Source organism: Caballeronia telluris (assembly GCF_001544495.1).
GTDB lineage: Bacteria > Pseudomonadota > Gammaproteobacteria > Burkholderiales > Burkholderiaceae > Caballeronia > Caballeronia telluris.
On the sequence record NZ_FCNZ02000015.1, the window covers coordinates 1 to 56323 of the forward strand.

Annotated in this window: 57 protein-coding genes, 1 tRNA gene and 1 CRISPR repeat array (1 of these 59 cut by a window edge); of the genes, 26 read left to right on the forward strand and 32 right to left on the reverse strand. The window is 63.6% G+C overall.

Annotated features, from left to right (window positions below; genetic code table 11):
• Positions 1-16: 16 nt before the first annotated feature.
• From AWB66_RS33720 to AWB66_RS19595, 10 genes are all read right to left on the reverse strand, one after another.
• On the reverse strand, positions 17-190 hold the full coding sequence (locus tag AWB66_RS33720) for a hypothetical protein (RefSeq protein ID WP_159462921.1): 174 nt from the start codon (positions 188-190) through the stop codon (positions 17-19).
• A 124-nt stretch (positions 191-314) separates the two neighbouring features.
• Positions 315-602, reverse strand: a complete 288-nt coding sequence (locus AWB66_RS19555) for a helix-turn-helix transcriptional regulator (protein WP_087631842.1) — start codon at positions 600-602, stop codon at positions 315-317.
• A 201-nt stretch (positions 603-803) separates the two neighbouring features.
• Complete coding sequence (locus AWB66_RS19560; protein WP_125469754.1) at positions 804-1967, reverse strand: hypothetical protein; 1164 nt, start codon at positions 1965-1967, stop codon at positions 804-806.
• A gap of 398 nt (positions 1968-2365) precedes the next feature.
• Positions 2366-3553, reverse strand: coding sequence for a tyrosine-type recombinase/integrase (locus tag AWB66_RS19565; protein ID WP_087631844.1), 1188 nt, complete (start codon positions 3551-3553; stop codon positions 2366-2368).
• Positions 3554-3555: 2 nt separating this feature from the next.
• Positions 3556-3996 (reverse strand): Arm DNA-binding domain-containing protein, encoded by a 441-nt coding sequence (locus tag AWB66_RS19570; protein ID WP_087631845.1) that lies wholly within the window; start codon positions 3994-3996, stop codon positions 3556-3558.
• Positions 3997-4173: 177 nt separating this feature from the next.
• Positions 4174-4249: transfer RNA gene (locus AWB66_RS19575), tRNA-Ala, on the reverse strand.
• Between the two features lie 67 nt (positions 4250-4316).
• Positions 4317-4679 carry a c-type cytochrome gene (locus AWB66_RS19580; RefSeq protein ID WP_235021173.1) on the reverse strand — a complete coding sequence of 121 codons (363 nt, stop codon included), beginning with the start codon at positions 4677-4679 and terminating at the stop codon, positions 4317-4319.
• Entirely contained in the window at positions 4676-5476 is an 801-nt protein-coding gene (locus tag AWB66_RS19585; RefSeq protein ID WP_087631846.1) for a BON domain-containing protein, read from the reverse strand. Before AWB66_RS19585 ends, AWB66_RS19580 begins: the two co-directional genes overlap by 4 nt.
• A 51-nt stretch (positions 5477-5527) precedes the next feature.
• Complete coding sequence (locus AWB66_RS19590; protein WP_087631847.1) at positions 5528-6115, reverse strand: phosphoheptose isomerase; 588 nt, start codon at positions 6113-6115, stop codon at positions 5528-5530.
• 129 nt (positions 6116-6244) lie between these two features.
• Complete coding sequence (locus AWB66_RS19595) at positions 6245-6673, reverse strand: YraN family protein (protein ID WP_407642301.1); 429 nt, start codon at positions 6671-6673, stop codon at positions 6245-6247.
• Between the two features lie 27 nt (positions 6674-6700).
• On the opposite strand from AWB66_RS19595, the gene rsmI reads away from it, so the two are divergent.
• Positions 6701-7585, forward strand: coding sequence for a 16S rRNA (cytidine(1402)-2'-O)-methyltransferase (rsmI, locus tag AWB66_RS19600; RefSeq protein WP_087631849.1), 885 nt, complete (start codon positions 6701-6703; stop codon positions 7583-7585).
• A gap of 53 nt (positions 7586-7638) precedes the next feature.
• Here the strand turns inward: rsmI and AWB66_RS19605 are convergent, their stop codons facing one another.
• Positions 7639-8247, reverse strand: coding sequence for a septal ring lytic transglycosylase RlpA family protein (locus tag AWB66_RS19605; RefSeq protein WP_087631850.1), 609 nt, complete (start codon positions 8245-8247; stop codon positions 7639-7641).
• 652 nt (positions 8248-8899) lie between these two features.
• Between AWB66_RS19605 and AWB66_RS19610 the strand changes: the two genes are divergently transcribed.
• From AWB66_RS19610 to AWB66_RS19620, 3 genes are all read left to right on the forward strand, one after another.
• A complete protein-coding gene (locus tag AWB66_RS19610; protein WP_087631851.1) occupies positions 8900-9544 on the forward strand; it encodes an MBL fold metallo-hydrolase in 645 nt (214 codons plus the stop codon).
• Entirely contained in the window at positions 9541-10176 is a 636-nt protein-coding gene (locus AWB66_RS19615) for a 3'-5' exonuclease family protein (RefSeq protein WP_087631852.1), read from the forward strand. Before AWB66_RS19610 ends, AWB66_RS19615 begins: the two co-directional genes overlap by 4 nt.
• 102 nt (positions 10177-10278) lie before the next feature.
• The gene (locus AWB66_RS19620; RefSeq protein WP_062638894.1) at positions 10279-10737 is read left to right on the forward strand and encodes an Lrp/AsnC family transcriptional regulator; all 459 of its coding nucleotides are present in this window, start codon (positions 10279-10281) and stop codon (positions 10735-10737) included.
• 4 nt (positions 10738-10741) lie between these two features.
• Here AWB66_RS19620 and AWB66_RS19625 read toward each other — a convergent pair whose 3' ends face one another.
• The 3 genes from AWB66_RS19625 to AWB66_RS19635 all read right to left on the reverse strand — a co-directional run bounded on the left by AWB66_RS19625 (position 10742) and on the right by AWB66_RS19635 (position 13532).
• Positions 10742-11953, reverse strand: coding sequence for a cation diffusion facilitator family transporter (locus tag AWB66_RS19625; protein WP_087631853.1), 1212 nt, complete (start codon positions 11951-11953; stop codon positions 10742-10744).
• A 223-nt stretch (positions 11954-12176) separates the two neighbouring features.
• Positions 12177-12479 (reverse strand): H-NS histone family protein, encoded by a 303-nt coding sequence (locus AWB66_RS19630; RefSeq protein WP_062638896.1) that lies wholly within the window; start codon positions 12477-12479, stop codon positions 12177-12179.
• Between the two features lie 387 nt (positions 12480-12866).
• Positions 12867-13532 (reverse strand): HugZ family pyridoxamine 5'-phosphate oxidase, encoded by a 666-nt coding sequence (locus tag AWB66_RS19635; protein WP_087631854.1) that lies wholly within the window; start codon positions 13530-13532, stop codon positions 12867-12869.
• 158 nt (positions 13533-13690) lie between these two features.
• Here AWB66_RS19635 and AWB66_RS19640 point away from each other — a divergent pair, with 158 nt between their 5' ends.
• Complete coding sequence (locus tag AWB66_RS19640) at positions 13691-14914, forward strand: MFS transporter (RefSeq protein WP_087631855.1); 1224 nt, start codon at positions 13691-13693, stop codon at positions 14912-14914.
• A gap of 70 nt (positions 14915-14984) precedes the next feature.
• Here the strand turns inward: AWB66_RS19640 and AWB66_RS19645 are convergent, their stop codons facing one another.
• Positions 14985-16130, reverse strand: a complete 1146-nt coding sequence (locus AWB66_RS19645) for a branched-chain amino acid ABC transporter substrate-binding protein (RefSeq protein WP_087631856.1) — start codon at positions 16128-16130, stop codon at positions 14985-14987.
• Positions 16131-16726: 596 nt separating this feature from the next.
• Here AWB66_RS19645 and AWB66_RS19650 point away from each other — a divergent pair.
• Positions 16727-17434 (forward strand): dienelactone hydrolase family protein, encoded by a 708-nt coding sequence (locus tag AWB66_RS19650; protein ID WP_235021174.1) that lies wholly within the window; start codon positions 16727-16729, stop codon positions 17432-17434.
• Positions 17435-17651: 217 nt separating this feature from the next.
• On the opposite strand, the gene AWB66_RS19655 is transcribed toward AWB66_RS19650, so the two are convergent.
• Complete coding sequence (locus tag AWB66_RS19655; RefSeq protein ID WP_087631858.1) at positions 17652-17834, reverse strand: hypothetical protein; 183 nt, start codon at positions 17832-17834, stop codon at positions 17652-17654.
• Between the two features lie 232 nt (positions 17835-18066).
• The gene (locus AWB66_RS19660; protein WP_087631859.1) at positions 18067-19332 is read right to left on the reverse strand and encodes an MFS transporter; all 1266 of its coding nucleotides are present in this window, start codon (positions 19330-19332) and stop codon (positions 18067-18069) included.
• A 348-nt stretch (positions 19333-19680) separates the two neighbouring features.
• On the opposite strand from AWB66_RS19660, the gene AWB66_RS19665 reads away from it, so the two are divergent.
• From AWB66_RS19665 to cas2, 11 genes are all read left to right on the forward strand, one after another.
• Entirely contained in the window at positions 19681-19893 is a 213-nt protein-coding gene (locus tag AWB66_RS19665) for a hypothetical protein (RefSeq protein ID WP_087631860.1), read from the forward strand.
• A 55-nt stretch (positions 19894-19948) separates the two neighbouring features.
• Positions 19949-20986 (forward strand): serine/threonine protein kinase, encoded by a 1038-nt coding sequence (locus AWB66_RS19670; protein WP_087631861.1) that lies wholly within the window; start codon positions 19949-19951, stop codon positions 20984-20986.
• A 173-nt stretch (positions 20987-21159) separates the two neighbouring features.
• Positions 21160-21903: a PepSY-associated TM helix domain-containing protein gene (locus tag AWB66_RS19675; protein WP_087631862.1), complete on the forward strand. Its 744-nt coding sequence runs from the start codon at positions 21160-21162 to the stop codon at positions 21901-21903.
• 197 nt (positions 21904-22100) lie between these two features.
• Positions 22101-22844, forward strand: coding sequence for a PepSY-associated TM helix domain-containing protein (locus AWB66_RS19680; protein WP_235021175.1), 744 nt, complete (start codon positions 22101-22103; stop codon positions 22842-22844).
• A 682-nt stretch (positions 22845-23526) separates the two neighbouring features.
• The gene (locus tag AWB66_RS19685) at positions 23527-25752 is read left to right on the forward strand and encodes a CRISPR-associated endonuclease Cas3'' (protein ID WP_087631864.1); all 2226 of its coding nucleotides are present in this window, start codon (positions 23527-23529) and stop codon (positions 25750-25752) included.
• 92 nt (positions 25753-25844) lie between these two features.
• Positions 25845-26519: a type I-C CRISPR-associated protein Cas5c gene (cas5c, locus tag AWB66_RS19690; protein ID WP_087631865.1), complete on the forward strand. Its 675-nt coding sequence runs from the start codon at positions 25845-25847 to the stop codon at positions 26517-26519.
• On the forward strand, positions 26516-28351 hold the full coding sequence (gene cas8c / locus AWB66_RS19695; RefSeq protein ID WP_087631866.1) for a type I-C CRISPR-associated protein Cas8c/Csd1: 1836 nt from the start codon (positions 26516-26518) through the stop codon (positions 28349-28351). Before cas5c ends, cas8c begins: the two co-directional genes overlap by 4 nt.
• Positions 28348-29217, forward strand: coding sequence for a type I-C CRISPR-associated protein Cas7/Csd2 (gene cas7c, locus AWB66_RS19700; RefSeq protein ID WP_087631867.1), 870 nt, complete (start codon positions 28348-28350; stop codon positions 29215-29217). Before cas8c ends, cas7c begins: the two co-directional genes overlap by 4 nt.
• Position 29218: 1 nt before the next feature.
• Complete coding sequence (cas4, locus tag AWB66_RS19705; RefSeq protein ID WP_087631868.1) at positions 29219-29884, forward strand: CRISPR-associated protein Cas4; 666 nt, start codon at positions 29219-29221, stop codon at positions 29882-29884.
• A complete protein-coding gene (gene cas1c, locus AWB66_RS19710) occupies positions 29869-30909 on the forward strand; it encodes a type I-C CRISPR-associated endonuclease Cas1c (protein ID WP_087631869.1) in 1041 nt (346 codons plus the stop codon). The genes cas4 and cas1c overlap by 16 nt, the downstream gene beginning before the upstream one ends.
• Before the next feature lie 10 nt (positions 30910-30919).
• Positions 30920-31210 (forward strand): CRISPR-associated endonuclease Cas2, encoded by a 291-nt coding sequence (gene cas2 / locus AWB66_RS19715; RefSeq protein ID WP_087631870.1) that lies wholly within the window; start codon positions 30920-30922, stop codon positions 31208-31210.
• A 200-nt stretch (positions 31211-31410) separates the two neighbouring features.
• A CRISPR array of direct repeats spans positions 31411-32106; the repeat unit is 33 nt; unit sequence GGTCGCGCTCTTCGCGAGCGCGTGGGTTGAAAC.
• A 47-nt stretch (positions 32107-32153) separates the two neighbouring features.
• Here the strand turns inward: cas2 and AWB66_RS19720 are convergent.
• The 12 genes from AWB66_RS19720 to mgrA form a co-directional block, all read right to left on the reverse strand.
• On the reverse strand, positions 32154-33176 hold the full coding sequence (locus AWB66_RS19720) for an XdhC family protein (protein ID WP_087631871.1): 1023 nt from the start codon (positions 33174-33176) through the stop codon (positions 32154-32156).
• Entirely contained in the window at positions 33149-33682 is a 534-nt protein-coding gene (locus tag AWB66_RS19725) for an SRPBCC family protein (RefSeq protein ID WP_087631872.1), read from the reverse strand. The genes AWB66_RS19720 and AWB66_RS19725 overlap by 28 nt, the downstream gene beginning before the upstream one ends.
• Positions 33673-34875, reverse strand: a complete 1203-nt coding sequence (locus AWB66_RS19730; protein WP_087631873.1) for a vWA domain-containing protein — start codon at positions 34873-34875, stop codon at positions 33673-33675. Before AWB66_RS19730 ends, AWB66_RS19725 begins: the two co-directional genes overlap by 10 nt.
• Positions 34876-34881: 6 nt before the next feature.
• Positions 34882-35769: an AAA family ATPase gene (locus tag AWB66_RS19735; protein ID WP_087631874.1), complete on the reverse strand. Its 888-nt coding sequence runs from the start codon at positions 35767-35769 to the stop codon at positions 34882-34884.
• A gap of 18 nt (positions 35770-35787) precedes the next feature.
• A complete protein-coding gene (locus tag AWB66_RS19740; RefSeq protein ID WP_087631875.1) occupies positions 35788-36588 on the reverse strand; it encodes an FAD binding domain-containing protein in 801 nt (266 codons plus the stop codon).
• A 16-nt stretch (positions 36589-36604) separates the two neighbouring features.
• On the reverse strand, positions 36605-38995 hold the full coding sequence (locus tag AWB66_RS19745) for a xanthine dehydrogenase family protein molybdopterin-binding subunit (protein ID WP_087631979.1): 2391 nt from the start codon (positions 38993-38995) through the stop codon (positions 36605-36607).
• A 67-nt stretch (positions 38996-39062) separates the two neighbouring features.
• Positions 39063-39539: a (2Fe-2S)-binding protein gene (locus AWB66_RS19750; RefSeq protein ID WP_087631876.1), complete on the reverse strand. Its 477-nt coding sequence runs from the start codon at positions 39537-39539 to the stop codon at positions 39063-39065.
• Between the two features lie 301 nt (positions 39540-39840).
• A complete protein-coding gene (locus tag AWB66_RS19755) occupies positions 39841-41238 on the reverse strand; it encodes a branched-chain amino acid transporter BcaP (RefSeq protein ID WP_087631877.1) in 1398 nt (465 codons plus the stop codon).
• A 237-nt stretch (positions 41239-41475) separates the two neighbouring features.
• A complete protein-coding gene (gene rqpR, locus AWB66_RS19760; RefSeq protein WP_087631878.1) occupies positions 41476-42132 on the reverse strand; it encodes a response regulator transcription factor RqpR in 657 nt (218 codons plus the stop codon).
• Positions 42129-43061 (reverse strand): sensor histidine kinase, encoded by a 933-nt coding sequence (locus AWB66_RS19765; RefSeq protein WP_087631879.1) that lies wholly within the window; start codon positions 43059-43061, stop codon positions 42129-42131. Before AWB66_RS19765 ends, rqpR begins: the two co-directional genes overlap by 4 nt.
• Positions 43062-43421: 360 nt before the next feature.
• A complete protein-coding gene (locus tag AWB66_RS19770; protein WP_087631880.1) occupies positions 43422-44192 on the reverse strand; it encodes a ferredoxin--NADP reductase in 771 nt (256 codons plus the stop codon).
• 484 nt (positions 44193-44676) lie between these two features.
• Positions 44677-45720 (reverse strand): L-glyceraldehyde 3-phosphate reductase, encoded by a 1044-nt coding sequence (gene mgrA, locus AWB66_RS19780; RefSeq protein WP_087631882.1) that lies wholly within the window; start codon positions 45718-45720, stop codon positions 44677-44679.
• Between the two features lie 232 nt (positions 45721-45952).
• Here mgrA and AWB66_RS19785 point away from each other — a divergent pair, with 232 nt between their 5' ends.
• Positions 45953-46768, forward strand: a complete 816-nt coding sequence (locus AWB66_RS19785) for a mechanosensitive ion channel family protein (protein ID WP_087631883.1) — start codon at positions 45953-45955, stop codon at positions 46766-46768.
• 40 nt (positions 46769-46808) lie between these two features.
• A complete protein-coding gene (locus AWB66_RS19790) occupies positions 46809-47012 on the forward strand; it encodes a DUF3185 family protein (RefSeq protein WP_087631884.1) in 204 nt (67 codons plus the stop codon).
• Between the two features lie 20 nt (positions 47013-47032).
• Here AWB66_RS19790 and AWB66_RS19795 read toward each other — a convergent pair whose 3' ends face one another.
• Positions 47033-47809 carry a phytanoyl-CoA dioxygenase family protein gene (locus tag AWB66_RS19795; RefSeq protein ID WP_087631885.1) on the reverse strand — a complete coding sequence of 259 codons (777 nt, stop codon included), beginning with the start codon at positions 47807-47809 and terminating at the stop codon, positions 47033-47035.
• Between the two features lie 344 nt (positions 47810-48153).
• Between AWB66_RS19795 and AWB66_RS19805 the strand changes: the two genes are divergently transcribed.
• On the forward strand, positions 48154-48513 hold the full coding sequence (locus tag AWB66_RS19805; RefSeq protein ID WP_200819025.1) for a hypothetical protein: 360 nt from the start codon (positions 48154-48156) through the stop codon (positions 48511-48513).
• Between the two features lie 9 nt (positions 48514-48522).
• Here the strand turns inward: AWB66_RS19805 and AWB66_RS19810 are convergent, their stop codons facing one another.
• The gene (locus tag AWB66_RS19810) at positions 48523-49641 is read right to left on the reverse strand and encodes an alkene reductase (protein WP_087631887.1); all 1119 of its coding nucleotides are present in this window, start codon (positions 49639-49641) and stop codon (positions 48523-48525) included.
• Between the two features lie 149 nt (positions 49642-49790).
• The gene (gene metK, locus AWB66_RS19815) at positions 49791-50978 is read right to left on the reverse strand and encodes a methionine adenosyltransferase (protein WP_087631888.1); all 1188 of its coding nucleotides are present in this window, start codon (positions 50976-50978) and stop codon (positions 49791-49793) included.
• Positions 50979-51241: 263 nt separating this feature from the next.
• Here metK and AWB66_RS19820 point away from each other — a divergent pair, with 263 nt between their 5' ends.
• The 6 genes from AWB66_RS19820 to AWB66_RS19845 form a co-directional block, all read left to right on the forward strand.
• On the forward strand, positions 51242-52126 hold the full coding sequence (locus tag AWB66_RS19820) for a lipid A biosynthesis lauroyl acyltransferase (RefSeq protein WP_087631889.1): 885 nt from the start codon (positions 51242-51244) through the stop codon (positions 52124-52126).
• 63 nt (positions 52127-52189) lie between these two features.
• Positions 52190-53062: a diaminopimelate epimerase gene (gene dapF / locus AWB66_RS19825; RefSeq protein WP_087631890.1), complete on the forward strand. Its 873-nt coding sequence runs from the start codon at positions 52190-52192 to the stop codon at positions 53060-53062.
• 51 nt (positions 53063-53113) lie between these two features.
• Entirely contained in the window at positions 53114-53833 is a 720-nt protein-coding gene (locus AWB66_RS19830) for a DUF484 family protein (RefSeq protein ID WP_087631891.1), read from the forward strand.
• A 24-nt stretch (positions 53834-53857) separates the two neighbouring features.
• On the forward strand, positions 53858-54781 hold the full coding sequence (gene xerC / locus AWB66_RS19835; RefSeq protein ID WP_087631892.1) for a tyrosine recombinase XerC: 924 nt from the start codon (positions 53858-53860) through the stop codon (positions 54779-54781).
• A gap of 48 nt (positions 54782-54829) precedes the next feature.
• Positions 54830-56032 (forward strand): class I SAM-dependent rRNA methyltransferase, encoded by a 1203-nt coding sequence (locus tag AWB66_RS19840; RefSeq protein ID WP_087631893.1) that lies wholly within the window; start codon positions 54830-54832, stop codon positions 56030-56032.
• 143 nt (positions 56033-56175) lie between these two features.
• Positions 56176-56323, forward strand: the beginning of a protein-coding gene (locus AWB66_RS19845) for a CobW family GTP-binding protein (protein ID WP_087631894.1). It continues 932 nt past the right edge of the window; only the first 148 of its 1080 coding nucleotides appear in the window; it begins with the start codon at positions 56176-56178; its stop codon lies off the right edge, out of view.

The following is a 56323-nucleotide window of genomic DNA, read 5'->3' on the forward strand; positions in this document are numbered from 1 at the left end:
GAATCCGCGTTTTACTTCACTTCAAACTGGCGCCATTACGGCGATCATCCCCGGCGTCATTACGCCGATCCGTGACAGGCAGATCGCAGCGCGGACAAGTGACTGTGTCGCCACCTTTTGCACGACGCGCCTTTTCGGCCTCGCCGTCGTTGTCATCCGGTTCGTACTGGTCCTTGATCTGCTCGTACAAAGTTTCCTCTTCCTGTTTCGAGAGAGAAGGACCACCGTATTCGCGGATCAGCGTAGCGATCGCCGAACGCTTCCGCGAATCCGACGAAGCCTTGTTGGTGATTTTCTTGCGTCATCGTGCCCCCTTACGCCGCGTCGCGCATCTGAGCACGCGATGCCAGCCAGGCCTCGACCTCGTGCGCGTAAAACCCGATCGTGCGGGCAGTCAGCCGAATCTTGCGAGCGAACGTCGGATCGGTCGACATTAGCGTATAGATGGTCGCGCGGGACAGGCCGGTGCATTCGACGAGATCCTTCATGCGGAAAATGCGCGGCGCCTTATCAGGCTGGCGAGCGGTCGAGCTGTGCTTGACCGGGATGCTACTCGGCGGGGACTTCAACTGATGCTGGGTAAGTTGCTTGATGTTCGGCATGATTTCTCCATCGCTGTTTGGCAAACGAGGCTGCCTTGCCTCGATCACCGGGACTCGGCTTGCGCCATAAGGGCGATGAAGAATCAGCCCGGAACTTATGTTCCGGGCAAGAGATAACGAGAAAAGAAACTCCCTTCTTATCCAACAAGGTTTCCAGACGTCCAACGGGATTCTGGCCGGAACAAGGGCGGAACTAATTCACTACGTTTTTCCTGAAAAAACCCAATTTGTCGCCCCGGCACTCTTCCTGCGCTCCCAGGCGACAAGAGCTTCAACGTATTGCACGGGCACTTTCGCGTCGTACTTCGCCGAGATAGCTGTAGCAAGCTCCTCAAAATCCTGATCGCTTGCACCCCTCAAAATATCGCGCGACATTCTGATGATGCGTCGGATGTAGCTATCGGATCGATTAAATTGCGACGCAACTTGCGCAGAGGATTTTTTTGCCTCTGGATCGCTCTCTAGTCGGGCATGCAACTTCACAATCTCCAACCATTCTTCCTTCGTGAGCGGCGGCATCTTTCCCGAAGCTTTTTCGCCCGAAATATCCGACTCATCGTTCTCCAGTTCTGTTGTCGAAATGCGTTCAGACACACGGCCGCGAACGACACTCGATGGCGTCTCGATTACACCATTACTATTCGCATCTATTGACGCTGGGGTGCCGCTGCCAGCTGGATGTTCTTCGCCGTCTCGAAAGAGCATTCCGTACTGGTTCAGGACGCGGTGAACTTCCTTACGATAGAGGAAATAATTTCCCAGCTCAAAGCAAGTGATGTCGAAGGTTAGAACGGGATTGCCAGACGGGTTAAGGATATCCAACCCCCGAGCGAACTCCTCTCCAAAGTCATACCTCGCATCGTAGGCAACGAACTGCTCTCGGCTCCGACGCTGTCTCTCCACATACGCCCCAGTCGCCAAGATGGGTTCCCAGTACCGCTCACCAACGAGCTGTAGCGAATCAATCTTCTCCCGATACGCCGTCAGAAAGCTATCCTGATTCCATTCCGACATTGGGTATTTCAATGTCGGTAAATCAACCAGCATCGCTGCGAGCAAAACTTTATCTTGGTTAGTTAGCCGCTCGGGGAACCATAGTTCAGTTAGATCCCCGGGGCGAACCAACGGCTGCCCGGGTACTGCATATGGAGTGGGGTCAATCCGTTCAACTGGCGGGGCAAGTAGCGTTCGTGGCTTTTCGATGGGCCTCACTGATGGGATCGCCGGGCGGCTGTAGTCCACCATTTTCGATCCCGTAATACAAGACATGCCCGTTGCGCCTTCCTCCGGAAATGGAAAACGATATCTAGCCACGGCCCACGCAAGATCATGACAATCAATCAGCTTCCCAGCAGGCAGTTCCACACACGCAATCATTCATCGCCCTCAAACGTAACTGATCTGAATTATGCCCTCAGTTAGCCGTAGGGGCCGGATGTGGTCGCAACAGCCGAAGGACGCGTAAGGCATGTGCGGCGACTCGAGGAATGCCAACGCTGGTTGGGGGCTACGAACAGCGGGTGGAAACGGCCTAGAATTTTAACCAGCGAATTTCCGTCTATTTTCCCTCCGCAGCTAATATGGAGGAAGGAAAAATCGCTGGTAGGCTAATCAGATGTGGCGCGCAAGGCCGAAGCGTCGCTTGTCAATCATGCCAAGCTGCTCGCAAGTGTAAGGAAACGCCTCGATCGTCCTGGCCAAGGCGTCGGCTCATCTTCCACCACCATCGGCGTAGTGTCGGACGCGCCACGACTTACGCGTACTTAATCAGCACCAGCTTTCAGGTTATCAAGATAATCAGCCCACCGCTGCATCATCACGATTCGATCGTCAATGAATTTCGTCCGGTTATAAGCCGTACCAAGGGCGTCGGACACTCTGTGCGCGAGCTGATGCTCGATGACCTCGCTTGGAAAGCGCAACTGCTCATGCAGAATGGTGCGTGCCATCGCCCGAAAGCCGTGGCCTGTAATCTCTGTCTTTGTGTCAAAGCCCATCCGCCTCAGGGCCGCGTTAACTGCTGCTCCACTCATTGGTTTCTTGACGTCTCGTCCTGGAAAAACGTATTTCCGTGCGCCTGTTAGCGCATGAAGATCGCGCAGGATCGCCAAAGCCTGAGTGGCAAGCGGCACAAGGTGCTCCGTTTTGGTCTTGGAGACCGTGTAGCGCCACTGTGCCTTGTCGAGATCGAACTGCGACCACTCCGCTGTCCGCAATTCCCCCGGTCGGACAAACAGCAAAGGGGCCAGGCGTAACGCACACTGAACGACGAACGTTCCCTGGAAACCATCCAGCGCCCGCAGTAGGCCGGCAACTTCATCTGGTTCCGTCACAGATGCGAAATGCGTGTGCCGTGCCGCGGGAAGTGCACCGCGCAGATCCGCGCTGATGTCGCGCTCCGCACGCCCGGTCGACACCGCATAGCGGAAAACCTGGCCGCAGTTCTGATGGACGCGATGCGCGGTATCCAGAGCACCGCGCGCTTCGACCCGGCGCAGCACCGCCAGAACTTCGGGGGCCTTGATATCGGCGATCGCCCTGCCACCCAGCCAGGGAAAGACATCTTTCTCGAGGCGCCTCATGATCTTGTCGGCATGACTGACAGCCCACCCCGGCGCCTGCCTTGCAAACCACTCGCGAGCAACCGCTTCGAAGCTGTTGGCGGCACGCTCCACCGTCGCCGCCTTCTGCACCTTGCGCTCAATACCAGGATCAATACCGTTGGCCAGGAGCTTGCGAGCCTCATCCCGACGATCCCGGGCCACCTTCAGACCCACGTCGGGGTAGACGCCCAGTGACAGCCGCTTTTCTTTTCCCCCGAATCTGTATTTCAGGCGCCACCACTTGCCGCCCGTAGCAGAAATCTCCAAGTACATACCGCGCTCATCGAATAGACGATAGAGCTTATCTCTTGGCTTGGCGTTGCGAACGCCGACATCGGTCAATGCCATTTTCACTCCTTGACGGGCACGCCCCGCGTTGCATCCAGAAAGGCGCGCAGGTCGGCGGTTCCCGATGGACTGAGGTTTACCCTCCGCGCGACGATTCGAATCGACAGAGCTCCGTCGCTATCCAGGGAAAAACGCATGGCAGCATTCACGCGGGCGGCTTCGTCGCGCAGGGTTGAGCGCTCCTGCTTCCTTACCTCGCCCGGATTGACTCCCGCAACAAGTAAAGTCCGAGCCTCGTCTCTCAGCCTCCTCGCCACCGCAAGCGTGACTTGTGGGTAGATGCCAAGCGACAGGCTTTTCTCCTTACCGCCGAATCGGTACTTAAGCCGCCACATCCTGCCACCCCGCGGTGTGACGAGCAGGTACAGTCCACCGCTGTCGAAAAGCTTCCTCGGCTGTTCGACGGGGCCAGTGCTCCTGATGGATGCTTCGGTAAGCGGCATATGGGAACCGGACTGGGGAATACTGCCTTTACAAGATGACCTGCTGCCCCCAAAGTCTTCCCCCCTTGGGGGCAGCTGTCAATACATGCTCTCAGACGTCGCCAGAAACAAAAAACCCGCGGAGCCTTGCAGCTACGCGGGTTTTAGGACCTTCCTGTACATCTTCAGACATGTTCTTGGTGGAGAGGAGGAGGATCGAACTCCCGACCTTCGCATTGCGAACGCGACGCTCTCCCAGCTGAGCTACCCCCCCAACGAGTTTCGATTCTAGCACAGCCCCCGCATGGCCTGACAAGCGGTCGAGACCCGAATATGCGCCTTCACTTCGAAGGCGCGCCCGCCAGTACCCAACTCACCACCGTCTGAATATCCGCACTGTTCATCGCGGGATGCGACGGCATCGGAATCGCGCCCCACACGCCCGCGCCGCCGTTCTTCACCTTCAGCGCGAGTCTGGCCGGCGCCGACGCGTCGCCCTTGTACTTCTCCGCGATCTGCTGAAACGACGGCCCGACGAGCTTCCGATCCACCGCGTGGCAGCCCATGCAAGCGTTCCTGCGCGCGATCGCGGTCGCATCGGCGGCCGCGACCGGCTGGTCCGCGGCCCACGCCGGCGTACCCGCCAGACCAGAGAGCAACGCGCCGACAAGGCCCGCGCACATCATCGAACGCACTCGCATCATTTGGTCGCGGGCTTCGTCGGATTGCCCGGATGCACGTCCGAGTTCTTGACGGGCGCTGGCGTCTGCTGCTCGAGCGGACGCGAACTCACCGACGAATCCGGCACAGCGCCTACCGTTGGCTCCGTCTGCACCGGCGCCGCGGCGCTCGCCGCGCTTGCGCCCGACGCCGCCGCCGCATTCAGCGCCGAGGCCTCTTCGGGCTTGATGTACTGGAACACCTTCACGACCTGCTCGACGCCCGGCACGCGCGCCGCGACATCGGCGCCATGCGCGCCTTCGTCCGACGTGACGAGCCCCATCAGATACACGACTCCGCGTTCGCACACGACCTTGTAGAAGTTCGCCGACAGATCCTTCTCGCCGACCATCGCGGTCTTCACGCGGCCTTCGAGATACGAATCGTTGGCACGCGACGAGATCGAACTGCCGCCCTGCACGGCCAGTTCGTTCACGATGCCGCCCACGTTGTTGATGCCGCGCGCGACTTCTTCCGCCTTCTGCTTCGACGCCTCGTTGGGCACTTCGCCCGTCAGCAGCACGCGACGATTGAACACAGTCACGTTGACGTGCGCCTGGTCCGGCAGGTTCTGGTTGATCTGCGTCGTCGCCTTCACCTGGATCTCGCGATCCTCGGTCTGCGCGCCGAGCGTGCGACGGTCCGTCGCGACGAGCGCGCCGCCCGCCACGCCGCCGACCACCAGCAGCGGACATCCCTGCAGCGTCAGTGCGGCGCCGGCCAGCAGGCTCGCCATCAGCGTGGCGCGCGCAAGCGTCGTCTTGACGCGTGTCTTGTTCATCAAATCCGTTCCCCTTGGTTGGTCAGTCTTAATGAATCTGGGTGACGCCTGTCAGTCTTCGCCCAACAGCATCGCGTCGATGCCGTCGCACAGGCAATGGATGGTCAGCAGATGCACTTCCTGAATGCGCGCCGTGCGCTCCGACGGCACGCAGACAGGGATATCGGCTTCCCCGAGCACCTCGGCGACCACGCCGCCGCCCTTGCCCGTCAGCGCGATCACGATCATCTCGCGCTCGTGCGCTTCCTGGATCGCCGCAAGCACGTTGACCGAATTCCCCGACGTGCTGATCGCGAGCAATATGTCGCCCGCCTGGCCGAGCGCGCGGACCTGTTTCGAGAAGATCTCTTCGAACGCGTAGTCGTTGCCGACGGCGGTCAGGATCGACGAGTCGGTCGTGAGCGCGATCGCCGGCAGGCCCGGGCGCTCGCGTTCGAAGCGGCCGATGAGCCCAGCCGCGAATTGCTGCGCGTGCGCGGCGGACCCGCCGTTGCCGCACACGAGAATCTTCGAGCCGTTGGCGAGCGCGCCGAAGAGCGCATCGACGGCGGCCGCGATCGGGACCGCCAGCGTTTCGAGTGCTTCGAGTTTGACTGCCGCGCTGTCGCGGAAATGCTGTTGAATGCGTTCGACGGACATCGAGTCTTGAGTTGTGCCGCGTCGCGCGCGGCGGTTCGTTGCGTGCGACATTCGAGAGCGGCGCGCTCGACGTCGGCATGAGATTCAGGCTCCGCGCAGTTTACCGCATGCATGCACGCGGGCAGTCGTTCAGGCGTCGTCGGCGCGAAACGCATCGGCGAGCCACACGATGCGCCCCGTATCGAACGCGACGACATCGAAGCGGCACGGCGGCAGTTCGCCCCGCCACGCGCTCAGATAGTGCTGCGCCGCGCGGATCAGTCGCGCGCGCTTGCGTGTGCCGATGCTCGCGGCGGCATCGGCGAATTGCCGGCTCCGGCGCGCGCGCACTTCGACGAACACGAGCGCACCATCGCGATCGCGCATCACGAGATCGATCTCGCCACCGCGACACATGACGTTACGGGCCACGAGCCGCATGCGTTGCCGCTGAAGATAGACGAGCGCGTGCGCCTCGAAAGCATCGCCGACCGATTTGGACACGGCTCCTCCGCAAAAGTTGTGCGGCCACGGCGGCACGCGAAACCCGCGCGGGCCGCCCCGAGCCACATGGCACAATGACGTTCTCCCTCGAACGTAACCCCCATGACGCAACATCTGACCGACCTCGCACAAGGTCAGCACTATCCGGCGGGCGCGCTCTACGTCGTCGCGACGCCGATCGGCAACGTCGCCGACATCACGCTGCGCGCGCTTCACGTGCTCGCACTCGTCGACCGCGTCGCCGCCGAAGACACGCGCAACACGGCGCAGTTGCTCTCGCGCTATGGCATCTCGAAGCCGTCGATCGCCGTGCACGAGCACAACGAGCGCAGCGCCGCCGAGCGCGCGATCGGGCATTTGCGCAACGGCGAGCGCATCGCGTGCGTGTCGGACGCGGGCACGCCGGGCATCTCCGATCCGGGCGCCAGGCTCGTCGATGCCGTGCGCGAAGCCGGATTTCCCGTGATCCCGCTGCCGGGCGCGAGCGCGCTCACGACCGCGCTCTGCGCAGCCGGCGCGTGGGTGCACACCTTCACGTTCATCGGTTTTCTCGCGGCCAAGCCGAAGCAGCGCGCGACGCAGCTTCAGTCGTTCGCGACACAGCCGGGCGCGCTCGTTTTCTACGAGGCGCCGCATCGTATCGTCGAGACGGTGCAGGCGCTCGCCGATGCGCTCGGCGGCGAGCGGCAGTTGCTGATCGCCCGTGAGCTGACGAAGTTACATGAGAGCCTGCATCGATGCACCCTGGCCGAAGGGCCAACGTGGCTCGCCGGCGATCCGAACCGTCAGCGCGGGGAATTCGTATTGGTGGTGGAAGGCGCGCCGCAGCAGGCCGACGCCGAGGATGCCCACGACGCGTTGCTGTCGACGCTGCTGGAGGAATTGTCGGTGAGCAGCGCGGCGCGGCTCGCGGCCACGCTCACCGGAGCGCCGCGCAACGCGTTGTATGCGCGGGCGCTTTATCTCGCCAAATCGGAAGAGGAATAGAAAACGGGCCGTCGAACGGCCCGTTGTCATGTGATGCGTGCGGTCTGAGCCGATCAGTTGATCTGGCTATCGGACGCGTACTGGGCACGCGCGACACGCGCTTCCTGTTGCGTCAGGCCTTCGATCTTCACCTTCTCCGTGCCCGCGCCGCGCATGCCGAGCGCTGCCGCCGCCGCGTACGATAAATCGATGACCCGCCCGCGTGCGTAAGGACCGCGATCGTTGATCTTAACCACGACCGTCTTCTGGTTCACCGTATTCGTCACGCGGACCCACGACGCGAGCGGCAGCGTGCGGTGCGCGGCGGTGAGCGCGTGCATGTCGTAGCGTTCGCCGCTGGCAGTCTTGCGGCCATGGAACGGGCGACCGTACCAGGAGGCGCGGCCCTGCTGTTCAAAGTTGCCGACGTCCGGGCCGCTCGTGATCGGCTCCGCGTCAGCGAGGGACTTCGGTTCTTCGGTCTTCGCAGGCGCGGCCGGCACCGAATTCAGCTTCGATTCGTAGGCGAGCGGCGCGACTGCGCGGGCACCATTACTGCTGAGGAAATTGTTCCCCGGGTGCTGGTTGGAAGCGCTCAGGTCGCTGGAACCCGGCGCAGCACAGCCGGCCAGGATCGCAACGGCAAAGAGACTCCCGATATGTCGAGTAAGTCGAGCATTCATAGACGTGTATCAACGGTTGCAGAGCCGCCCGGCGACGCGACGAGCGCGCGCCTGATGGCAGCTCAAGGCTTTTTTCCGCGCAACGCCACACGCCGTTCGATCTTGCGAACGGCCGATGGATGCACGGCTGCGGCGTACCTCGCCGCAATTGCCCGGTTAATTTTCACGTCTGGCGCAACCTGTCCCCGGCAGCCTGACCAGACCCCACATGCCGCCATCGAACGTGGCAATCACGTTCTCGCGCGATAAACAGCGCAGGAACGGCGGCGTAGGCCCCATCCAGCGTCGCGGCAGCTTTGGCCGCAGCAGGCGCATCGCACCTGGCTGGACAAGACGTGTGCATCGAACGGAGTCGATGCTTGAGTTGCAGTTAGGAGGCTTCTGGCCCCCAACAGCGTACTGATGATGATTGTAAAAACGCGCTGGCGTCTGACGAATCACCCATTGATTGCATGGAAGAACACATGCACAAGTGATGCCATTATAGCCAAAAACATTAGTTGGCTACCCGGAACTGCGAATTTCGTCATTGATTTTCACTATGGGCGCAAGAATTGCCGATTTTGGGGCCGTTTTTTGCCCCGATGTAGCGGCGCAACGACCCTGCTCCGGCCCCGGTACAATGGACATTTTTACGCGCGGGTTGTAGCCCATGAACGTGACCCTCGTCCCTGTGACGCCCTTTCAGCAGAATTGTTCGATCGTCGTGTGCGAATCGACGCAGCGCGCAGTCGTGGTCGATCCGGGCGGCGACCTGGAGCGGATCATCGGAGAAGTCGAGCGGCAGGGCGTCACCGTCGAAAAGGTCCTGCTCACGCATGGGCATCTGGATCACTGCGGCGGCGCAGAGGCGCTTGCGGACCACTTCGGTGTGAAGATCGAAGGCCCGCACCGCGACGACGCGTTCTGGATCGGCCAGTTGCCGGAGCAGGGCAAGCGTTTCGGCTTCGCGTCGGCGCAGGCGTTCACTCCGGCGCGCTGGCTGGAAGACGGCGAGACCGTCGAATTCGGCGACGAGACGTTCGAGGTCTATCACTGTCCCGGCCATACGCCGGGGCATGTGATCTTCTTCAGCCGGCGCCATCGGCTGGCGTTCGTCGGCGACGTGCTGTTCGCCGGATCGATCGGGCGCACCGCCTTTCCGCGCGGCAATCACGCCGACCTGATCCGCGCGATCCAGGAAAAACTGTGGCCGCTCGGCGACGACGTCACGTTCGTGCCCGGCCACGGCCCCGCATCGACGTTCGGCGACGAGCGCCGCACCAATCCCTATGTCGGCGACGGAGTGACCGCATGAACGCGATCCCCGAAATCTATGTGAGCACCGACGTCGAGGCGGACGGCCCGATTCCCGGCCCGCATTCGATGCTGAGTTTCGCGTCGGCGGCTTTTACGGCGGACAAGGAGTTGATCGCCACATTCTCCGCGAATCTGGAGACGCTCGAAGGTGCCACGGCGCATCCGGTGCAAGCCGCGTGGTGGAAGACGCAGCCTGACGCGTGGGCCGCCTGCCGGACCGACCTGCAAAAGCCGGAAACCGCGCTGCGCGCCTATGTCGACTGGGTCGAGGCGCTGCCTGGCAAGCCGGTGTTCGTCGCGTATCCGGCGGGCTTCGACTTCACCTACATGTTCTGGTACATGATGCGTTTCGCCGAGCGCTGCCCGTTTTCGTGGTCCGCGCTCGACATCAAGACGCTCGCCTTCGCGATGACCGGCCTGCCCTACCGCAAGGCGATCAAGCCGCGGCTGCCGAAGCACTGGTTCGATGAGCTGCCGCACACGCACGTCGCGCTCGACGACGCCATCGAACAAGGCGCGCTCTTCTGCAACATGCTGGCGGAACTGCGGGCGTCGAAGGCGCTCGCGCCAGCAGACAGTGCCGACGCCGCCGGGCCCGCGATTCCGGAAGGTAAAAACGCGCAGTCTTGACGATGCGTTAGGGAATCTCCCTCAGTTCTGGCGCTTCGCATTGCGTTTATTTTCCGGCGCCTCTACCATGAGAGTCAGGTCGCGACCAAACCGGAGGCGCAGTTGACTCTCGATACATTTTCACAAAAAATCCTGCGCCTCCTGCAACTGGACGCGCGCCGCTCGGTGCAGGAAATTTCCGACCAGGTCGGGCTGTCGAGCACGCCGTGCTGGCGGCGCATCAAGGACATGGAGCAATCGGGCGTGATCCAGCGCTACACGGCGCTGCTCGATCGCGAGAAGCTCGGTCTGCACGTCTGCGCGCTCGCGCATATCCACCTGACGCGGCATACGGAAGGCGGCGTCGAGCAGTTCGAGCGCGAGATCGCCACCTGTCCGGAAGTGACCGAGTGCTACAGCACGACCGGCGAATCCGATTACATCCTCAAGATCGTCGCGCCCGACATCAAGTCCTACGACGCTTTCCTGCACGACCGCATCTTCAAGATTCCGGCGGTCGCTCAGGTGCGCACGAGCGTCGTGCTGCGGGAAATCAAATTCGACACGCAGTTGCCACTCTGACGTTTCAGCGCGGCGCGGCCGTTTCATTCGCGCCGCGCGCCGCCTGAAGTGACGCGCCCGGCGTGCGCACCGCACGCACCACGCGGATTTCGCGCGCGCCGAGACGCCGCTTTAGTGCTTCGAAATCGACTTGGGCGAGACGCTCGTCGGCCTGCGCGGTTTCGTCGGCGTTCGCCAGCGCCGGCAGCAACACGTCGATGTCGAAGCCCCGACTCAGGTAGTGCAGGTTCATCGAGTCGAACGACAACCCCTGTGCGCCAAGCGCCGCACGCACCGCCTCGCCGACTACGGGACGCATCGGCAACTGGCCGGGCGGCGGATTGACCTCGTCGTTTTCCGGATCGACGTGAATCAGCGCGTCGACGACCCGCGCGTCGGTCAGCAAATGCGCGCGCGCCGATTCGGCAATGTAGTGCCCTTCCGACACCGAGATCAGCGGGTCGACGAGAATGTGCGCATCGACGATCGCGAGATCGCCCATTTTGCGCGTGCGCAGTTCGTGCACCTCGCGCACGCCGGGCGTGGAGAGCACGAGCGCGCGCAGGTCGTCGGCGGTGGACTGGTCGAGCGCGCGGTCCGAGAGATCCTGCAAGGCGTCCCAGCCGAATATCCAGCCCATCCTGGCGACCATAAAACCGACGATCGCCGCGGCAATCGGGTCGAGCACCTGAAAGCCCGCCATATTGCCGATAATGCCGAGCGCGACGACCAGCGAAGACGCCGCATCCGATCGCGCATGCCAGGCATTGGCAATGAGCATCGCGGACCTGACGCGTTCGGCCGCGCGCAGCATGTACCGAAACAGCGCTTCTTTCGAAACCAGCACGACGAGCGCAACGATTAGCGCGGACGAATGGACGGGCGGAATATCCTGAAGGTTTGCGATACGTTCGCCCGCGCGCCATAGCATTCCGACGCCCACGGCAATCAGCAATCCGCCGAGAAATAATGAAGCGACGGTTTCATAGCGGCTGTGACCGTAGTTGTGATCGACATCGGGCGCAGCGGCGCCGTGCCGATTCGCGACGAGCACGACAAAATCCGACACTAAATCGGCGAGCGAGTGAATGCCGTCGGCAATCAGCGCCTGAGAGTGCGCGATTATTCCCACGAAAACCTGCGCCGACATGAGAACCGCGTTCAGCACGATACTCACGAAGGTGGTCCTGCGGGCGATTTCCTGCTTTGCCGCCGGACGTGGGACGGAGAGCGACATAAGTTGAATCTGATTAAATGCGATGCTTTATTTTAACAAGCGGGCACTAATGACGCTCGGAATTCGAAGAGAAATTCCTTAAAAATCATTGAGTTATTGTAACAGGACGCGTTCTCGTTCTGCGTCTTTGCCGACTGCGCGCCGTCGAAAGAAAAGTCGCGGGCGCATGCGCACAAAAAAAAGCCGCGCCTGCTGGCGCGGCTGCATCCGGAGCGGGCGATTCTTATTTCTGGATCAGAAAGTTGTCGCGTTCCTGGCCCGCGATCCATTTCGGCGGCTTTCCCCGCCCGGACCACGTGTTGCCGCTCTGCGGGTCCCGGTACTTCGGGGCTACGCCTGCGCGCGCACGCGGAGCTTTTGCGCCCTTGGCGCTTCGACCGCCAGCCAATTCCTGGAGCGTGATGCCGTAATCAGCCATTTTCTGCTTGATCTCATTAAGTACTTCGGCATATTCCCGCGACTTGGCCTCTTCAATCTGTCGTTCCAGATTCTCGCGCTGAGCGAGGAGTTCCTTGTATGAAGACATGGTAATTCCCTTGTGGTTTGCTAAAACATGCGAGTCGTATCGCTCGCTTCCATTTATCGGTGTGGCCTCGGGTTGAAGCGCAGATTAACACAAATCGATTTAGGAATGCATGTGGGCGAGGACACTAAAATCCCAATCGAAAGTTTTCCTCGTAACAATTGTGCTGATTCGGAAACGCTAGACAGCGAATTTTCTTAATTCCGGATAAAGACACGCACCCAAGTTGTCGCCGCATGAAAGCGGCGCAATACAAAACGGCATCGGATTTCATGGCGTGAGAGTTTCGTGCGACATTTCGTGCGGCCCTGCGGTGCGGCAATATTTTCCTTTCCGTCCCGAATTATTCGCGATGCAACACATTTCCTCAATTGCGAATCCCGGCTGATTTTACCGGTGACGTTCCAACCAGTCGAACAACGCGGCTTTCAGCTCTGTTACCGTGACTTTGGGTTTATCGAACGTAAAACGATTGCGACGGCCATTCTGCCGGAAATCACATCCATATCGGTCCACGCCCAATAACGCCAAGGTAGCCGGGCGTTCGTCAAAATCATCAAAAAATGCGCATAGCAGCGTTTCCTCATTTGCCGAAAGTGGTTCGAGCGGATCGAGTGCGTCCGCAGCCAGCCAGCCCATCGCGCCAAATCCGCCGATAAAGCGCATTCGCTCCAGCGACATGGTCCAGAACGTAAAGTCGCCTAAACTGAGATAGCGCTCGGCGTCGGGGTGATATCTCAGATAACGCCGCGCCAGATCGGACGATTCCTCGGACGGCGCGGGAGAAAACGAGCCGAGCATCGTGAGTCGCTGTCCTTCGAGCACGTTGCCGTCCGACGCATGCGCGACCAGAAAACCGGCGCGCGAATCCGCGTGCAGATTGCGCGTGTGCTCGGCGAGATGGCTGATGAGCAGCATCGGCACGTGGCGCGCCGTGGGCGCGAACGGCAGCGCGGTGGGATAGGGAAACCCGCGCGGATCGCGGGAATGCGTGGCAAGCGTGCCATCCGGCACTCGATGCAGCAGATGCAGCGGCGCATGCGGCGGAATGTTCACGGCTCGGTTCCTCGTTCGGAATTGGGCGGTTCGCGCAAGTCCGGCCGCGCCGCCGATCCCGGTCGATCTTAATGCACCGCGCCTGAGCATGTCTTTAGACCGTTCGATAGAATCGAAAGCTCTCCGCTTTCGCCCTCCTCTTCCGAACGAGCCATTTCGTGTCCGAATCGACGTCCGCTTCCAGTTCCATCGACCACAACGCGTCGCTCGCGGCGCATCGCAAGCTGCCGCTTGCCGCGCGCGAACGCGCCCGCTACGCGACGATGGCCGTCTTCTTCATCGCGGGCATGCTGTACGCGTCGTGGGGCGTGCACGTGCCGACCGTGCGCGACAAGTTCGCGCTGAGTCCCGGCATGCTCTCGTTCGCGCTGCTCGCGGTCGCGGGCGGCTCGATCTTCGCGATGCTCACGACCGGCTCGTGGATCGCCCGCGCCGGCACGCGCGCCGCCTGTCTCGCGGGCGGCATCACGATGACGATCTGCTGCGCGCTGATTCTCGTCGCGCCGTCCTACTGGATGCTGCTCGCCGTGCTAGCCGTGTTCGGCTTCGGCATGGCGACGCTCGATGTCGCAATGAACGCCGAGGCGAGCGCGGTCGAACAGGCGCTCGGGCGGCCGATCATGTCGTCGCTGCACGGCATGTTCAGCATCGGCGGGATGGCGGGCGCGGCGGCGGGCGGCGCATTGCTCGCGCACGGCATGGCGCCGGCCGTGCATCTCGCGCTGGCTGCCGTGGCGAGCGTGATCGTGATCCTGATTTCGATGCCCGCGGTGCTGCCGCACGTCCCGCATCACGACGCGCACGCGAAGGCGTCGTCGTCGAACCGGTGGCGATCGTCCGCGCTGTGGGCACTCGGCGGCGTCGCGCTGATCGCGCTGATCGCCGAAGGCGCGATGTACGACTGGGCGACCGTCTACATGCGCGACGTCGTGCTCGCGAGCCCTGCGCTGTCGAGCGCGGCCTACGCGGCGTTCACCGGCGGCATGGCGGCGGGACGCTTCGGCGGCGACTTCGTGCGCGCCCGCTTCGGCGCGCCGCAACTGGTGTTCGGCAGCGCGGCGCTGGCGTTCGTCGGAATGCTGATGGCGTTGCTGCTGCCGAACCCGATCGCGACGATGACCGGCTTCACGCTGATGGGCCTCGGCCTCGCGAACATGATGCCGGTGCTGTTCGCCGCCGCGACGCACGTGAAAGGCGTGAGCGCGGCGGAAGGCCTCGCGCAGGTGGCGGGCCTCGCCTATTTCGGCTTGCTGATCGGGCCGGTGCTGATCGGCGGGGTGGCGCAGGTGAGCACGCTGCCGATCGGCTTGTCGGTCGTGGCGGCGTGTTGCGCGCTGATCGCGCTCGTGGCGCCGCGCATTCTCAGGCGGCTGAAGATATGAAAAAGGCACGCCCGAGGCGTGCCTTTCCTTGCTTCAGGCGACTCCGTTCGAAGTCGCCATCGAGCGGCATCTACATCTTGACCACGTCGAGCAGCGTCTTCTTGCCCTTCTTGTAGTCGTACAGCGAGATCACGCCGTGCTTCAGGTCGCCCTTCGAATCGAAGGTCGTCTGGCCGATCACGCCCTTGTAGTCCGTGTTCGGCATCGCGGCGAGAATCTTCGCCGGATCGGTCGAGTTCGCGCGCTTCATCGCGTCGACGACGATGTACACGGCGTCATACGTGAACGGCGCGTAGATCTGGATCGGCTGGCCGAAACGCTTCTGGTACTTCGCTCCGAACGCCGCGCCGCCTTCCATCTTCTCGAGCGCCATGCCGGCTTCCGAGCACACGACGTTGTCGGTGGCGTCGCCCGCCAGGTCCGACAGCTTTTCGGTACACACGCCGTCGCCGGCCAGCACCTTGGCGCGCAGGCCGAGCTGCTTCGCCTGCTTGGCGAACGGGCCGCCCGTCGCATCCATGCCGCCGAACATCACGGCGTCCGGATTTTCGCCCTTGATCTTCGTCAGAATCGCGCGGAAGTCGACGGCCTTGTCGTTGGTCGCGTCGTGCGAGATCACCTTGAGGCCGAGCGACTTGGCGGTCTTCTCGAATTCGTTGGCGAGACCCTGACCGTAGGCGGTCGAGTCGTCGACGATCGCGACGCTCTTGATCTTCAGTTGCTTCGCGGCGTAGTTGGCGAGCGCCGGGCCTTGCTGGGCATCGGTCGCGACGACGCGGTAGGTCGTCTTGAAGCCTTGCTGCGTGTAGGTCGGGTTGGTGGCCGACGGCGAAATCTGGACGATGCCTGCGTCGCTGTAAATCTTCGATGCCGGGATCGACGTGCCCGAGTTCAGGTGGCCGACGACGGCGACGACCTTGTCGTCGACGAGCTTCTGCGCAACCTGCGTGGCGGTGCGCGGGTCGGCCGCGTCGTCCTGCGGGTCGAGCGCCAGCGTGATCTTCTGGCCGTTGATCGTCAGGCCCTTCGCGTTGATTTCTTCGACTGCGAGTCGCGCGCCGTTTTCGTTATCCTTGCCCAGGTGGGCAATGCCGCCGGTCAACGGTGCAACGTGACCGATCTTGACGGTTTCATCGGCTGCTGCGGATGTTGCCATCGCTGCGAACATCATTGCTGCGGCGCTGATCGGCAACACTTTTTGAAGCTTGGTCTTCATGTAAGTCTCCAGTTTCGGTCCCAAAAACAACGTAATCGCCCTGTGCCCCGTCTTTCATCACGATCGCTCAGTCCCGTGGACGACCACGCCGGATGCATCGTCATGCACTTGGCAAGTCCTTCAGCGCGGCCGTTTTTGGCAGCCGCCATCCGCACTGCGCGCAAGTGTAGGGTTGTCAAATTAATTTAGGGAAGTTTTTTGGGATAGTGGTGCGACTACTGATCAAAGTGTTGTTGAGAAGCGTTACCAAATGTGCTGGCACTCGTGCAAAGCCCCTGTCCATGCGGGTTTCGGAGCACACGGGCGGCCAATCGCGCTAATCGTTTCAAGTTCGCCGAATACGCGCCGTTAATCGCCGATGCCCTTTCTTATTGGCTTGTTTTTAAAAGCTTATTAGTAGATGCATCGCTCTAATTCAGCGGCACGGTCAAACGTCGTGCCTGCCCCGCAGACCGCGCCGTTTTCTTTCGTTCGCGCTACGCCCGGATCGCGCTGAAAGCCGCCCGTAGCGGCCGGAGCGCCGCGCCAGCGGGGGCGATCGAATGGTGGCACACTCCTTGGCCTCACTTCACACACGCATTTCAAGGAGCATCGACGTGACCACGACCGTGACTTCACGATGGATCGACATTCCCGCCGACAGCGACAGCTTTCAGGGTTATCTCGCGCTGCCGAAGACGGGCAAAGGCCCGGGCGTCATCATCCTGCAGGAGATTTTCGGGGTGAACGCGCACATTCGCAGCGTCGCGGACCAATACGCCGCCGACGGTTACGTGGCGCTGGCGCCCGACGTTTTCTGGCGCACGCAGCCGCGCGTCGAACTGGGCTATGAAGGCGCCGACCGCGAAAAGGCGATGGAACTGCTGCAGAAGACGGATCTTGCGAAGGCCGTCGCCGACGTCGGCGCGGCCGCGAGCGCGCTGCGGGCCTTGCCCGAAGTGAGCGGCCAGGTCGCCGCGATTGGCTATTGCTTCGGCGGACGGCTCGCGTATCTGGCGGCGGCTGAGGGCACGGTCGATCTGGGCGTCGCCTATTACGGCGGCGGCATCCAGAACCAGCTCGATCGCGCCGACAGCATCAAGGTGCCGATGCAATTCCACTACGGCGAACTCGACGCGCACATTCCGGTGTCGGCGGTCGGCGAAGTGCGCGAGCGTTTCGCGGGCCGCAACGACGCCGAAGTCCACGTCTATCCGAACGCCGACCACGGCTTCAACTGCGGCGAGCGCGCGTCGTACAACGCGCATGCGTCGGCGCTTGCGCACGGCCGCACGCTCACCTTCCTCGGCGAGCATCTGCGCTAGGCCGGTCAGCGTCGCGTGAAAAGATAATGCGCGACGCCCCACTACACGCCCGAGCGAAAACCGAAGCGTTCAGCCACCGCCATATAGAACATACGCCAGCGCTGAAAGCAGCGCGGCGCATCGGCGCGTCCGCAGGTCCGGATCAGGAGCGGCGAGCGGCAAGAGGCGCGTGCGCGCCGCGGCAAGATTGACGAGCCAGTCAGCCGTTGACGTTGCGCTATATCAGCGCGGGCAATCCCTCGACCAGCAGGAACGCCACCAGCACGCCGACCAGCGCGCCGAACGCTCGAAGCACGTTGTTCTTGAAATGCGATGCGCACGGAATGGCGCCGAGAAAAAGTGCGCCGGCAAGCGCCATCGGGATGATCAGGATGAAGTCGCCGATAGTGAAGTACGTCATTGCTCGTCTCCCTTCGTCTTACCCGGCGCCGCGCGATGTTCGCCCGGCGCTGTACTGACGATTCGAGTATAGGCCGCGCTTTCGCGACATGCCGCACGATATGGCGGACGCTGTGTGGCGCGCCGGACGCTCGCCCTTGCCAGTCAAGCGTTCGCGGCGACCCGAATTAAGCGGACGCGGAAAAACCCTTAGATTCGCCAGGTTTCGATTCGCTTTCGAATGACGATTGCGTTCACGCCGCCGTACCGCGTTCGCGCCGGTCGAGATACACCGCGCCCGCGAGTCCGACGAGGAGAAGCGCCGCGATCAGCCCGACGACGCCGCTCCAGCCAAAGCCTGTCCAGAAATGGCCGCCATACGAGCCGATCACGCTCGACCCGATGTAATACGCGAGCAGATAAAGCGCGGCCGCCTGTCCTTTCGCATGCAAGGCGAGGCGTCCGACCCAGCCGCTCGCCACCGAATGACCGGCGAAAAAGCCGAACGTCAGACACGCGATCCCGCCGACGATGACCGGCAGCGACATCGACATCGTCAGCAGGACGCCCGTCATCATCAGCGCGAGACTCGCGATCAGCACGCGTCCGCGCCCGAAGACGTCGGCCATTTTTCCGGACCACGGCGACGCGACGACACCCGTCAGATAGACGGTGAAGATCGCGCCGATCTGCGTCTGGTTCAGCCTGAACGGCGCGCCGATCAGCCGGTAGCCGACATAGTTGTACAGCGTGACGAAGCTGCCCATCAGCACGAAGCCCATCAGGAAGAGAAACGGCAGGTCGCGGTTCCGGATGTGCGCAGCGAGCGCGCTTCGATGGTGACGAAAGCCCATGCCGCGCCGTGGCACGAAGCGTCGCGAGGGCGGCAGGAGCGCGCGGAACGCGAGCGTCGAAAGCAGCCCGAGCGCGCCGATGCCGCCGATCGCCACGCGCCACGAGAAGAAATCCGCGAGCACGCCGCTGATCACGCGGCCGGCCATGCCGCCTATCGCGGTGCCGCCGACGTAAAGCCCCATCGCGAGTCCGAGCCCTTCCGGCTCGACCTCCTCCGCGAGGTACGCCATCGCGACGGCGGGAACGCCGCCGAGCGCGAGCCCTTCGAGCGCGCGCACGAAAAGCAGCGCGTGCCAGTTCGGCAGGAACGCGGCGATGATCGTGAGGATCGACGACGCCGTCAGCGACATCGTCATCAGGCGATGACGGCTCCAGCCTTCGGAGACGAACCCGGCGACGAAGATCGCGAGCGCGAGCGACGCCGTCGAGACCGACACCGACAGCGCGCTTTCTGCCGGACTGACACCGAAGGCTGCGCTAAATTCGGGCAGAAGCGGCTGCACGCAATAGAGCAGCGAGAAAGTCGCATAACCGGCGAACAGCAGCGCGAGCGACGCGTGCCAGTAAGCGCGCGAGCCGCGTTCGAGGAAAGGCGGGGAATCGGGAGAAGAAGAACGGCAGGTACGGGAAGACGAGGGCCGGTGCGGCGCCGGCGAAGCTGTCACGACAAACCTCCGGGAACGCAAAAGCCCCTTACCTTACGCCATTGCCAAGCATCGTGCCGAGCGCGGCTCAAGGCGCTTTCGTCGTCCTTTCGTGATGCCGCGCGTTGTCATGCGCACGTAACCGGATCGCGATTCGTTGGATGCTGGACACGCGACACTTGGACCGCGCGCGCGTCGATGCGCTAAAGTAGAAGCGCGATACGAGCAACGAAGCCGCCCGCGGTGTGCCCATGGCAACGCGCGCAAGCGGCCGCAGTCTGGTGCACCGGCCCTGGAAAGCCCGTGCTTGGTAACGATAATTTGACCGGCGCGAGACGTCCGCAGCCGGCACTCTGACGGGGATTCATCATGCAAATCGGTTCGATTGTCCGCTCCGTGCATATCGCCGTGCCTCAGGGCGCGCGCGGCATCGTGATGCGAATTCTTGGCGACATGGCGATGGTCGCGTGGTACGAGGGCGAGCCCGGTGTATCGAAGCTGCTCAACACGGAACCGTTCTTCCTCGAGGATCTCATCGATACCGGCGATATCGTGCGGCCGGCGAATTCGGTCGTTCACTAGGCATTTGCGGGCAACGGCGCGTGCCGGGCGCGTCAATGCGCGGCACAATGCCGGAATGAACCACGAACCGTCAGTAGCACCCGGCGATGCGCAATCCGCACCGCCCTTCGCCGGACTCACGCCCGAGCGCGTCCTCGACGCGCTCGACAGCGTCCTTCTGCCCGTGGGCGAACGCACCGACGGGCGCATGCTCCCGCTCAACAGCTACGAAAACCGCGTCTACCAGGTCGGCATGGAAGACGGGCCGCCGGTCGTCGCGAAGTTTTATCGGCCGAAAAGATGGTCGGACGACGCGATTCTCGAAGAGCACGCGTTCGTCGCGGAACTCGCCCGGCGCGAGATTCCGGCCGTGCCCGCGCGCGTGCTGAACGACGCGTCGCTGCATCATTTCGACGGCTTTCGCTTCTCGATCTTCGAGCGCCGCGGCGGCCGCGCGCCGGACATCGAGGGCCGCGACAGCAGCGAAACGCTCGAATGGCTCGGACGCTTCATCGGTCGGATTCACGCGGTGGGCGGCATCGAGACGTATCGCGAGCGGCCGACGCTCGATATCCAGAGTTTCGGCTTCGAGCCGCGCGATTTTCTGCTGACGCACGACTTCGTGCCCCGCGACGTGCGCGAGGCCTACGAGAGCGTCGTGCGGATGGCGCTGGAAGGCGTCGAACGCTGCTTCGAGCGCGCGGGCGACATCCGCCCGATCCGGCTGCACGGCGACTGCCACCCGAGCAACGTACTGTGGACCGACGCGGGCCCGCATTTCGTCGATTTCGACGACAGCCGCATGGGCCCGGCCGTCCAGGATCTCTGGCTGCTGCTGCCGGGCGAGCGCGCGGAGGCGTCGCGCGCGCTTGCCGATCTCCTCGCCGGCTACGAGGATTTCTGCGATTTCGAGCCGCGCGAACTGCATCTGGTCGAGGCGCTGCGCACGTTGCGTCTGATTCACTACTCGGCGTGGCTCGCGCGCCGCTGGGACGACCCCGCGTTTCCCGCCGCGTTTCCGTGGTTCAACACGCAGCGTTATTGGGAAGACCGCATCCTCGAATTGCGCGAGCAGGTCGCCGCGATGGACGAAGGACCGCTCTGGCCGGTCTGAATCCCTTTCCTCCCATTTCCCCTTCCATCGTTTCATTACGGCGAATTTCAGCGGCTTGAACAAACCCATTCGTCGTGTAATGATAACGATTCTCATTCGTTGTCTATCAGGGCCGATGCGGCGGCAACCGCTCCGGTCCGATTTCCTTTTCCCGCCGAATAACGGAGAGACGCGTGAACGCGCCCGAGCACATCGAGCAACAAGCGCCATCGAAGGCATCCGCCAAGCGCTACAAACAACACACCGAGCCGGGAACGCATCGCCTCATCGACGATGCGGAGCAGGCCGTGCGTCGCAGCCGCTCGCGGCGCGCGACGTTCATCAAGTGGCTGCGCAAGGTGCATGGCTGGGTCGGGCTGTGGGGCGCGGTGCTCGGACTTCTGTTCGGCACGACGGGATTTCTACTCAACCATCGCGGCGGCCCGCTGAAGATTTCGACCGGCGAACCGCAGGTTTCGCAGATGCAACTCGCCGTGCCCGCGCAAGGATTTCACTCGCCGAAGGAACTCGGCGGCTGGCTCAAGGGCGAATTGAAGATCGACGGGAATGTCGGTCGCGTGAAGCGCGAAGCGGCGCGGCCGGTCGCCTGGGGCGATCAGAAGACGATGCAGCCCGAACAGTGGACCATAATGATCGCGTCGCCGGGCGGCGGGGTGTCGGCGGAATATTGGGTGGGGAACGGCTTCGTGTCGGTGAAGCGCACCGAGAACAGCTTCCTCGCGACGATGAGCAATCTGCACAAGGGCGTGGGATTGAGCGTCGGGTGGGTGCTGCTGATCGACACGCTCGCGGGGAGCATCATTCTGCTCTCGTTGACGGGCGTCCTGCTGTGGACCGAGTTGAACAAGCGGCGGACCGTGGGGGTGGTGCTGGTGGGGGCGTCGATTGTGGCGGCCGTGGTTTGCGGGATGATGTGAACGGGACACCGCTCACACGCACGCATCTGGCGCGACTTTGCAATTGTTCACATTCCAGGTTGTTTTCGAGACAAATCGACTTCTAGAATCGGTGCACGCGGGCTGCTTACGCGGACAACCGCTGTTACGTATCAGGACAGAAGCGGCATCGACCGCTCCGTCCGATTCCCTTTCCGCGCTGAATGACGGAGAGACGTGTGAATGCGCCCGACCACATCGAGCAACAAGCACCATCCAACGCAGCCGCGAAGCGGCACAAACAATCTACTGAGCCCGCGACGCATCGCCTCATCGACGATTCGGAACAGGCCGTGCGTCGCGGCCGCTCGCGGCGCGCGACGTTCATCAAATGGCTGCGCAAGATGCATGGCTGGATCGGGCTGTGGGGTGCGGTGCTCGGCCTTCTGTTCGGCACGACGGGATTCCTGCTCAACCATCGCGGCGGGCCGCTGAAGATTTCGACCGGCGAACCGCAGGTCTCGCAGATGCAGCTCGCCGTGCCCGCGCAAGGACTTCACTCGCCGGAGGAACTCGGGGGATGGCTCAAGCGCGAATTGAAGATCGACGGGAATGTCGGACGCGTGAAACGCGAAGCGGCGCGCCCGGTCGGGTGGGGCGATCAGAAGACGATGCAGCCCGAGCAGTGGACCGTAATGATCGCGTCGCCGGGCGGCGGGGTGTCGGCGCAATACTGGGTGGGCAACGGTTTCGTGTCGGTGAAGCGCACGGAGAACAGCCTCCTCGCGACGATGAGCAATCTGCACAAGGGCGTGGGACTGAGCGTCGGCTGGGTGCTGCTCATCGATACGCTCGCGGGGAGCATCATCCTGCTGTCGCTGACCGGCGTGCTGCTTTGGACCCAGTTGAACAAGCAGCGGACCGTGGGCGTCGTGCTCGTGGGGGCGTCGATTGCGGCGGCTGTGGTGTGCGGGATGATGTGAACAAGACACCTCTTACATGCTTGCGATCATTGATGCGATCGAGCCCATGGCCCGATCGCATCTACTAGCTAAAAGCCAGCTAAAAGCCGCTAGTTTGGCAAATACGTTTCAATCCGCATGCTCGCGAAAGCATGACTTCCAATCAAGTTTGGCGACCTCCGGCTATCGCAAAGGTCGCCCACCGACTTTAACGTCGGCGCATTCTTCTCTGCCTCCCACACGCACGAAGGCTTGCAGTTCTCGAGCGTCGTGAGTGCCCCGACACGTCTCGACTTGCGCAACGCGTGGATCGATGTTTCCTTGTACGTTTTTTGCTTATCCGCTCATTCTGCAAAACGACCCAGCGACTGCAATTGATACTTAAGCAAACAATACGATTCGCTATCCTTATTTTTGAGTGAAGCTCTCGAATTACTAACGATGCTGCCACCTCCGTTAGTGAAAAAAGTCATGACACCATCACGGCATCATGTTCGAGTAACAACGTAGCACTCCGATCTGTGCCTCAATCCATTGGCAAATACGAAGTGCTCGACACTATGAGGCTCAAACATACACCGCGCATCCTGAGTTTTCAATCATTCGCACCCCAATATGTTTTTGAGACAAATCGCGCACTAGAATCGGCGATGCGGACCGCTTGCCCGGATGCCGGCCCGACAACCAAAACGGAGGCGAGCAATTGTCGAACTCATCACGCTTCTACGCGCACTCGACCGACACGACCGACAGATCCGACTGGCAGCCTCTTGCGGACCATCTGAACGCCGTCGCCCTTCTCGCGGGAGGTTTCGCCCGGCCATTCGGCGCGGAAGCACTCGCGCATGTCGCCGGGTTGCTGCACGACCTCGGCAAATACAGCGCCGAATTCCAGCGACGCCTCGAAGGAGGAGCCCGCGTCGATCACTCGACCTGGGGCGCAAAGCTCGCCTGCGAACGATATGGACGCCTTGGACGGCTCATCGCCTACGCGATCGCGGGACATCACGCGGGACTCGCCAATGGCCGCGAAGCGGGCGAACGGACGGCGCTCGACGAACGACTCAAGGCGCGGCTGCCGGATCTGTCGCCCGCATTCGAGCGCGAACTCACGCTGCCAGCGTCGGCTGCCGAAGTCATGCCGTCGGAATTGCGGAAAGACAAAACTCGCCAACAATTCCAGCTCTCGCTGCTGACGCGCATGATCTTCTCGTGCGTCGTCGATGGCGACTATCTGGATACCGAACGATTCTATGGCGACCCGGACACCCTGCGCGCACGCGATGCGCCAAAGCCGAGCCTGATCGAACTGCGCGCCCGCCTCGACGAGTATCTCAGCCGCTTCAAGATAGAGAAGCCCATCGACGCCACACGCGCCGACATCCTCTCTCATGCCCGCTCCCGCGCAGAGAACGCGCCCGGCATGTTCTCGCTCACCGTTCCGACAGGCGGCGGCAAAACGCTCACATCGCTCGCCTTCGCGCTAGATCACGCGATCGCGCACGGACTCGATCGCATCATTTTCGTGATCCCGTTCACGAGCATCGTCGAGCAAAATGCCGCCGTGTTCCGCGAGGCATTCGGCGATCTCGGCGAGCACGCAATCGTCGAACATCACAGCGCCTTCACCGAGCCGAAGGGCATGAAGCACGACTCCGCCGCCAAGCTTCGCATCGCGATGGAAAACTGGGACGCGCGCGTCGTCGTCACGACGTCGGTGCAATTTTTCGAGAGTCTCTACGCCGCGCGCCCGTCGCGTTGCCGCAAGCTGCACAACATCGCGAACAGCGTCGTGATTCTCGATGAAGCGCAGGTGCTGCCGCTGCCGCTGCTTCGGCCTTGCGTCACGGTGCTCGACGAACTCGCGCTCAACTACCGCACGAGCGTCGTGCTCTGCACCGCAACGCAGCCCGCGCTGAATGCGCCGAAGTTCGAAGGCGGCTTCGCCAACGTGCGCGAACTCGCGCCCGAGCCGCAGCGTTTGTTCGACGCCCTGGCCCGCGTGAAGCTGGAGATAGCCGGCCCGCTCGACGATGAGCAACTCGCTCAGCGCATGCGCGATCGCGATCGGGTGTTATGCATCGTGAACAACAAACGGCACGCGCAGGCGCTGTTCAAATCGATCGAACACGAGCCGGGCGCGCGTCATCTCAGCACGCTGATGCACGCGACCCATCGCACGCGCGTGCTCGATGACGTGCGCAAACTTCTCAAAGAAGAAAAGCCTTGCCGCCTCGTCTCGACTTCGCTGATCGAAGCGGGCGTCGACGTGGATTTCCCCCATGTCCTGCGTGCGGAAGCGGGCCTCGACTCGATCGCGCAAGCCGCGGGCCGCTGCAATCGCAACGGCAAGCGCCCGCGCGACGAAAGCATCGTCACGGTATTTTGGCCGGCCAACCCGGACTGGAAGCCGCCGAAGGAACTGGAAGCATTCGCGGACAAAGCGCGTGAAGTGCTGCGCAACCACGGGGATGATCCGTTGTCGCTCGCAGCGATCGAGACGTACTTCAACGAGCTTTACTGGCAAAAGGGCGTCGAGGCGCTCGACAAGCGCAACCTGCTCGGCTTGATCGAGGATGGCGGGCTGGACGGATTCGCGTTCGAGCATATCGAGCGGGCGTTCCGGATGATCGACAACGCCGACATGCCCATCATCGTCGCCGACGACGAGCAATCGCAAAAACTGGTTCGCGACCTTCGCTTCGCCACCCAATGCGGCGGAACTGCCCGCAAGCTTCAGCCGTACATCGTCCAGGTACGCCCTCAGGTTCACGCACGGCTGGCGGCATCGGGCGCGATCCAGCCGATCGAACAGGAACGCTTCGGCACCCAGTTCATGCAATTGATCACCATGAATCTCTATGACGAACGGTACGGCCTTCGTGTCGATGAAGACAGTGGCTTGACGATCGAGGGTCTGATTCGCTGAAATCGTGGAGCCTTGATCCAAGTCCGTTTAATTTAATCAGGATTTCTGATAGCTTATAAGCCGATCCCAGCACGAAAGACAAGAGAGACAACATGGCATATGGAATCCGCCTGCACATCTGGGGCGACAGAGCCTTGTTCACGCGGCCCGAAATGAAGGTCGAACGCGTGTCCTACGACGTCATCACGCCGTCGGCCGCGCGTGGAATCGTCGAGGCGATTCACTGGAAGCCGGCAATCCGCTGGATCGTCGATCGCATTCAGGTGTTGAAGCCAGTTCGCTTCGATACCATTCGCCGCAACGAAGTCGCGAGCAAGATCCCGGCAGCGAGCGCGCGCTCGGCGATGAAGGCGGCACGCGTCGATGGCCTCGTCAATTTCGTCGATGAAGACCGCCAACAGCGTGCATCCATGATCCTGCGCGACGTCGCCTATGTGATCGAAGCGCATTTCGTTCTGACCGACAAGGCCGAAGCCGGCGAGACCGTCGGCAAGCACCTGGACATCTTCAACCGGCGTGCGCGCAAGGGCCAATGCTTTCACACGCCCTGCTTCGGCACCCGCGAGTTTCCCGCGAATTTCGAGTTGCTCGAAGACGGCAAGGACGCGCCCGCGCCGCACGAATCGCTGATCGAGACGAAAGACCTCGGCTGGATGCTGCACGACATCGATTTCGACAACGGCATGACGCCGCACTTCTTCCGCGCGTCCATGAAGAACGGCTGGATCGAGATTCCGCCGCTGGTCCGCGAAGGGAGCACGCGATGATCTTCAGCGCCCTCGCGCAGCATTACGACCGGCAAGCGAAGCGCGGCAAGCTTCCCGCTTTCGGGCTGAGTCAGGAGAAGATCAGCTTCGCGCTGCTTCTCGCGAAGGACGGAACACTCGTCGATGTGGACGATATTCGCGACCACGAAGGCAAGAGGCCGAAGTGGAAACTGCTGACCGTGCCGGCTTCGTTCAAGCGCCCGGGCATCTCGCCGGCGCCGTTCTTCCTTTGGGATAAGACCGCGTTCGTGCTCGGCGTCGAACAAAAGGCGGGGTCGGGCGCGCCCGCGCTGAATCTGAAGTCGCATGGCGCGTTCAAGGCGCTGCATCTGGAGCGCCTTGCCGATGCGACCGACGAAGGACTCGTCGCGTTGCGGAAGTTTCTCGAAGCGTGGGTGCCGGAGAAGTGGAGCGAATTTCCCGCCATCGTCAAACATGTGCCGGAATTGTTCGCGTCGAATGTGGTGTTCAGGCTCGATGGCGTCGCGGGCTACATCCATGAAAGCGCGGCGGCGAACGAACTGGTCGCGCGCCACGGCGCGGATGACGATAGTCCCACGGCCATGTGTCTCGTCACGGGCGATGCACGGCCGATCGCGCGGCTGCATCCGGCCATCAAGGGCGTCTGGGGCGCGCAGGTTGCCGGGGCATCGATCTTGTCCTTCCACGTCGACTGTTCCAAGTCATATGGAAAGGAGAATGGCGCCAATGCGCCCGTCTCGACGTCCGCCGCGTTCGGTTACACCACGGTCCTCAATCATCTGCTGCAACGCGACCCGCATCATCGGCAATGCGTGCAGATCGGCGATGCCAGCGTCGTGTTCTGGGCCGAAGCCAACGACGAATCCGCGCAGGAAGCGGCCGAATCGCTGTTCTTGGACATACTCGATCCCCCGCCGCCGACCGATTCTTCCGAAACGGCCAATCTGCGGCACGCGCTCGAAGCGGTATCGCAGGGACGCGCACTCGATACGCTCGATACGCGCCTCGACCCGAAAACGAAGATGTTCGTGCTGGGGCTCTCGCCGAATGCGTCGCGGCTGTCGATCCGGTATTGGGCGACAGCAAGCCTCGAGGAGTTCGCGAAACGCCTCGCGCAGCACTACGACGATCTTCTGATCGAACCCGTGCCGTGGAAGACGCCGCCCGCCGCGTGGCGTCTTCTCGCTGCCACCGCCGCGCAAGAAAAGAGCGAGAACATCCCGCCACAACTCGCGGGCGCCATGATGCGCGCGGTGCTCACCGGGTCGCGCTATCCGCGTTCGCTGTTGAGCGCCGCCATCGTGCGCATGCGCGCGGACAAGGACGTCTCGGGTCTGCGCGTGGCGTTATGCAAAGCCGTTCTCGCGCGCGATCTGCGCCTGAACGTGAAAGGAATCGCAACGGAGATACCTGTGAGCCTGAATAGAAACGATCCCACGCCGAGCTACCGTCTCGGCCGCCTGTTCTCGGTTTTGGAGAGCATTCAGAACGCCGCGCTGGGTGACAAGCTCAATGCAACGATTCGCGACCGCTATTACGGTTCGGCGTCCGCGACACCCGTGCTCGTGTTTCCGCTTCTGATGCGCGGTGCGCAAAACCATCTTTCGAAGGCGATGACGACGCCCGAGACCCGAGGCCGCGCCATCTCGCTCGAACGGGAAGCCGGCGAGATCCTCGACGGCATGGGCAGCCACTTTCCGCGCACGTTGTCGCTGGAGGATCAGGGCTGCTTTGCGATCGGCTATTACCACCAGCGCAGCGAACGCTTCCGGCGCAAGTCCGACCACAACGACGCGTCCGGTGTCACTGACGACCACACTGATCCCATCACGGAAGAAACAACCGCATGACCACCATCGCCAATCGCTACGAATTCGTCTATCTGTTCGACGTGACCAACGGCAATCCCAACGGTGACCCGGACGCGGGCAACCTCCCGCGGCTCGATCCGGAAACGAACCATGGCCTCGTCACCGATGTCTGCCTCAAGCGCAAGATTCGCAATTACGTGAGCCTGGAGAAAGAGGGCGAAGCTGGACATGCGATCTACATGCAGGAAAAGGCCGTGCTGAACAATCAGCACAGGAAGGCTTATCAGGCAGAGAATCTCGAACCCGTCGATAAAAGATTGCCGAAAGATCCAAAGCAGGCAGACGCCCCGACCCGGTGGATGTGCGACAACTTCTTCGACATCCGCGCGTTCGGCGCCGTGATGACCACCGGCGTCAATTGCGGGCAGGTGCGCGGGCCGGTTCAGTTCACGTTCGCATCGTCGATCGAACCGGTCGTGCCGATGGAAGTGTCGATCACGCGCATGGCCGTCACGCATGAGAAAGACGCCGACAACGAACGCACGATGGGACGCAAGCACATCCTTCCGTACGGACTCTACCGCGCGCACGGCTTCATCTCCGCGAAGCTCGCCGAACGCACCGGATTCACGGAGGACGATCTCGAACTCCTCTGGCGCTCGCTCACCGGCATGTTCGAACACGACCGCTCGGCCGCGCGCGGCGAGATGGCGGCGCGCAAGCTCATCGTCTTCAAGCACGATCATCCGATGGGCAACGCGCCGGCGCATGTGCTCTTCGACGCCGTGAAAGTCGCGCGGACGACGACGGACGCCGATCTGCCCGCGCGCTACTTCTCGAACTACGAAGTGACGATCGACGCGCACAGCATTCCGGCCGGCGTGACGGTGATCGACCGCATCTAGGATGACAGACGGCGCATCCGTCGACGAAGCCACGATTCCCCTCTCGGCGCTTCAGCATTTTCTGCACTGTCCGCGTCAGTGCGCGCTGATCCACGTCGAGCGCATCTGGACGGAAAACGTCTACACCGCCGAGGGGCGCGTGCTGCACGAGCGCGCCGACACGCCGCGCACCGCCGGCCGGCACGGTGTCCGAACGGTGACGGCCATGCCGTTATCGAATCCCGGTCTGGGCCTCGTGGGCGTCGCGGATGTCGTCGAGTTTCATCAGCCGGACGACGGCTCTCGCGAGCGCGCTTATCCGGTGGAATACAAGCGTGGACGTCCGAAGGCTCACCGCGCGGACGAAGTTCAGCTATGCGCACAGGCGCTGTGCCTCGAATCGATGCTCGGCCAGCCGATCGACGAAGGCGCGCTCTTCTACGGCACGACGCGGCGGCGGCGGATCCTGTCCTTCGATGCCAAACTCCGGCATCTGACGCTCGCGACCATCGAAGCGGTTCGCGCGTTGATGCGCAACGCACGGACCCCGCCTGCTCGATACGAAGCGCGCCGCTGCGACGCCTGCTCATTGATCGACGACTGTCGGCCTCGGACGCTGAGCCGGCACGCCTCGGCGAAGACGTGGTTCGACGCCCAACTTGAGACTGATCCATGCGACGGCAGTTGAACACGCTCTACGTGACGACCGAGGGTGCGTGGCTCAAGAAGGACGGCGCGAATGTCGTCATGGAAGTGGACGGCGCCGAGCGCGCGCGTCTGCCGATTCACATGCTGGCGAGCGTCGTCTGCTTGGGTCGCGTGCTCGTGTCGCCGCCGCTGCTCGGGTATTGCGCGGAACAGGGCGTGAGCGTCGCGTATCTGTCGGCCAGCGGGCGGTTTCTCGCGCGCGTCGAAGGTCCGGTGGCCGGCAACGTGCTGCTGCGCCGCGAGCAGTATCGCGTGAGCGACGACCTGCCGCGCGCGGTGCCGATCGTGCGCAACGTCCTGGCGGGCAAGCTATACAACCAGCGCGCGGTGATAAGCCGTGCGTTGCGCGACCATGGCGACGACTTCCCGGATGATCGTCGGCAAGAGATCGAACGGGCGCGCACGCGTCTCGCGATGATCGCGCGGCGTCTGCGGATCGAATGCGACATCGACGTGTTGCGTGGTCTGGAAGGCGAGGCCGCGCAGAGCTATTTCGGCGTGTTCGGTCATTTGATCCGCGTCAAGCATCCCGCGCTTCAGTTTCGCGGCCGAAACCGGCGGCCGCCGCTCGATGCGATCAACGCGGTCCTTTCCTTTCTGTACACGCTGCTCACGCACGATTGCCGGTCGGCGCTCGAAACCGTCGGGCTCGATCCTGCCGTGGGCTTTCTTCACCGCGACCGGCCGGGGCGGCCGAGTCTGGCGCTCGATCTGATCGAAGAGATGCGGCCGGTCATCGCGGATCGCCTCGCGCTGTCGCTCGTGAACCGCAAGCAGTTGAACGCGCGGGACTTCAAGACACTCGATAACGGCGCGGTGACGATGAGCGAAGCGGCGCGCAAGGCGATTCTCGTCGCGTATCAGGAACGCAAGCGGGACGAGATGCTGCATCCGTTCATCGACGAAAAAATCCCTCTCGGGATGGTGCCGTTCGTGCAGGCGCAGTTGCTCGCGCGTCATCTGCGCGGCGATCTCGATGCCTATCCGGCGTTTCTCTGGAAGTGAGGAGCCGTTCATGATGGTGTTGGTCAGCTACGACGTCGCGACTTCGTCCGACGGCGGGTCGGGCCGTCTGCGCCGAGTGGCGCGGGCTTGCAGGGATTTTGGTCAGCGCGTGCAGTACTCGGTGTTCGAGATCGAGGTGGATCCGGCGCAGTGGACGTTGCTCAGGCATCGGTTGGTCGGATTGATCGATCCGGAGGTCGATAGCTTGCGCTTTTATTTTCTCGGCAAGAACTGGGGGAAGCGCATTGAGCACGTCGGCGCGAAGGCGGCTGTCGATTTGAACGGGCCGTTGATTGTCTGAGCGAGGGTGGTGGGTGCGAACGTGAAACGGGAGGGGAAATGCCGGGAGGTTCGCGGGGTTTTTAACTACTTGATTATTATGCGGATTCTGGTTGGTTTGGGACCGGTGTGGTGTGGTGATTGCGGTTTTTCCGGTGTCTCCAACAGGTTCGCGGATGAGCGGGGATTTTTGTTGGGGAATCATTGAGTTGGTGGGGATGGCGTCGCGCTCTTCGCGAGCGCGTGGGTTGAAACTTCGCCGCGCATGGGCGCCGGCAATGCGTGTTCGTCGCGCTCTTCGCGAGCGCGTGGGTTGAAACGGTCTTCGTCCTGCTCGATATTGGTGCCGCCCGGTCGCGCTCTTCGCGAGCGCGTGGGTTGAAACGCGACTTCCAAAACGCGCAAGGTGTTGCCAAGCAGGTCGCGCTCTTCGCGAGCGCGTGGGTTGAAACCCGGTCTCGCTCGAGACCATCATCACCGCAGCGGGTCGCGCTCTTCGCGAGCGCGTGGGTTGAAACTTACGCTCATGCCATGATCCCGCCGGCCTGGCTGGTCGCGCTCTTCGCGAGCGCGTGGGTTGAAACAGCACCTTCGTGACGATGTCATTGATGGTGTTGGGTCGCGCTCTTCGCGAGCGCGTGGGTTGAAACTCTGCGTCAGGAACGCCCATGAACAGTTCAGGCAGGTCGCGCTCTTCGCGAGCGCGTGGGTTGAAACGCGATGTATCCGGCAGCGCTCCCGCGCGACCAGTCGTCGCGCTATTCGCGAGCGCGTGGGTTGAAACTGGAACTGTGCGCTGTGATTCGCCCACAACATGGAGACGCGCTCTTCGCGAGCGCGTGGGTTGAAACCACAACGACGTCGAAGTGCGATTTCGCGTGAACTAGTCGCGCTCTTCGCAAGCGCGTGGGTTGAAACAGCATACGAAGCTGGGTGCGTTGCATGAACCCCATCCCGCTCCCCCCTCAAATCCCACAAACCACCCCATCCCTCCCCTCAACCTCCCGCGCGACCTTAGCCCCTTCGACCTTCAACAACTCCGGCAACGACACCCCATTCTTCGCCGCCGTCACCTCCGCGAGAATCGAAACCGCAATCTCCGGAGGGGTCCGGCTCCCGATATAAATCCCCACCGGCCCATGCAACCGGGCCAACTCCGCCTCGGACAAATCAAACTCCTTCAACCGCTCCCGCCGAGCCGCATTATTCCTCCGCGACCCCAGCGCGCCGACATAAAAAGCCGGCGTCTTCAACGCCTCCATCAACGCGAGATCGTCCAGCTTCGGATCGTGCGTCAGCGCAATCACCGCGCATCGTTCATCGAGCTTCATCTCCATGACCGTATCGTCCGGCATGGTCCGCACGATCGTCGTCCCGGGCACGTCCCACTCCTGCGTGTACTCCTCGCGCGGATCGCACACGGTCACCTGATAATCCAGCCCCACCGCGATATTGCACAGATACCGCGACAACTGCCCCGCCCCGATCACGAGCATCCGATAACGCGGCCCGTGGATCGTGAGCAGCGTCGCGTCGTCGAAGAGCGCGCCATCGGTCGCGAGCGCCGGTTCCATCCGCACGTCGCCTGTCGTCATGTCCAGCGACCGCGCGACGAGTCTTCCCGCTTCCACCGCCTCGCACAATCCGGCGATCCCGCTTTGCAGCGTCAACGGCTCCAGCACGAGCTGAATCGTCCCGCCGCAAGGCAGCCCGAAGCGATGCGCCTCTTCCGCCGTGATGCCGTACTTCACGGTCTCGGGCCGCGACTGCTCAATCCCGCGCTGCCGCACACGCTCGATCAGATCGTCTTCGATACACCCGCCCGACACCGAGCCGACCACATGCCCGTCGTCGCGCACGGCGAGCATCGCGCCCTCGGGCCTCGGCGACGAGCCCCACGTCTTCACCACCGTGACGAGTAGCACGCGATGTCCGTCTTCGAGCCACCGAGCGCTGTTCCTCAGGACTTCGAGATCCACGCTGTCCATGATTTCTTTCCTTTCTCCTCATCGTCACCCGGCGCCGCCTCGCTAGCTCCCGCCGCCGGCGCGCCCTGCAACTGCGCACTGAAGCGCTTGAAAAATTCCCCGGCAATCTTGCGCGCCGCCCCATCGACGAGCCGCGAGCCGATCTGCGCGAGCTTCCCGCCGACCTGCGCGTTCGCGCTATACGAGAGCTTCGTCGTGTCGGCGTCGTCGCCGGGTTCGAGATCCACCTTCGCACTGCCCTTGCTGAAACCCGCCGCGCCGCCCTGCCCTTCGAACACGATCGTGTACGTGTGCGGCGCGTCGATCTCGGTGAGATTCATGCGCCCCTTGAAGCGCGCCTTCACCGGGCCGACCGATGCCGTCATCGCCACCGCATACGCGTTCTCGCCGTCGGCTTCGATGCTCTCGCAGCCGGGAATGCAAGCACGCAATATCTCCGTGTCGTTCAGCGCTTCCCATGCGCGCGACTGCGGCACAGGCAACGTGTGAGTCTCGGTCAGTTCCATCGCATGTCTCCTGTGTTGCGGGGCGCCGTGCGTCCGTTCATCGACGCCAGTTCCCGCCCGACAGCAGCAAGGCTGTCGAGGTTATGCGCCGCGAGCATCGCATCGACGTGCGGCAGGATCGCGCGCACGCCCCGCGCGCGCGGCGTGAAGTCCGGATAACGCAACAGCGGATTGAGCCACACGAGCCGATGCGCGAAGCGTGCGAGCCGCGCCATCTCGGCATCGAGCACGTCGATCGCTTCGTGATCGAGGCCGTCGGTCACGAACAGCACCGTCGCCCGCCCCGACAGCACGCGGCGCGCCCACCGCCGGTTGAACTCCGCGAGCGCGGCGCCGATGCGCGTGCCGCCCGACCAGTCGACGACCTGATCCGCCAGCCCCGCGATCGCGACATCGGGATCGCGTTCGCGCAGCGCGCGCGTCGCGTTCGTGAGCCGCGTGCCGAACAGGAAGACCTGCAGCCGTTCGCGCGATTGCAGCAGCGCATGGCAGAAGTAGAGCACAGCCCGCGAATACGCGCTCATCGAGCCGGAAATGTCGAGCAGCAGCACAAGCGGCGGACGGCGCTCGACCGTCGCCCGATACTTCCACACGGTCCAGTCGCCGCCGGATCGCACCGCGTGCCGCGCGCTCGCGCGCAAATCCGCGTGCGTGCCGTGCGACGCCGCCTTGAAACGCCGCGTCGGTTCGGTCGCGAGCGGCAACCGGTGCGAGCGGATCTGATGCCGCAAAGTGCGCCATTCGTCGGCGGTGAGGGTGTCGAAGTCGCGATGGCTCAGGCGCTCGTCCGCGCTGAACGTCATGCGCGCGTGCAGTTGCTCGGGCTCGCGGTCGGGCTCCGCGGGCCGCGTTTGCGTCGACGATTCCGCGCGCGCCGCAAGCGCATCGGCGAGGCGGTTGTTGCGTTTGGGCGGCGGCGCGCCGCTTTTGACCTTCGGCAGCAGCATCGCGCGCAGCTTGCCTTCCCAGTCGGGATCGCGCCAGAAGAGATCGAACGCGGCATCGAAGATATCGCGCTCGTCGGGCGCATGCACGACGAGCGATGCAAGCGTCGCGCGCACGTCGTCGCGACGGGCGATGTCGATCCAGCAGAGCGCGTCGAGCGCATCCACCGCGTGCGCCGGCGACATGCCGAGCCCCGCGCCGCGCAAGAGGCGAATGAAATGCACGACGTTGCGCGCGAACGGTTCCATCGCCGGTCAGCCCGGCGCAGCGAGACACTGCGCGATCGTCTCGCGATCGACGCGCGCCAGGTCGTCCTGATACTTCAGCAGCACACCGAGCGTGTCCTGCACCGATTGCGGATCGAGTTCGCTGACCGACAGCGCGGCGAGCGCGCGGCACCAGTCGATCGTTTCCGCGACGCCCGGCGCCTTGAACAAATCCAGCGTGCGAAGCCGGTGCACGAACGCGACCGCGCGCGCCTGCAATTGCGCGCCGGCTTCGGGCGCGCGCGCCGCGACGATCGCCAGTTCGACATCGCGCTCGGGATAGCCGATCCACTGATACAGACAGCGGCGCTTGAGCGCGTCGTGAACCTCGCGCGTGCGGTTCGACGTCATCACGACGAGCGGCGGCTGCACCGCGCGCACCGTGCCGTACTCGGGAATCGACACCTGAAAATCCGACAGCAGTTCGAGCAGGAACGCTTCGAACGGCTCGTCGGCGCGATCGATTTCGTCGATCAGCAACACGCGCCGTGCGAGCGCGTTCGACGGATCGGGCATCAGCGCCTGCAACAGCGGCCGCTTGAGCAAAAACTCGCTGCGATAGAGCGAATCGTTCGACGGCGCTTCGCCCGATGCTTCCGCGAGCCGCAGCGCCATGATCTGACGCGGATAGTCCCACTCGTAGAGCGCGCTCGCGGTGTCGAGTCCTTCGTAGCATTGCAGGCGCAGCATCGACGTGCCGATGAGCCCCGCCGCCGCCTTCGCCAGTTCGGTCTTGCCGACGCCCGGTTCGCCTTCGAGAAAAAGCGGCCGCTGCATTTTGAGGGCGAGAAAAAGCGCAGTCGCGAGTTCGCGGCTCGCGAAGTACTGTTGCTCGCCCAGGCGCGCGAGCGTTTCGTCGATCGACGCGGGCTCCATGAAGCTCCTGAAGAAACGCTAGAACGCGTTGGCCCGCTCGATCGCGCGGCCGGCAAGCACCGGAATCAGATGCGCGCGGTAGACGGCGCTCGCGTGCATGTCGTCGTTCAGACCGTCGGGCGACATCGTCACGCTGCGCGCCGACGCCACCGAAAAGTCCTTCGACAACGCCGCCTCCAGTTCCTTCGCGCGGAACACGGAAGGCGCCGCGCCCGTCACCGCGACGCGCACGCCGTCCGCGCGCTTCGCCACGAACACGCCGACCAGCGCGAAGTGCGAAGCCGGATTGCGAAACTTCTCGTAGGCGGCGCGCTCGGCGAGCGGAAATTCGACGGCGGTAATCAGCTCGTCGGGTTCGAGCGCGGTCTCGTACATGCCGAGAAAGAAGTCGTCGGCGGCGATGCGGCGGCGGTCCGTCACGACGGTCGCGTTCAGCGCGAGCACGGCCGATGGATAGCACGCGGCGGGATCGTCGTTGGCAAGCGACCCGCCGATCGTGCCGCGCTCCCGAACCTGCCGGTCGCCGATGCGTCCGGCGAGGTCGGCGAGTCCGGGCAGCGCCTTCTGCACGTCCGCGTTCGCGGCGACCAGCGCATGGCACACCGCGCCGCCGATCGTGACCGTGTCGCCGCTCACGCTGATCTGTCTCATCGACGCGATGCGCGTCACGTCGATCAGCGCCGAGGGTTGGGCCAGACGAAGGCGCATCGTCGGGAGGAGGCTTTGTCCGCCCGCGAGGAACTTCGCGTCGCCGTTCGCCGTGAGCGTCTTGACCGCTGCATCGGCCTCGTCGGGTCGCTGGTAATCGAATGTGTACATGTCGAAGTCCTCGGCCTTAAGCGTTCGAAGAAGCGGAAGCGGCGTGCATCGCGGACCACACGCGATGCGGCGTCGCGGGCATCTGCAAGTCCTTCACGCCGAGCGGCGCGAGCGCGTCGAGAATCGCGTTGATGACGGCCGGCGGCGAACCGATCGCGCCCGCCTCGCCGCAGCCCTTCACGCCGAGCGGGTTGTGCGTGCACGGCGTGCCCTTCGCGGTTTCCACCGTGAAGTTCGGCAGGTCGATCGCATGCGGCATCGCGTAATCCATGAACGAGCCGGAGAGCAACTGGCCGCTTTCGTTGTCGTACACGCAGCGCTCCAGCATCGCCTGGCCGATGCCCTGGCCGAGCCCGCCATGCACCTGCCCCTCGACGATCATCGGATTGATCACGTTGCCGAAGTCGTCGACAGCGGTGAACTTATGGATGCGCGTTTCGCCCGTGTCCTGATCGACTTCGACTTCGCAGATATACGCGCCCGACGGATACGTAAAGTTGGTCGGATCGTAGAACGCGTTTTCGTTGAGGCCCGGCTCCATCGTTTCGAGCGGGAAGTTGTGCGGCACGTAGGCCGCGAGCGACACGTCGACGAACGTCTTCGTGCGGTCCGTGCCCGCGACCCGGAAAATGCCGTCCTTGAATTCGATGTCCTCCGCCGACGCCTCCAGCAAATGCGCAGCGATCTTCTTCGCCTTCGCCTCGATCTTGTCGAGCGCCTTCATCAGCGCCGAGCCGCCGACCGCGATCGAGCGCGAGCCATACGTGCCCATGCCGAACGGAATGCGGCCGGTGTCGCCGTGAATGATCTCGACGTTGTCCATCGACACGCCGAGCCGGTCCGCGACCACTTGCGCGAAGGTCGTCTCGTGGCCTTGGCCGTGGCTGTGCGAGCCGGTGAACACGGTGACCGAGCCAGTCGGATGCACGCGCACTTCGCCGGCTTCGAACAGGCCCGCGCGCGCGCCGAGCGCGCCCGCGATGTTCGACGGCGCGAGTCCGCACGCCTCGATGTAGCACGAGTAGCCAAGGCCGCGCAGCTTGCCTTGCTTCTTCGCTTCGTCGCGGCGAGCCGGGAAGCCCTTCACGTCCGCGATTTCAAGCGCGCGGTTCAGGATCGAGTCGTAATCGCCGGTGTCGTAGGTGAGGCCGACCGGCGTCGCGTACGGAAACTCGCGGATGAAATTGCGCCGGCGAATCTCGGCGGGATCGATGTTCATCTCGCGCGCCGCCGTCTCGACGAGCCGCTCGACGACGTAAGTCGCCTCGGGCCGGCCCGCGCCACGATACGCATCGACGGGAACCGTGTTCGTGAAGACCGCCTTCACCTCGGCGTAGATCGCGGGCGTCGCGTACTGGCCGGCGAGGAGCGTCGCGTAGAGGATGGTCGGCACGGACGACGCGAACGTCGACAGATATGCGCCCATGTTCGCCGTCGTGTGGACGCGCATCGCGAGGAACTTGCCATCGCGGTCCAGCGCGAGTTCGGCTTTCGTCACATGGTCGCGGCCGTGGGCATCGGACAGGAACGCTTCCGAGCGCTCGGCCGTCCACTTGATCGGACGCCCAACCTTCTTCGACGCCCAGGTGAGCGCCACGTCCTCGGCATACAGGAAGATCTTCGAGCCGAAGCCGCCGCCGACATCCGGCGCGATCACCCTCAACTTCGATTCCGGCAGCGACAGCACGAACGCCGCCATCAACAAGCGCTCGACGTGCGGATTCTGGTTCGCGACGTAGACCGTGTAGCTTTCGTCGTGCTTCGAATAGCTCGCGTTCACCGCGCGCGGCTCGATCGCGTTCGGGATGAGACGCTGGTTCACGATGTCAAGCGTCGTCACATGCGCGGCCTGCGCGAACGCGGCGTCGGTCTTCGCCTTGTCGCCGTGGCCCCAGTTGTAGCAGACGTTGTCCGGCACGCCGTCGTGCACGAGCGGCCGGCCTGGCTCCGACGCGCTGCCCGTATCGACGACGGCCGGCAGCACGTCGTAATCCACCTCGATCAGTTCGAGCGCGTCCTTCGCTTCCTTCACCGATTCCGCGACCACGAGCGCCACCTGATCGCCGACATGCCGCACCTTCTCGTGCGCGATGACGGGATGCGGCGGCTCGTGCATCGGCTTTCCGTCGGTGCTGTGGATCAGCCAGCCGCACGGCAATCCGCCGACATTCGCCGCCGCGAGATCCGCGCCGGTGAAGACGGCGATCACGCCGGGCGACGCCTTGGCCGCGGCCGTGTCGATGCTGCGAATCTTCGCGTGCGCGTGCGGCGAGCGCAGGAACACGCCATGGCTTTGCAGCGGGAAGACGACGTCGTCGGTGTACTGGCCCGCGCCCGTCAGGAAGCGATAGTCTTCCTTGCGTTTTACGGCGGCGCCGATCATGTGCTGTTGCTCAGGGGCGTTCATCGCGGTCTCCAAAGTAGGCGCGATTCATCGAATGGAATGAACCCGGAAAGCCTGGCGGCGGCGTGGATCAGCCGCTCGCCTTCATGGCTTCGGCGCCCTGCAGGACCGCTTTCACGATGTTGTGATAGCCGGTACAGCGGCACAGATTGCCGTCGAGCTGCTCGCGCACGTCTTCTTCGGTGAGACCGGGGCTTTGGGCGGCGAGCGCGCTCGCGCTCATCACCATGCCTGGCGTACAGAAACCGCATTGCAGCCCGTGACAGTCCTTGAACGCCGCCTGCATCGGATGAAGCTCGCCGTCGTTCGACATCCCTTCGATCGTCGTGACGTCGAGGCCGTCCGCTTGCGCGGCGAGGATGTTGCATGACTTGATCGCGCGGCCGTCGAGATGGACCGTGCACGCGCCGCACTGCGCGGTGTCGCAGCCGATGTGGGTGCCCGTGAGCCTCAACTGGTCGCGCAGGAACTGCACGAGGAGGATGTGAGGTTCGACGTCGGCGGTCACGGGTTTGCCGTTGACCGTCAGACTGATGCTGAGCGTCATTGTTGTGTCTCCTATGGGGAATGGCCTGCCGGCCAGCCCAAACACATGCTCACGAGCTACCCGTCCTTCACCTTCCTTGCTGCCGCTCTCGAGCGTCTGCTGGGTCCGGCTGGAACTTCGCGTGTCGTTGTTGTAACAAGGAGTAAAACACAAAAAAGCGGGCGTCGCCATCGGCTCCGAACGCGCGTTCGATGCGTCCGCTCTCGTTGCTTTGCAGCAATCTGCCCGTGCCGCCGCATGGATTGCACAAAGCAAAGCGCCGCCCTGGAAGGCGGCGCTTTTGCGTGATGAATGACCGGCGTTACTGCATGCCGCGTCCGAGTTTCGAATTCCTGCGCGCGTAGCCGAAGTAAATCGCCAGCCCGATCAGGAGCCACACCACGAACGCGATCCACGTCATCGCCTGGAGATTCGCCATCAGGAACAGGCACGATGCCACCGCGAGCACCGGCACCACCGGCACGCCCGGGCAGCGGAACGCGCGCGGCAGTTCCGGATGCGTGCGGCGCAGGATCAGCACGGCAATCGACACCATCGAGAACGCCGCGAGCGTGCCGATGTTGATCAGTTCGGCCAGCACGTTGAGCGGCACGAGCGCGCCGATCAGCCCGAAGAAGATGCCGACGAGCCAGGTCGTGAAATACGGCGTCGCGTATCGCGGATGCACTTTCGAGAGCCGCGCGGGCAACAGGCCGTCGCGCGACATCGCGAAGATCACGCGCGTCTGGCCGTAGCTCATCACGAGGATCACGGTCAGCATGCCGAGCACCGCGCCGAGGTCGATGAAGCCCGCGACCCAGTTTTGTCCCGCCACTTGCAGCGCGTAGGACACCGGATGCGAAACGCTCGCGAACTGCGCCGACGGCACGATGCCCGTCACGACCGCCGCCACCGCGACATACAGCACCGCGCACACGACGAGCGACGCGATGATGCCGATCGGCAGATCGCGCTTGGGATTCTTCACTTCCTCCGCCGCCGACGACACAGAATCGAATCCGATGAACGCGAAGAACATCACGGCCGCCGCGCCGAACACGCCGGACCAACCGTTCGGCATGAACGGATGCCAGTTCGCCGGCGTGACGTGGAACACGCCCACGCCGATCACGAGCAGCACGACCGTCACCTTGATCGCGACCATCACGTTGTTCACGCGCGTCGATTCCTTCACGCCGACCGCGAGCAGCGCCGTGATCGCCATCATCACGAGGAACGCGGGCAGGTTGAAGAACGTCTCGTGACCGGGCAGCGCGCCGGGCGCGGCGGTGAGCGCGGTCGGCAGCGAGATGCCGAAACCGGACAGCAGCGATTGCAGATACCCCGACCACCCGACCGACACCGCCGAGCTGGCGAGCCCGTATTCGAGCATCAAGTCCCAGCCGATGATCCACGCGGCAAGTTCGCCGAGGGTCGCGTAGGAATAGGTGTAGATAGAGCCGGCGACGGGAATCGTCGAGGAAAACTCGGCGTAGGCGAGCGCGGCGAAGCAGCAGGCGATCGCCGCGACGACGAACGCCACCATCAGCGCGGGGCCGGCCTGCACGGCGCCGGTGCCCGTAAGCACGAAAATGCCGGTGCCGATGATGGCGCCGATGCCGAGGAACGTCAGGTCGAGCGCGCCGAGCGTTTTCTTGAGCCCGGCGCTTTGCGCACCGGCGAGCATGTGTTCGATATTCTTCTTGCGAAACAAAGACATGGGGCGGAAGTCTCCTAATGCACGCGCGAGGCGCGTCGACCACGGGAAAACCCGCAATTTTATCGGACGAAGAGGTCGGGACTGGAGTCAGCGGATTTATTGAGAGAGGCGGGAATCGCTTTCCTGGCGGGTCGTCTGGAAGATTTCCGCGCGCAGCAGCGCTTGCGTGGTCGATTTGTCTGTTCAAACGCGTGCCGGCAGAAGAATCGGGCTAATGCACGCGAACGGTGCGAGCGCTCAACTCGCGATGGCGGGATTCATATCGACGAGGCGATTGCTCATCACGTAAAAGGTCAACTCGGCGTTGTTCGCGAGCTTCATCTTGTCGAGCAGACGCGACCGGTACACGCTCACCGTCTTGACCGACAGCGACAGCGCGTTGGCAATGTCCGTCAGACGCTTGCCCGACGCGAGCATGCACAGCGTCTGGAATTCGCGGTCGGAGAGCTTTTCGTGCGGCAACTGCTCGGAGTCCAGCGAAACGTAGTCGGCAAGCGCTTCCGCCATCGCCGGACTCACATACTTGCGCCCCGCCGCGACCTGCTGGATCGCGGCGATCATCAGCGCGGGATCGGCCGATTTCGACAAGTAGCCCGCCGCGCCGGCCTTCAGCGCGCGCACGGCGTATTGATCCTCGCGATACATCGAAAACATCAGCACCGGCAGGCGCGGCACCTGCCGCTTCAGACGCTTGAGCACGTCGACGCCGTTCACGTCGGGCAGCGAGATGTCGAGCAGCGCGACATCGAGCGGACACTGGCCCGCGAGGCTGATCGCCTGCGCGCCGGTCTCCGCCTCGATCACTTCGGACGCGATGCCGCGGTCCAGCAACAGGTGTGAGACGCCCCGGCGAACGATGGCGTGGTCGTCGGCGAGCAGGATGCGCAGGCTCAATTTGACGCCCTCGCGAGTTGCGCGCGCGATTCGACCGCGTGCAGTGCGCGGCGGATCGACGCAATCGGGTTGGTGGCGGACATCAGCGGAAAGCGCGCGCGGACCGTCGTGCCGCCCGTTTTCGCCGCGCTCACGCGCAGGCTGCCGCCGAGCGCGTCGCAGCGCGCGCGCATGCCCACGAGGCCGAAGCGGCCGCGCTTGCGACGCGCGGCGTGCGGAATGCCGATGCCGTCGTCTTCGATCACGAGCGTCACGAAACGCGCGTCCGCCGCGATGCGCACGGACGCCTTGCCGGCGCGCGCGTGACGCGCGACGTTGTTCAGCGCTTCCTGTGCCACGCGGAATACGGCGAGCGCGACGGCTTCGGGCAACCGCGCGAGACGGCGGTCGTCGGCGCCATACGCGACGTGCACGTCGAGCGATGTGACGGCCGCGAAGCGCGCGGCCCAGTCGACCAGCGCGGGAGCGACGCCGTCATCGAAACACGGTGCATGGGAATCCGCGACTGCGCGGTGGGTTGCGTCGCAGGCGGCGTCGAGCGACTGCCGGGCGGTCTGGAGCGCTTCGCCGCAAGGCGCGGGCGCGTCGGCCGGAAGCCAGGTTTCGATGCGTGCGAGCGCGAAACGCGCGGCGGTGAGCGCCGACCCGGCGTCGTCGTGCAGATCCTGGGCGAGCGAGCGGCGCACGCGCTCGTCGACGGCGACGAGTTGCGCCGACAACTGCTGCACGCGAGCCGAGAGCCGCTGAATCTCGCGATCGGCGGCGAGCCTGGCGTCGATCAATGCCGAATACGCCGACTGCTCGCCGGTTGCATGCGTCGACAACACGCCGGACGGGCGCGCGGCAGGCGCGCAAGCCGGCGGCACGGCGCACAGCGCGGCGCCCGGCGCCGGGCTCCGATCGGTTACGGCAACGGTCGACGTCTTCATTTCACTCTCCTCGCGAGGAGCGCAGTCGGGTGGCGTCGCGGCCGGTGATCCGACACCGCGACGTAACAAGATTTACACTCGGTAACATGAAGGACGGTCTTGGACCTAAATTGAGACTCGTCCCAATGTTCGCGGATCATATCCCAAAAAAATTAAGAACCTATGCGCCACACGGGTTAACGGCTCAAATCCAATACGAATTTGCAACATTTCGTGGATTTTCGGCACCAGAAAAGCACTTTCGCGCAAAGTCTTGATCTGGCGCAAGTTGTAACTGCGTCGATGTGACCCGTCTTTCGGCGGGCGAAAAAAAACCGGAGCCTGCGGCTCCGGTCTTCTGAATCGCATTGCGCCGCCCGATCAGCCGACGAATGCCTTCTCCACGACGTAGTGTCCCGGATGATTGTTGCTGCCTTCATCGAAGCCCATTTCGTCGAGCAGCGCGCGCGTGTCGCGCAGCATGTGCGGGCTGCCGCAGAGCATCACGCGGTCGTTTTCCTTCGAGAACGGCGCGACGTCGAGGTCGGAGAACAGCTTCTTTGTCTCGATCAGGTCGGTGATGCGGCCGCGGTTCGCGAATTCCTCGCGCGTCACCGTCGGGTAATAGACGAGCTTTTCCTGGATCAGATCACCCAGATGCTCGTGCGCCGGCAAGTGCTCCGTGATGAAATCCTTGTACGCGAGTTCGTCGACGAAACGGCAGGTGTGCGTCAGCACGATCTTGTCGAAACGGTCGTACACGTCCGGGTCCTTGATGATCGACATGAACGGCGCGAGGCCCGTGCCGGTCGAGAGCAGCCACAGCGTCTTGCCGGGCAGCAGGTTGTCGGCGACGAGCGTGCCGGTCGGCTTCTTGCCGATCAACACCGAATCGCCCACTTTCAGATGCTGCAGGCGCGATGTGAGCGGGCCGTCCTGAACCTTGATGCTCAGGAATTCGAGATGCTCTTCGTAGTTGGCGCTGGCGAGGCTGTAAGCGCGCAGAAGCGGCTTGCCGTCGACTTCCAGGCCAACCATCGTGAACTGGCCGTTTTCGAAACGAAACGACGCGTCACGGGTGCAGGTGAAGCTGAAAAGCGTATCGGTCCAGTGATGGACGCTCAGGACGGTTTGAGAATTAAGGTTGCTCATGGCTTCGTGGATAGTGCGAAAACGGTGGCGTCAGCGGCACGCGGCCGTGCAGACCAGGAACGATGCGCTGCGCGAAACGACCGCCGCCAATGGCCGTCGATCGGGCTGGCCCGCGCATTTTCGATGCAAATTCAGTGCAATTCGGCGCTTTTGACGGCTTATATGAACGCCATGCGCTTGGTTCATGCGTCCATGTTGGGTTCGCATGCGGCTTTCGCGCGGCGCAAATGCCGGCGTCCGCGCAATCCGCAGCCCGGCGGAATCCGCTATTTTAGCGCGACGGGCAGTTTGGCGTGGCGCAACGCCCTGCGGCGGGTGTGACCTTCAGGCGCAGGCCCCGCAAAGAGCGTTCAGGCGATGGCTTCCCCGGCCGGAACGGAAACCGCGCCGAGCCCGCATGATAACAATTCTCAACTAGTGCAACCGGGAATGTCCCTGCTGGCGTCAGGCTGGCGCGGGAAGCGCCAGCCGCGGGTTCCCCGGCTCAGATGCGCTGATCCGTCGACGGCTTTTCCCACAGATTGACGCCACCTTCGCGCGCATGCTGGTCGATCTGGGCCAGTTCTTCACTCGTGAAGTCGAGATTCTTCAGCGCACCGACGTTCTCGCGGACCTGTTCCGCCCGGCTCGCGCCGATCAGCACCGAGCTCACGCGGCCGCCGCGCAGCGCCCACGCGAGCGCCATCTGCGCGAGACTCTGGCCGCGCCGGCCGGCGAGTTCGTTCAGCTTGCGCACGTGCTCGATGTTCTCGGCGCTCAAATGCTCTTGTTTCAGCGATCCGCCGCCCGGCTTGTTGACCCGCGCATCCTGCGGAACGCCGTTCAGGTACTTGCTGGTCAAAAGCCCCTGCGCCAGCGGCGTAAACGCGATGCTGCCCGCGCCGATGTCGTCGAGGGTGTCGAGCAGTTCTTCCTCGATCCAGCGATTGAGCATGTTGTACGACGGCTGATGGATCAACAGCGGCACCTTGTGTTCGGCGAGCAGCCGCGCCATTTCGCGCGTCTTGCCCGGCGAATACGACGAAACCCCGACATACAGCGCCTTGCCCGAATGCACGGCAGTCGCGAGCGCGCCGGCGGTCTCTTCGAGCGGCGTGTCGGCGTCGAAGCGGTGCGAGTAGAAGATATCGACGTAGTCGAGTCCCATGCGCTTCAGGCTCTGGTCGAGGCTCGCAAGCACGTATTTGCGCGAGCCGCCGCCCTGTCCGTACGGGCCCGGCCACATGTCCCAGCCCGCCTTCGACGAGATCAGCAGTTCGTCGCGATATGGCCGGAAATCGTCCTTGAAGAGGCGCCCGAAGTTGGTCTCCGCGCTGCCGTAGGGCGGGCCGTAGTTGTTCGCGAGATCGAAGTGCGTGATGCCGAGATCGAACGCCGTGCGCAGGATGTCGCGCTGCGTGGAGATCGGCGTGCTGTCGCCGAAGTTGTGCCAGAGCCCCAGCGACAACGCCGGCAACTTCAGGCCGCTCTTGCCGCAGGTGCGGTAAGCCATCTGCGAATAGCGTTCGGAAGCTGCTTCATAAGCCATGACGAATTTCCTCGATCGATTTAAACGGATGACGAAAGCGCCGGTGCGGGCATTGCCCGAGCGCGCAGCCTGCCATGGTAGCCAATTGCGCCGCGCGACGCAGGCCGCACAGCGGCGTCCCGCTATGCGAGACCGTCCATGCGACTGGCCGGATGGCTGATCCGCCTGGGCAAGGGGAACGAACCCGTGCGCCCGAAGCCCAATGCAAATCTTCAAGCAAGGAGCATCACCGATGGACCCAATCCAGAAACTTCGCCCCGCCTACGACCTGCTGCTGACAGCAAGCCTCAAATACGGCTTCGACATCCTGATGGCGATTTTGATCCTCATGATCGGCTGGTGGATATCGAACCGCGTCGCGAATACGCTGAAGCGCGCGCTCGGCCGCACCAACGCCGACGCCACGCTCACGCCCGTGCTCGCGAGCCTTGCGCTCTGGGCGATCCGCGTGATCGCGATCGTCGCCGCGCTCGGCAAGTTCGGCATTGCGGCGGCGAGCATCCTGACCGTGCTCGGCGCCGCCGGCCTCGCGATCGGTCTCGCGCTGCAGGGCACGCTGCAAAACATCGCGGCGGGTTTGATGCTGCTGCTGTTGCGGCCGTTTCGCGTCGGCGACTACATCGAGGGCATCGGCACGACGGCCGGCACGGTCAACGAAATCGGCCTCTTCACGACGCGCCTCACCAAAGCCGACGGCGTCATCATGTTCGTGCCGAACAGCACGATCTGGGCAAATCCGGTGACGAACTACAGCGCGAACGAGCGGCGTCGCGTCGTGCTGACGTTCCATGTGCCGCACGCGCAGCGCGTCGAGCACGCGCTCGAACAGTTGCAAAAGCTGGTGGCGAGCGACCCGCGCATCGGCGACGTGCCGGCCAAGCCGTGGATCGCGGTGACGGATTACACGGATACCGGCGTCAAGCTGAACGTCGGTGTGTGGACGCGCGCGAGCGACCACGCGAGCGTGCAGGCCGATCTGCTGCGGCAGATCCAGCCGCTCACGAAGCCCGAGCCCGAGCCGAAACTGGACGCGCCCGCGAACGCCTAGTAATCTCTCGCGCCTTCGTCCATCTCAATAAGAGGAATCCATGATCAAGGCGATTTCCGCGGCTCTTCTGGTCGGCGGCATCGTGCTGCTTTACTTCGGCGGCACGTCGTTTCATTCGCTCAGCAACGACGTCGCGCGCTTTTTCACCGGCTCGCCGACGAACAAGACGATCTGGCTGATCGCCGGCGGCGTGGTCGCGACGCTCGTCGGGCTGATCGGCCTGACGATTCCTTCCCGTCGCTAGCAGCCCCGGAGCGAAGCGGATCAGCCGAGCGCCACCTCCGGTTTCGCCGCCGAGCGCGTGCCGGGCAGCGGCGCGTTGCTCGCGCCGCGATAGGTAAAGACGAGTGAGAACTTCACCTGATCGGTGAGATTCTTGCCCGCCGAGTGCAGCGTGTTGCAGTGAAAGAACACGACATCGCCCGCCTTCAGTTCCGGCGACACGGCGGTGCGGATCAGCGCTTCGTTCTCGGGGAGATCGGAGCGGAAGAACTTGGCTTCGTCGAAGCGCTCCGAGGTTAACGGCAGCTTGTGCGACCCCGGCACGAACCAGAGCGCGCCGTTTTCGACCTTCTCGGTGCCGAGCGCGATCCACGCCGACACCAGATCGTCGCGTTCGAACGCCCAGTAGCGCACATCGCGGTGCCAGCCCGTCAGGCTGCCGTACTCGGGATGCTTGGTCATCAGGCAGTTGTGGTGCGCGCGCGAAAGGAACGACTCCTCGCCGAAATACAGCTCCATCCAGCCGCGAATTTCCGGCGACGTCGCGGCGTCGGCGAAGAGCGGATCGCGCACGTAGGCGTCGAGCAGACGGCGCACCGTGTGGCCGCCCGGCGCATCCTTCGATTCCGGCGCGCCCGGATATTTCAGATCGGCTTCGAATTCGGCCGGCGGTGCGGCTTCGGCAAGCTGGCGGCGGGCGAGCGCGGCGAGCGCCTCACGGCTCGCCGGCGGCACGAGGCCCGGCACGATCACATAGCCGGTCTCGCGCAGTTCGCGGACCTGTTCCTTCTTCGACTTCAACGACGATTGCTCAGACATTTCCAACTCACATGTAAGCGCGTTTGCGGTTTTGCGTCGACGGACGCTGACGGCAAATTGGGGGCGAATTCCCGATTGTAAATCCGCCGACGCTTTCGAGCTTTTCAACGCGGACATTTTGGAGTTCGAACCGTCATGTTTGAAGCGTTTCGTTCATAAAAACGCAGGGAAAACGCGGACTTACCGCGGTCACAATAGTCTTGTAATCTTCGCGCATCAAATCGGTGCAACTTTCGATCCGGCGCGTGTTCGAACGCTGACCGAACCATTGAACGACTTTTTTGAGACGACTATCGTCGAGTTGAAGCGCGGCATTTCGTCGCCCAACCGACGCAATCAGAGCCATGACCAACCGATTCGCCTCGAGTCTCACCCGCGTTACCCGCGTCGCCACCCGTGCGGCGCGTCCCGCGCGACGCGGTGTCGTCCGCGCGTTGCGTCATCACACCGCGCGAACGCAGGCCGTCGCCGAGCAGTTGAAGTTCGTGCGCCCCGTCGACGGCATTCGCTCCTGGTTTCGCGGATTCTTCCTCACGCTGCGCGTTCGCGCGGCGTCGCGGCGTGTTTCGCTGAAGGCGCTGCTGCGTCGTCCCGCCCAGTTGCGCGCGCCGGTTCGCAAGGCCAAGGCCGCCGCGCAGACGAGCCGTCGTCCGCGCCGGCTGGCGCCGAGCAGCGCCGGCTGGTTCGCGTTCGCCGCGCGCTGAGCGTCGGCGTCAGGTCCGGCGTTCGAGTTCGTCGAGCGTCGGATAATCGGTGTAACCTTCCTCGCCGCCGCCATAGAACGTCGCCTCGTTCGGCTCGTTGAGCGGCGCGCCGCGTCTGAAACGCTCGACCAGATCCGGATTCGCCAGAAACGCGCGGCCGAACGCCACGGCGTCCGCCTCGCCGCTTTCGATTCGCCGCTCCGCTTCCTCCGCCGTATATTCGCCGCACGCGATGATCGCGCCGTCGTAGGCGTCGCGAAGCGCGCGGCGAAAATCGTCCGATAGCGGCTCGCCGCCCGCCCAATCCGGCTCGGCGATGTGCAGATACGCGACGCCGATGCGTTTGAGCTCTTTCGCCAGATAAATCGACGACGCCTCGCTCTCCGTGTCCTTCAGGTCGAAGCCGACGAAGTTCGGCGAGATCCGGACGCCGACGCGATCCGCGCCCATCACGCCCGCCACCGCCTCCAGCACATCGACCGTCAGCCGCACCCGGTTCTCGACGCTGCCGCCGTATTCGTCGGTGCGCCGGTTCGTGTTCGTCGACATGAACTGCTGCAGCAGATAGCCATTCGCCGCATGCACTTCGACCATGTCGAAACCGGCGCGCTTTGCCCGGTTTGTCGCATCGACGTATTGCAGGACGATGCCGGGCAACTCGTCGGTTTCGAGCGAACGCGGCTCGTCCACGTCGATGAAACCGAGCGAGCCGTCTTCCTTCTTCACGAACACCTGCGTGTTCTCCGCGCGGATCGCGGACGGCGCGACCGGCTGGCCGCCATCCGCCTGCGCGAGCCGGTGCGACACGCGTCCGACGTGCCACAACTGCAGGGCGATGCGTCCCTGCTTCGCGTGCACGGCGCCAGCGACGCCTTTCCAGCCGGATTCCTGCGCGTCGGAATAGATGCCGGGCGCGCCCCAGTAGCCTTGTCCCTGTTTCGAAACCTGCGTCGCTTCGGACACGATCAACCCCGCGCCCGCGCGCTGCGCGTAGTAGCGGGCGTTCATTTCGGTGGGCACGTCGCCGGGCTGCGACGCGCGATTGCGCGTGAGCGGCGCCATCACGACGCGATTCGGCAATTCGAGCGCGCCGACCTTGATCGGCGACAACAGTTTTTGCAGCGGCATGGGCGTTCCTTTCCGGTCGGGCATCGTTTCACCCCGTTCGCAAGAAATGCACCGCATCGTAGAGATGCTTCTGGAGCCGCGCCGCGGGCGAAAAAAAACCCGGCAGATTTGCCGGGTTTTTCGTGCAGCGCGAGGGCGCCGATAGCGATTTAGGCGACCTGAACCACCGGTTCCGTGCCGGCGGCTTCCGCCAGCGTGAGCGCCTTGTCCGTGAATTCCCACGAGAATTCCGGCTCTTCGCGGCCGAAGTGGCCGTAAGCCGCGGATTTTTCGTAGATCGGGCGCAGCAGGTCGAGCATCTGGATGATGCCCTTCGGACGCAGGTCGAAGTGCTCGAGCACGAGCTTCGTGATTTCCGCATCCGACACGCGGCCGGTGCCGAACGTGTTGACCATCACCGAAGTCGGGCGCGCCACGCCGATCGCGTACGACACCTGGATCAGCGCGCGCGAGGCGAGCCCCGCCGCGACGATGTTCTTCGCGACATAACGGCCGGCGTAGGCCGCCGAGCGGTCGACCTTCGACGGATCCTTGCCCGAAAACGCGCCGCCGCCGTGGGGCGCCGCGCCGCCGTAGGTATCGACGATGATCTTGCGGCCCGTCAGCCCGCAGTCGCCTTGCGGACCGCCGATCACGAAACGACCGGTCGGGTTCACGAGGAACTTGATGTCGCCCTTGATGAGTTCGGCGGGCAGCGTCGGCTTGATGATTTCCTCGATTACCGCCTCGCGCAATTGCGTGAGTTCCATTTCCGGCGCGTGCTGCGTGGAGAGCACGACGGTGTCGATGGAATGCGCCTTGCCGTCGACGTAGCGCACGGTGACTTGCGACTTCGCGTCCGGACGCAGCCACGGCAGGCGGCCGTCGCGGCGCAGGTTCGCCTGACGCTCGACCAGACGGTGCGACAGGTGAATCGGCAGCGGCATCAGTTCGGGCGTTTCGTCGCACGCGTAGCCGAACATCAGGCCCTGGTCGCCGGCGCCCTGGTCGAGGTTGTCGTCGTGGGCGGTGTTCACGCCCTGCGCGATGTCCGGCGACTGCTTGTCATACGCGACGAGCACCGCGCAGCCGCGGTAGTCGATGCCGTAGTCGGTGTTGTCGTAGCCGATGCGCTTGATGGTTTCGCGCGCGATCTGGATGTAGTCGACGTTGGCCGTGGTCGTGATTTCGCCCGCGAGGACGACGAGACCGGTGTTGCACAAGGTTTCGGCCGCGACGCGCGAATACTTGTCCTGAGCCAGGATGGCGTCGAGGATGGCGTCGGAGATTTGATCGGCGACCTTGTCCGGGTGGCCTTCGGAGACGGATTCAGAGGTAAACAGATAGTCGTTTGACACGCTTCAGACTCCATAGAGTACGGTTAGTTTGCTCACGTAGCCGACTTCTCTGGGAGTCTGAAGCGGCGACGCTTTAGCGGATTACTGATTCCGGGAGCGCCTTTCGGCCTGTCCGGCTTCGCCCCGCAAGTTGTCCATTAACTCGGCGAAGGTTTTATTATAGCGATTTCCTTCATTTGTCACAGAGCCGAACGCTTGTTGCTATTCGCCCCTCTTCCATTTTCGTCCCGCGCCTACCGGCCGTCGCCTCGCCGGAGCCCGTCATGCTAGGCCGCATCGGGATTGCGCTCGCGGTCGGTTTCCTGAAGTTTCTCGCGCTTCTGCCCTACGGCATCACCGCCCGCTTCGGCGACGGCCTCGGCTGGCTGCTTTACCAGATTCCGAGCAGCAGAAAGCGTATCGTTCATATCAATCTCTCGCTGTGCTTCCCCGACTGGACGCCCGAGCGTCGCGAGGAAGTCGCTCAGTTGCACTTCCGGCACGCGATCCGCAGCTACGTGGAACGCAGCGTCCAGTGGTTCGGATCGGCGAAGAAGCTCGAAAAGCTGATTCAGGTCGACAGCGCCGTCGACCTGACCGACCCCAACCTGCCGCCGACGCTCTTTCTCGGCCTGCACTTCGTCGGCATCGAAGCGGGCTCGATCTTCCTGAACTATTCGCTGCACCGGCGATGCGGTTCGCTCTATCAGCCGTTCTCAAACCCGCAGATCGAGGAAATCGCGAAGGCGCAGCGCGCCCGTTTTGGCGCCGACATGGCGAGCCGCGCCGACAGCGCGCGCATCGTGCTGCGCTGGCTGCGCGACAAGAAGCCGGTGATGCTCGGCGCCGACATGGACTACGGCATGCGCAATTCGGCGTTCGTGCCGTTTTTCGGCATCCCGGCGTGCACGCTGACGGCCGTCGGACGGCTCGCGAAGGCGGGACACGCGCAGGTCGTGCCGTTCATCGGCGAAGTGCTGCCTGGCTACAAGGGTTATCGGCTGAAAATCTTCGAACCTTGGGAAAATTATCCGACCGGCGACGATGTCGCCGACGCGCGTCGCATGAACGCATTCATCGAAGAGCAGATTCCGCGCATTCCCGAGCAGTATTACTGGGTCCACAAGCGCTTCAAGACGCGTCCACCGGGCGAAGCCGGCTTCTATTGACGGCTGAGCGTTAGCCATCCGGCCAGCGGTACGTGGATGCCTCGCTCACATACAATAGCGGCCATGAAACTCAAATTCACCAAGATGCACGGCGCGGGCAACGACTTCGTCGTGCTCGACGGCTATACGAAACCGCTGAATCTCAGCGCAGCGCAAGTGCGCGCGCTCGCGAACCGGCATTTCGGCGTCGGCGCGGACCAGTTGCTGCTCGTCGAAAAGCCGACCATCGACGGCGTCGATTTCAAATACCGCATCTTCAATTGCGATGGCGGCGAGGTCGAGCATTGCGGTAACGGCGCGCGCTGCTTCGTGAAATTCGTGCGCGATCGCGGGCTCACCGCCGCGTCGAGCGTGCGCGTGCAGGTGCAACAGGGCGTCATCACGCTGACGATGCTGGAAAACGGCGAGGTCGTCGTCGACATGGGCCAGCCGGTGTTCGATCCGCCGCGCGTGCCGTTCGATTCCAAAGGGATCGAAGGCCGCCGCGAAGGCGCCGATACGCTCTGGCCGCTCGATATAAACGGCGAAATGCGCTGGATTTCGGCGGTATCGATGGGCAATCCGCACGCGGTGCAGATAGTTGGCGATGTCGAAGCTTATCCGGTGCTGGCCGAAGGCCCGCTCGTCGAGAAGCACGCGCGCTTTCCGAACAAGGTGAACGCGGGTTTCATGCAGATCGTCGACCGGCATTCGGTGAAGCTGCGCGTCTACGAGCGCGGCGCGGGCGAGACGCTCGCGTGCGGCACGGGCGCCTGCGCGGCGGTCGCGGCGGGCATCCGGCGCGGCCTGCTCGACTCGCCGGTGCGCGTCGCCACGCACGGCGGCACGCTCACGATCACCTGGGCCGGCGCGTCGGACGAATCCGCGCCGCTTCTGATGGCCGGGCCCGCGACGACCGTCTTCGAAGGCGAGATCGACCTCGCCGATGTGCAATGACCGCCCTTTGAGCGCCACCCAGCCTGAATCCGCCTGAATAAGTCCGAAACCATGAACGAACGCGAAGTCGCCGATTACCTGCTCGACAACCCCGATTTCTTCGCCGAGCACGCTGAACTGCTCGGCACCATCCGGCTTTCGAATCCGCACGGCAAGGCGGCGGTGTCGCTGCAGGAACGCCAGATGGAAATGCTGCGCGACAAGAACAAGCAGCTCGAACGCCGCCTCGCCGAACTGCTGCGCTATGGGCACGAGAACGACAGCATCGCGTCGAAGTTCAATCGCTGGACGACCCGCGTGATCGCCGAGCGCGATCCGCACGCGCTGCCGAAAACCATCAGCACGGGCCTGTGCGAGATCTTCGACGTGCCGCAGGCCGCGCTGCGCGTGTGGGACGTCGCCGAGCCGTATAGCCAGGCCGATTTCGCGCGCCATGTCGGAGAAGAAGTGCGGTTGTTCACCGCCAGTCTCGCGACGCCTTATTGCGGCGCGAACACCGGTTTCGAGGCTGCGCAATGGCTGACGTCGGCGAGTTCGGTGTCGGTGGCGTCGGCGACGACCGACGGCGTCGTCGATGCCGCGAACGCCACCGAATCGATCGCGCTGCTCGCGCTGCGCGATCCGTTCGCCGGGCCGGACGCGCCCGCGTTCGGCCTGCTCGTGATGGGTTCGCCCGATGCGCGCCGCTTCCACGACGGCATGGCGACCGACTTCCTCACGCAGATCGCGGCACTCGCGAGCGCGGCGTTGAGCCGCCTCCTGCCGCACTGACCCGACCGAGACGAAACACGCGCGATGAACGCCGCCGACCCGATCGCCGCCTATTTGTCGATGCTCGAACACGAGCGGCGGCTCTCGGAGCACACGCTGCGCGGCTACACGCACGAACTCGATGAGTTGAAGAAGCTGGCGAACGGCCGCGCGCTCGAAACGCTCACCGCGGCGGACATGCGCGGCGCCGTTTCGCGTGCGCACGCGGGCGGACTCTCGGCGCGCTCGATCGCGCACCGGCTCTCGGCGTGGCGCGCGTTTTATCGCTGGCTTGCTGAACGCGTCGAAATGGCGGCGAATCCCGTCGCGACCGTGCGCGCGCCGAAGGGCGCGAAGACGTTGCCGAAGGCACTGTCCGTCGACGACGCCAACGCGCTGATGGAAGCCCCGCAAGCCGGCACGACCGAGGCGCTGCGCGACCACGCGATCCTCGAATTGTTCTATTCGTCGGGCTTGCGGCTCGCGGAACTCGTGAATCTCGATGTCTATTACGTCGAGACCGAGCACCACCGCTCGATCGGCTGGCTCGATCTGCCGAACGCCGAAGTGACCGTGCTCGGCAAGGGCGGCAAGCGCCGCTCGGTGCCGGTCGGCGCCAAGGCCATCACGGCGCTGCGTGCCTGGATCGACGCGCGCGGCGAATTCGTCAGGCACGATCCACACGCGCTCTTCCTGTCGGTGCGCGGCAACCGCATGGCGCCGGGCGTCGTGCGCGAGCGCGTGAAGCGCATGGCGCTCCTCGCCGGCATTCCCACGAACGTGCATCCGCACGTCTTGCGGCACTCGTTCGCCACGCACGTGCTGCAATCGAGCGGCGACCTGCGCGCGGTGCAGGAACTGCTCGGCCACGCGAACATCACCGCGACGCAGGTCTACACGTCGCTCGATTTCCAGCACCTCGCTCGCGTCTACGATTCCGCGCATCCGCGCGCCAAGAAACGCGACTGATTTTTCCCGGGCGCGCCGTGCCATCGCGGCCGCCCTATCAAGGCCTCAATGAACACCATCACGCTCAAACCGGCGAAGGACAAGTCGCTCGCGCGCCGCCATCCGTGGATCTACGCGAACGCGATCGACCGCATCGACGGCAAGCCAGCGCCCGGCGCCACCGTCATCGTGCGCGCGCACGACGGCCGCTTTCTCGCGCGCGCCGCGTACAGCCCGCAATCGCAGATCCGCGCGCGCGTCTGGAGTTTCGACGAAGCCGAGCCGATCGACCACGCGTTCTTCAAGCGCCGCGTGCAGCGGGCGATCGCGCACCGGCAGGCGCTGGTGAAGAACACAGGCGCGACGCGGCTCGTCTTCGGCGAGGCGGACGGCTTGCCCGGCCTGATCGTCGATTACTACGTCGCCGACGATGCGCTGCAACGCGGCCAGCTCGTCTGCCAGTTCATGGCGACGGGCGTCGAGGCATGGAAGAGCGCGATCGTCGATGCCCTCACGGGCGCGACCGGCTGTCCGAACGTCTACGAGCGCTCGGACGTCTCGATTCGCCAGAAAGAAGGCCTCGAACAGATCACCGGCGTGCTCGCGGGCGATCCGCCGCCCGCCACGCTCATCGCGAACGAATGCGGCGTGCGTTATCACGTCGACGTGATGAACGGCCACAAGACGGGCTTCTACGTCGATCAGCGCGATAACCGCGTGCTCGTCGCCGAGCACGCGCGAGACCGCGACGTGCTGAACTGCTTCTGCTACACCGGCGGCTTTTCGCTCGCGGCGATGAAGGGCGGCGCGAAGCGCGTGGTGTCGATCGATTCGTCCGGCGAAGCGCTCGCGCTCGCGCAACAGAACGTGCTCGCGAACGGTTTCGCCCCCGAGCGCGCCCAGTGGCTCGACGCCGACGCCTTCAAGACACTGCGGCGTCTTTACGACGAAGGCGAGCGCTTCGACCTGATCGTGCTCGATCCGCCGAAATTCGCGCCGTCGCGCGAACACGTGGACCGCGCCGCGCGCGCCTACAAGGACATCAATCTCACCGGATTCAAACTGCTGCGCCCCGGCGGCCTGCTCTTCACCTATTCGTGCTCCGGCGCAATCGACGCCGAGCTGTTCCAGAAGATCGTCGCAGGCGCCGCGGCCGACGCCCGAGTCGACGCGCGCATCTTGAAGCGGCTCGGCGCGGGCGTCGATCACCCATTGCTCACGGCGTTTCCGGAAGGCGAATACCTGAAAGGCCTGTTGTTGCAAATCGCGTGAGCGGCCATAGTTTCTGATTCCGGCGACGGGCCGCCCAAAGCGCCCACCCGACAAATATGTTTCAATAATCGGCTGACTCGCCGCTTTCAATGCGTGAAAACGCGGCGCGCTAACCCCTACGACCTCCAAGCACAGGCGACGACATGATCCCAGTAACCATCCTGACCGGCTTCCTGGGCAGCGGCAAAACCACGCTGCTCAAGCGCATCCTGAACGAGAAGCACGGCATGAAGATCGCCGTGATCGAAAACGAGTTCGGCGAAGAGAACATCGACAACGAAATCCTCGTGC

What these genes read in the sequence shown, in the direction of transcription:
- AWB66_RS19555 (WP_087631842.1), bottom strand. Translation starts at nt 602, where the DNA reads ATGCCGAACATCAAGCAACTTACCCAGCATCAGTTGAAGTCCCCGCCG.
- AWB66_RS19565 (WP_087631844.1), bottom strand. Translation starts at nt 3,553, where the DNA reads ATGGCATTGACCGATGTCGGCGTTCGCAACGCCAAGCCAAGAGATAAG.
- AWB66_RS19570 (WP_087631845.1), bottom strand. Translation starts at nt 3,996, where the DNA reads ATGCCGCTTACCGAAGCATCCATCAGGAGCACTGGCCCCGTCGAACAG.
- AWB66_RS19580 (WP_235021173.1), bottom strand. Translation starts at nt 4,679, where the DNA reads ATGATGCGAGTGCGTTCGATGATGTGCGCGGGCCTTGTCGGCGCGTTG.
- AWB66_RS19585 (WP_087631846.1), bottom strand. Translation starts at nt 5,476, where the DNA reads ATGAACAAGACACGCGTCAAGACGACGCTTGCGCGCGCCACGCTGATG.
- AWB66_RS19590 (WP_087631847.1), bottom strand. Translation starts at nt 6,115, where the DNA reads ATGTCCGTCGAACGCATTCAACAGCATTTCCGCGACAGCGCGGCAGTC.
- rsmI (WP_087631849.1), top strand. Translation starts at nt 6,701, where the DNA reads ATGACGCAACATCTGACCGACCTCGCACAAGGTCAGCACTATCCGGCG.
- AWB66_RS19605 (WP_087631850.1), bottom strand. Translation starts at nt 8,247, where the DNA reads ATGAATGCTCGACTTACTCGACATATCGGGAGTCTCTTTGCCGTTGCG.
- AWB66_RS19610 (WP_087631851.1), top strand. Translation starts at nt 8,900, where the DNA reads ATGAACGTGACCCTCGTCCCTGTGACGCCCTTTCAGCAGAATTGTTCG.
- AWB66_RS19615 (WP_087631852.1), top strand. Translation starts at nt 9,541, where the DNA reads ATGAACGCGATCCCCGAAATCTATGTGAGCACCGACGTCGAGGCGGAC.
- AWB66_RS19625 (WP_087631853.1), bottom strand. Translation starts at nt 11,953, where the DNA reads ATGTCGCTCTCCGTCCCACGTCCGGCGGCAAAGCAGGAAATCGCCCGC.
- AWB66_RS19630 (WP_062638896.1), bottom strand. Translation starts at nt 12,479, where the DNA reads ATGTCTTCATACAAGGAACTCCTCGCTCAGCGCGAGAATCTGGAACGA.
- AWB66_RS19645 (WP_087631856.1), bottom strand. Translation starts at nt 16,130, where the DNA reads ATGAAGACCAAGCTTCAAAAAGTGTTGCCGATCAGCGCCGCAGCAATG.
- AWB66_RS19655 (WP_087631858.1), bottom strand. Translation starts at nt 17,834, where the DNA reads ATGACGTACTTCACTATCGGCGACTTCATCCTGATCATCCCGATGGCG.
- AWB66_RS19665 (WP_087631860.1), top strand. Translation starts at nt 19,681, where the DNA reads ATGCAAATCGGTTCGATTGTCCGCTCCGTGCATATCGCCGTGCCTCAG.
- AWB66_RS19670 (WP_087631861.1), top strand. Translation starts at nt 19,949, where the DNA reads ATGAACCACGAACCGTCAGTAGCACCCGGCGATGCGCAATCCGCACCG.
- cas5c (WP_087631865.1), top strand. Translation starts at nt 25,845, where the DNA reads ATGGCATATGGAATCCGCCTGCACATCTGGGGCGACAGAGCCTTGTTC.
- cas8c (WP_087631866.1), top strand. Translation starts at nt 26,516, where the DNA reads ATGATCTTCAGCGCCCTCGCGCAGCATTACGACCGGCAAGCGAAGCGC.
- cas7c (WP_087631867.1), top strand. Translation starts at nt 28,348, where the DNA reads ATGACCACCATCGCCAATCGCTACGAATTCGTCTATCTGTTCGACGTG.
- cas4 (WP_087631868.1), top strand. Translation starts at nt 29,219, where the DNA reads ATGACAGACGGCGCATCCGTCGACGAAGCCACGATTCCCCTCTCGGCG.
- cas1c (WP_087631869.1), top strand. Translation starts at nt 29,869, where the DNA reads ATGCGACGGCAGTTGAACACGCTCTACGTGACGACCGAGGGTGCGTGG.
- cas2 (WP_087631870.1), top strand. Translation starts at nt 30,920, where the DNA reads ATGATGGTGTTGGTCAGCTACGACGTCGCGACTTCGTCCGACGGCGGG.
- AWB66_RS19720 (WP_087631871.1), bottom strand. Translation starts at nt 33,176, where the DNA reads ATGGACAGCGTGGATCTCGAAGTCCTGAGGAACAGCGCTCGGTGGCTC.
- AWB66_RS19725 (WP_087631872.1), bottom strand. Translation starts at nt 33,682, where the DNA reads ATGGAACTGACCGAGACTCACACGTTGCCTGTGCCGCAGTCGCGCGCA.
- AWB66_RS19730 (WP_087631873.1), bottom strand. Translation starts at nt 34,875, where the DNA reads ATGGAACCGTTCGCGCGCAACGTCGTGCATTTCATTCGCCTCTTGCGC.
- AWB66_RS19735 (WP_087631874.1), bottom strand. Translation starts at nt 35,769, where the DNA reads ATGGAGCCCGCGTCGATCGACGAAACGCTCGCGCGCCTGGGCGAGCAA.
- AWB66_RS19740 (WP_087631875.1), bottom strand. Translation starts at nt 36,588, where the DNA reads ATGTACACATTCGATTACCAGCGACCCGACGAGGCCGATGCAGCGGTC.
- AWB66_RS19745 (WP_087631979.1), bottom strand. Translation starts at nt 38,995, where the DNA reads ATGAACGCCCCTGAGCAACAGCACATGATCGGCGCCGCCGTAAAACGC.
- AWB66_RS19750 (WP_087631876.1), bottom strand. Translation starts at nt 39,539, where the DNA reads ATGACGCTCAGCATCAGTCTGACGGTCAACGGCAAACCCGTGACCGCC.
- AWB66_RS19755 (WP_087631877.1), bottom strand. Translation starts at nt 41,238, where the DNA reads ATGTCTTTGTTTCGCAAGAAGAATATCGAACACATGCTCGCCGGTGCG.
- AWB66_RS19765 (WP_087631879.1), bottom strand. Translation starts at nt 43,061, where the DNA reads ATGAAGACGTCGACCGTTGCCGTAACCGATCGGAGCCCGGCGCCGGGC.
- AWB66_RS19770 (WP_087631880.1), bottom strand. Translation starts at nt 44,192, where the DNA reads ATGAGCAACCTTAATTCTCAAACCGTCCTGAGCGTCCATCACTGGACC.
- mgrA (WP_087631882.1), bottom strand. Translation starts at nt 45,720, where the DNA reads ATGGCTTATGAAGCAGCTTCCGAACGCTATTCGCAGATGGCTTACCGC.
- AWB66_RS19785 (WP_087631883.1), top strand. Translation starts at nt 45,953, where the DNA reads ATGGACCCAATCCAGAAACTTCGCCCCGCCTACGACCTGCTGCTGACA.
- AWB66_RS19790 (WP_087631884.1), top strand. Translation starts at nt 46,809, where the DNA reads ATGATCAAGGCGATTTCCGCGGCTCTTCTGGTCGGCGGCATCGTGCTG.
- AWB66_RS19795 (WP_087631885.1), bottom strand. Translation starts at nt 47,809, where the DNA reads ATGTCTGAGCAATCGTCGTTGAAGTCGAAGAAGGAACAGGTCCGCGAA.
- AWB66_RS19805 (WP_200819025.1), top strand. Translation starts at nt 48,154, where the DNA reads ATGACCAACCGATTCGCCTCGAGTCTCACCCGCGTTACCCGCGTCGCC.
- AWB66_RS19810 (WP_087631887.1), bottom strand. Translation starts at nt 49,641, where the DNA reads ATGCCGCTGCAAAAACTGTTGTCGCCGATCAAGGTCGGCGCGCTCGAA.
- AWB66_RS19820 (WP_087631889.1), top strand. Translation starts at nt 51,242, where the DNA reads ATGCTAGGCCGCATCGGGATTGCGCTCGCGGTCGGTTTCCTGAAGTTT.
- dapF (WP_087631890.1), top strand. Translation starts at nt 52,190, where the DNA reads ATGAAACTCAAATTCACCAAGATGCACGGCGCGGGCAACGACTTCGTC.
- AWB66_RS19830 (WP_087631891.1), top strand. Translation starts at nt 53,114, where the DNA reads ATGAACGAACGCGAAGTCGCCGATTACCTGCTCGACAACCCCGATTTC.
- xerC (WP_087631892.1), top strand. Translation starts at nt 53,858, where the DNA reads ATGAACGCCGCCGACCCGATCGCCGCCTATTTGTCGATGCTCGAACAC.
- AWB66_RS19840 (WP_087631893.1), top strand. Translation starts at nt 54,830, where the DNA reads ATGAACACCATCACGCTCAAACCGGCGAAGGACAAGTCGCTCGCGCGC.